The sequence below is a fragment of the Marinobacter manganoxydans MnI7-9 genome (genome assembly GCF_000235625.1).
GTDB lineage: Bacteria > Pseudomonadota > Gammaproteobacteria > Pseudomonadales > Oleiphilaceae > Marinobacter > Marinobacter manganoxydans.
Map to the genome: position 1 here is coordinate 1 of NZ_AGTR01000004.1, position 41,945 is coordinate 41,945.

Consider the following 41,945-nt stretch of genomic DNA (forward strand, 5'->3'; position numbering starts at 1 on the left):
TCCCAACTTCAGCGCGTCATTGTCCGGCAGCGCCAATATCAGCAAGGCAGTGATCGCCGGCATGACCAGAAAATTTCCGGTGAGCAAGGCACCCATGAACCGACGGTCCCGGAACATATCAGACAGGTGGGTCAACGGTGTTTGAGTAAATGTGGCGTAGAGCAGAACTCCGAGCAACCCCCAGATTAAGTAATCCGGCACACTGTCACCGAGGGACGATGTCCAATCCACAGACAGTCCGAAAACAACAGCGATGAGGTAGGCCCAGACCTGGTGGCGTTCAATTACGTCTCGCATGGCGTGCTCGTAACCGAGTGGAATGTCGGCCATTCGCAGCATATCTGCCACACGGTACCCTTTTCAGCAGCCCTGCTAGCCATGGCCATAAGTATGGGCATCTTTGTGACTGTGATCAGGATGTTCAAACTCCAATGTTGAATGAGTGATGCCGAACTCGTTTTCCAAAGTTCGTTTTATCCCACCCTTGACTTTTTCAAGTTCATTCCAGGCACTTATTTCGACCACCACATGGGCGTCGAGGGAGGCATCATGCTCACCCATCTGCCAGAAATGTACGTGGTGAAGGTCTAAAACGCCTTCTACGTTTGATAAAGCCTCGATGACAGAATCTGTGTCGATATCCAATGGACTACCCAGCATGAGTGTCCGGATGGTTCCGCCGATTTCCGTTAGACCCAGGTAGAGAATATAGCTTGCGATACCAATTGTGATCGCGGGATCAACCCAACGCATGTCGTACAGGAGAATCAGGGCGCCGCCTACAACGACTGCAATTGACGCAAACGCATCAGACAAGTTGTGTAGAAACAGCGCACGGATGTTGACGCTGTCCTTTTGCATGGAGTAAGTAAGCAGCGCGGTCAAACCATCCACTACCAATGCGATAATGCCAAGCCAAACTACCCACCACCCCTTGATTTCCGGGGGATCTATGAATCGCATGCCACCTTCGTAGATCAAATATGCCCCGATCATTATCAAAGTGGTGTAATTTATGAGTGCCGCAACAACCTCAATTCTCCCGTAGCCAAAGGTCATCTTCGAGTCGGCCGGGCGGCGTGCAATCTTCCGCGCCGCAAATGCGATAAATAGTGACGCCATATCCGAAAAGTTGTGTATAGCGTCGGCTATCAGCGCCAAGCTGCCAGCGAAGATCCCTCCAGCGATCTGAGCCAAGGTTAGGATACCGTTCGCCCAGATAGCTACTGCAACTCTCTTATCCTTAGTATCCGGTGACATGTGAGCATGCTCGTGGCCCATTGTTTTCTCCTTGGTCGTTGCTGTTCAATTAAACGTAGTCGCAACACTCGCTAAGCCTGGCTCAGAGGGCTTAGCGAGTGTTGCGACCGCGCGAAAACTAGCCATTCTGGCGATTTTCCATGTTATTCCCGGCACCTTTCTCGGCTGTGAAGCTCGTGACCAAAATCATGGCCACGCCCAGGACGATGAACACGTCGGCAAGGTTGAACGCCGGCCAATGCCAAGATTGCCAATGGAAATCCAGGTAATCGACAACATAGCCTCGGAAAACTCGGTCGATGACATTTCCAAATGCACCGCCAAGTACCATCGAATAGGCTAGTGCTTCGGTTCGCTTATGGCTGTCCCGAATCAATTTGACCAGAACAGCCGAGACGACAATGGCTATCGCAATAAAAAAATATCGCTGCCAGCCACCGCCATCGGCAAAGAGACTGAAGGCAGCGCCTTTATTCCATACGTGCACCCAATTAAAGAAAGGGGTGATCTCAACCGATTGTCCGTAAGCCATGGATTGCTGGACGAGCCATTTAATAAGTTGGTCGGCCAGAGCTATAAGTGCCGAAAAGCCGAGAAAAGTGAGCGTAAAAAAGCGAGAACGGTCTTCAGACATCGAATTATCCTTTTAGCGCAAGGATGCGCTTGGCACCAATGAGTACAATGCCTCCCACAATACCGCCAATAACCAGATCCGGGTAGTTGGAGCCGGTCCAGGCAACAAGAAGGGCTGCAAGGATAACTCCCAGATTGATAACCACATCATTGGCCGAAAATATCCAGCTGGCTTTCATGTGAGCACCGCCGTCACGGTGTTTGGCGATCAGGAGCAGGCAACTGATGTTGGCAATAAGGGCCACAGATGCGACGGCCATCATCATTGACGACTGGGGATCACTGCCAAACAGAAAGCGCCTGCCAACTTCAACCAGTACCCCAGCGGCAAGGATAAGCTGGAGTATGCCAGCCACATGCGCCGCTCTGACCTGCATTTTGATGCCGTGCCCAACGGCGTAAAGCGCGAGACCGTAGACGGCGGCATCGGCAAGCATGTCTAGCGAGTCTGCAATCAGGCCAGCGGACTGGGCGATCAGGCCCATCGTCATCTCGACCAGAAACATCAGTGCGTTGATTGCCAGCAGTATCCATAAAGTGCCGGACTCTTCGCTTTCGTTGGCCTTAGAAGATTCAGCCGCTCTGACGGATTCAGCGCTGGCGTCTTCTGTCCTCTGCAAGGAAGCGCCCAGGCCCAGGTTTTCCAGTTTGCTGGTAATAGGACCGGTTTCTCCATGGTGGATAATTTCCAACGTACGACCCGATAAATCGAATGACAGCGACTGAATGTTTTCAACGCCAGTCAGTGCCATTCGAATCATTCGCTCTTCCGAGGGACAATCCATTTTTGGTATTCTGTAGGTGCTTAGCTGGCTACCTGTTTCGGCGGTGGCGCGTCCCTGAAACTTGTCATCTACGACAGAGTCTTCACTGCCACACTGCCCATTGCAGGGTTTGCTCATTTTCTCGGCTCCGGTTCTCGTGCAAATGATGTCATTTAAAACCCTGTAGCTACTACAGGGTCAATGACTAATCTACTCTAGTAGTCGTCAAAATCGGCGTTTGTCTGGATAAAGATCTACAATGATAAGTGCGATGGTGTGGGCATCTAATTTTTTTCGGGGGTAAACTTTATGATTTCATTTAAAAGACTTACAGCAACCGCTGCGTTGTTGGTTTTTCCTGCATTCGTGCTAGCGCATGGTGATCAAGGCTCATGGCAAGGGCATGGTCCTGGCATGATGATGGATCAGGAGCAAATGCAGCAGATGCACCAGAACTGGTCCCACATGAACCAGCTGATGCAACGCATTCCTGATGAAGCTTCACCGCAAGAACGGCAACAATTGATGCGAGAACACAGAGAGGCGATGCAAGAGCAAATGGGTTTTATGCATCACGGTATGATGGGCCCCGGCATGATGCGGGGCCAACGGGGCATGATGGGGGGCCAGCATATGATGAATGGCAGCCAACCAAAAAATGGTGATGGTCCGACTACCGAACAACAAATTCAGATGATGCAGGAGCGCATGGATCAAATGCAGCTGATGATGGAGCAAATGCTGCAATACCAGCAAAATCTGAAGGTAGAGTGATCGAGAAGCCTTCAAATACTTCTGTTTAACAGACGCTTAGTGTCTGGCGAGTTTGATAGGCTGACGTTTGTGAAAACGGCCCAGTAGCTGGCTTTTAGTCTCTACGATCCGTGACCTTTTACGGCTGAAAGTTGGTGCTCTGGGCGCTACTTCGAATGTTCGCTTTGCGACCACAGGATAATTTGTTGTGTCAATTTCCGACCACGCTATAGCGGCATGACCAGTTGGCTGATTCATTGTTTAAACTTGTTTCTGAGTCTTTCTCAATTAACGACTTCAGGCATATGTCGGTAGATTAGACTCGATATGCAAAGAAGGTCGGTAGAGCCTACCTTGCGAAACAGGTTGATTGTTAATCCTCCTCATCCCTGGTCGGACAGTCGCCGCCACGCCCAATTCAGGATCCTACGCAGCTTTAAGATATATCTCACACGAATCCTGCATTGACAATGATAGGGTTGGGGCCGAGTCAGCTGGTCAGGACGACCGGGACTCAACGCCGGCACGGATGCTAGGCAAACGCGACACCTGCCCAGTGGTGTGACGCGCCAAGGAGAGACTTGGCACCACCCCCGCTTGTGACAATTCGCACCCTTTGATCGACCCAATCTTGACCTAGTCAATCAGGATTATCAGAATAATGTTCGAATATTCAGTTTTGGGTCAGAGGTGTTCCATCACTCTCAATGAGCATCGGTTACTGTCCGCATTGCCTTTGGAAAGGTTACGGTATTTGCCTTCTGACATTACTAGTTGGAAATCCACGTGAACGGGATTAGCGAGCTGAGGACGGAGTTTCGTCGCCGACACAATATGACTACGCCACCCTTCAAGCGTTTGCGTCAATGGAAACCGTCGGCATCGTTACAGAAGATAATATTGAGCTTTCTCATTGGCTCGGCGTGGCGGACCGCAGGATTCTACGATTAGTTCTAGAGTTAAAGTCGGTTCTATTGGATATCGAAGCTTGGCGAACGATGATTCTTGAGCCCTACAAACGGCTTGGCCCCGGTGTCTACATGGTAGGGGCTTTCATCGGACATGACAGAATTGTTGGCGTCGTGGAAGGACGACAGCCAATGGTCAGGGTTTTTTCGTCTAAACCGGACGCGCTGGGCCGGTCCTTCGGCCAAGACACTGAATAGATCTAATTCCGAAACTCTGACACCTGGCGCTCTAGGTTCGCGTACATTGCCAGAAGATCATCCTCGTTGAGCGTTCCTCTGGTGGTTGCCTTAGCCTTATGTTTTTCCAGCTGGCTACGTTGTTCGGCGTAAACATGATGGAGGACGCTGGCTTGATAGTCGCAGCCCTCGTGATTGTTCAGTTGTTTTCGAAGCGATTTGAACTGATCAGGACTGGGAACCTGTTCGAGCTTTTTAGCTATGTCTTTGGGTCGGATATTGAACACTTCTCCCCAATGTTTTACGGCATGCTCCCAGGCCTGAGATAGAGATGCCCGCTCATCTATGTAGAATTTGTTAGCAGTTCCTCGTTTGTTTACGGAGAAATAGCAGGTTTCCTGTGCAGCACTTTTCCCGCTTCCGATGCCAAGCGTGATGCCCTGGAAGCCAACACCGCGACAGGGGAGGGTTGAGGGATGGTCTTTTCCAATGAAATCCAGATATTGAAGTGCTGCGGAGCGGGCCATGTAACGGGCCTCATAGTACTTGGCCCTGGTCTCTTGATACTGGTACCAGAGTTCTTGAGTAATTCTGTTGTTCGGCCTCTTAAGAGAGAAATACTTCTGATAGCGTTTGCCTCGGATGGTGGCAACAACTCGCCAACCGTGGAAGCCAGAGGTCAGCTCCCCTTTTTCATAAAAGCTAATAGCCATGGATAGTCGATCTTTCCCGTCCAAATCACGTTAAAGATAGTACGCAGCCAAGCAGGCGTCGCCTGCTCTACTCTGAGGCCTACGTCAGCTTGCTGCAATCGAAAATGGTCAATAAACTTCTCAGTCTCTTTGGGCTGCAAACTGGAAACACCGACCTTCGGTCAATCGTTGTCGCTTCCTAGGAGTGAAGCATCGTCCAGCTGAATGGTTGCCACCGTCAGGTCAGTGCGGTTATGTGGCAAATCGTACTTGTTTGACTGCGTTGGTTCTTGCTAAGGGTAGAGTTATCAGAGTTTTCAGACGCGACAACCCGCTCTTTAACTTCCGTGAATTCAAAATTCAATCGTGACCTTTAATCCACCTCGTGGGCGATTGGAAAAGACAATCTTTGCGCCATACCGGCTAACAATGTCTTGAACGATTGCAAGGCCGAGCCCGTGGCCCGGAGTCTGTTCGTCCAGCCTTAATCCTCGTTGACCAAGCTTGCTCAATTCAGCTTCCTCAACGCCGGGACCATCGTCTGTCACGACAATTCGTTTTGAGGGGCCGCATTGTTCCAATATTAGCTCCACCTCTCTATGTGACCACTTCCCCGCATTGTCCAGCACGATCCCCAGTATTTCAGATAGGTCGTATTCTACAATTGGCCAACGGCTATTCTCTGGGAGAGAACTTGATAACTCAAATGATTTTGCCGGGTATAGTCTTCCCATCATCCACAGAAGGTCCCGTGCTTTTTCTACTGGATAGCAGCTTTTTCCTACCTGCGGCCCAGCAAACCGGCTGCGGCGCATTTCAGCTTCAAGTTGTTTGTCAATATCCCCGAGACGCGCAGCTATTTGCTGCCTTAACTCGCTATCTAGCGGCGTAGAAGTGTCGCTGAGAATTTGTTGGACAGACGCAATCGGAGTTTTAACGCTGTGGGATAGGTTTGCCAGCGCATTCCTCGAGCGCTCCAATCGTTGATCAAGTGAGTCAAGCAGCTGGTTCAACTGTTCGACGAGAGGGTGGAACTCCTCGGGGACAGTCATATCTATACGCGAGACGCTCCCATCCTGGAGTCTTTTCAGTGACGCCTTGAGTCGTGTGACAGAATGCATGGACAAATTGACGCCGAGCCAGATTGCACAAACCATTAGCGAGATAAGTAAAAGAGATGCGATTGCCGTCCATGCATGTAGCTCTGCCTGGCTATTCTTCAATGCGCCGAGGTCTTCTGCAACGATAACAACAAACGGTTTTTCGTTTGCGATGAAGGAACTCCGATATGCCAATATGTCCGTTGGGGCCCCTGCTATTTCAGAATTTTCGACCCGAATCGTGCCCTCTTTTTCCGATTTGATGAGCGGCGATAGTAGCGGTTTCCATGATTCTGGCGAAATGATGGTCCTGGAATCGGAGTGTTGAACAAAAGCATGGTGGAATACGCGCTGAAAGTAATCGCCCGTCTTGAGTCCGTCGAAGGCTCCGTCACTGTCCCGAATCTGATGCTCTAAAAACGAAACCTCCTCTTTCAGCCTGTCCGTGACAAATTCACGGGACATTCTTTCGAGCAGAGCACCATGTGCAAACCAGGCTATTGCCATCAAGGCAACACCTGCGGGCAGCAGTATTACAAGCAGGGTGCCTTTTACAGAGGCAGGTTTCTTAAACGTTGTCATTGAACATATAGCCTTGGCCACGTCGGGTTGAGATTGTGGAATTTCCCACCAGTTTTCGCAGCCTCCGAATATATGCCTCGATAACGTTCGCGCTTGGGCTATCTTCGAGACTGTAAAGCTGCTCTAGCAGTTGGTCTTTTGAAAAGACATGGCCCGGCTTACTCATCAGGCAGCGCAGAAGACGAAACTCTGTGCCGGTAAGTGGATGTTCAGTTCCATCGTCCACCGACAAGCATTGACGATTTTCATCCAGCACAAAGCGGCCTGCCTTAACCAATGAATGTGTTCTCCCTTCGCTCCTGCGAACAATAGCATTCAGCCGTGCAATTAACTCTTCGGTCTGGAAAGGTTTTGCGAGGTAGTCGTCTGCCCCTGCCTTTAGTCCAGCCACTTTATCATGCCAGTCATCTCGCGCTGTCAGGATTAGTACGGGAAAGGCAATGTTCTTTGCGCGCCACTTTTTTAGAACATCTAAACCGTTGCCGTCGGGCAGCCCCAGATCCAAGATGCTGACCCGATAATCTTCCTGTTCACCCAGAGTCATTGCTTCTTTTGCCGTATACGCAGGGTCCACGCTGAACCCCGATTTTTCAAGTTGATGCAAGAGGCTGTTTGAGAGCATCTGATCGTCTTCAACCAGTAGTAAGCGCATTTTTTTCCTTTTTGCTGAGCGGCGACTGTGAATTCAACGTAATGTCTTTAGTAGTCCTGAATTCAGCCTAAATAAATTTTTTGAATTTTCAGTAAGAATTCAGATTGGTAAGCGATCTTATGTAACGATTCTGGACATTGATCAAGTGTCCTGAAAATACAATTAATTGTTGCTGAACGATTTCACAGGAGAAGATGGTATGAATGTATCAAAGTTGTTGGTAGCGGGTGTGGCCTTTTCAATGTCAGCGGGTGCTTTTGCCGCAGGAGTCCACGGTGGCGGGCACGGGGCTAGCAGCGGAGAGCCCGGAAAGGCTTCCGAGGTCGCTCGCACCATCACCGTGGAAATGTACGACAACTACTATGAGCCGGAAGAAATAACCGTGAAGCCTGGTGAAACCGTTCGCTTCGTGGTGGAGAACAAAGGAAACCTCGTGCATGAGTTCAATGTTGGCACTCCCGACATGCACAAAGCTCACCAAGAGGAAATGATGATGATGGTTGAGCATGGCGTGATCCAGGGCGGCAAGCTCAACCAGGACATGATGAACATGGATATGGGCAATGGCCATTCCATGAAACACGACGATCCCAACAGCGTCTTACTGGAACCCGGGCAGAGCAAGGAAGTTGTCTGGAAGTTCTCTGATAAAGGCAATATCGAATTTGCCTGTAACGTGCCGGGCCATTACCAGTCAGGAATGTACGGTGACGTAAATTTCGAATAATACAGTGTGCTGAGCGCCGCACGATTGCAAGGGCTGGTGAAGGCTTTCCAGCCTAGCTCCAATGAAGTGCAGTTGGGAATAAAACAGATGAAGATACGCCTTTTGACAGGGCTTTTGACCCTGCTGATGCCGGCCATGGTCATGGCCGGTGAATACGGCCTGACGGTTGACCGGGTTAAAATTGATACCGGCGATTTCGTGAAAGAAGGTATCGGCTACAATGGTGCATCTCCGGGACCGGTGATGCGCTTCAAGGAAGGTGAAAATGTCAGGATCAACGTAACCAACAACCTGGACGAGATGACCTCGATCCACTGGCACGGACTGATCCTTCCCTTCGACCAGGATGGTGTGCCAGGTATCAGTTTTCCAGGTATCAAGCCGGGTGAAACATTCACCTATGAATTTCCTATCCAGCAAGCAGGCACCTATTGGTTCCACAGCCACTCTGGTTTTCAGGAGCCAGACGGAGCCTATGGCGCCATTGTCATTGAGCCCGAGGGCCGTGAACCGTTCCGCTACGATCGTGAATACGTGGTGCAGCTGACCGATAAACACCCCCATTCCGGTGACCGCATCATGCGCAACCTGAAAATGATGTCGGATTATTACAACCGTGAGCAGCAAACTGTGGGCGAGTTTTTCTCGGACGTGTCAAAAAATGGCCTGATGAACACCGTCAGTGACCGTATGGCCTGGGGTGGCATGCGGATGATGAAAGCGGACGTTGAGGATATCCATGGCTTTACGGGCTTGATCAACGGCAAAGGACCAAGCCAAAACTGGACAGGGATCTTCGAGCCGGGCGAACGCATTCGGCTGCGTTTTATCAACTCTTCGGCGATGACTTACTTTGATATCCGGATCCCCGGTCTGGACATGACGGTTGTGCAGGCAGATGGCAACAACGTTCAGCCGGTTAGTGTGGACGAGTTCCGGATCGGTGTGGCGGAAACCTACGATGTGATCGTCCGTCCGAAAGATGAGCAGGCCTACACCATTTTTGCTGAATCCATGGGGCGTTCCGGTTATGCGAGGGCAACACTGGCCCCCGAAGAGGGTATGGAAGCGGCCGTGCCGCAACTGCGTGAAGCTGCCCGACTGACCATGGCGGATATGGGCGGTATGCCCGGTATGGACCATGGCAGCATGGCAGGCATGGATCATGGAAACATGGATATGGGCAGCTCAGAAGGTGTGTCCGGAATGGACCACTCAAACATGGGCAGCATGGACCATTCGAATATGAAAGGAATGGATCACTCCAACATGAAAGGAATGGATCACTCTGACATGTCCGGCATGGACCATGGTTCCATGGCGATGGGAAAAGGCGGTCCCAGCGATCCCTTCTATGCCAAGGGCAGTGGCGTTGTGCCGACGGCGGCCAATGGTGGCAAGTTCCTGTCCTATGCTGATCTGAAGGCTCAGGACCCGTTGTACGAAGACCGCGAACCGACTCGGGAGATCGAGCTTCGTTTGACCGGCAATATGGAGCGCTACACGTGGAGTATCAACGGTGTTAAATACGAAGACGCGGATCCCATTCGTCTCAAATATGGTGAACGGGTCCGTTTCAAGTTTGTGAACGAAACCATGATGACTCATCCCATGCACCTGCACGGTATGTGGTCCATCCTTGATGTTGGCGCAGGTCAGTGGAACCCGATCAAACACACCGTTAGCGTGAACCCGGGCACTACGGTGTACATGGAAACCGAGGTTGACGAGCCAGGCCAATGGGCGTTCCATTGCCATCTTTCTTACCATGCGGCTGCCGGGATGTTCCGCAAGGTGATTGTTGAGGGTGGCCCTGAGTCCACGCAGGCCAAGACAGGCGTCGTTGCTGAAGATGGAGGTGAGGCATGAGCTGTATTCGATCACTTGCCGCAGTCAGTTTCCTTGCCTCTATTGGTTTCTCAACGACGGTGATAGCTCAGGAAATGATTTCCGATACCACCGCTCGTAAACAACCGCTCACAGCCTGGGGTGTTCAATTTGAGGAGTTTGAGTACCGATACAGCGATGATGATGAGGAACTGGGCGTCTGGGATGCGGATGCCTTCTATGGCACCGACGAGTTCAAAGTCCGGCTGCTCACAACCGGGGAATACGAGATAGAGGAACAGGCCTACGAAACACTGGAAAACCAGTTGGTCGGCCAGATCCCCATCTCCAAGTTCTTCGACGCCAAAGCGGGTGTTCGCTTCGACACCCCTGAAGGGCCGGATCGCACTTATGCCGTGCTGGGTGTCGCTGGGCTTGCCCCACAATGGTTTGAAGTCGATGCCAACCTGTATGCCAGCAAGGATGGTGATACGTCTGCCGAAATCGACGCGGAATACGAGCTGCTTTTCACCAATTACTGGATCCTGTCTGCAACCCTGGATGCGACGGTAGCATTCAGCGAGGATGAGGAAATTGGCGTGGGCAAAGGCTTGGTTTCCACCGAAACTGGGCTCCGGTTACGCTATGACCTGATCGATCGCGCATTCTCGCCTTACGTGGGCGTGGTGCATGAGCGCAAGTACGGTGATACCGCAGATCTCGCTAAAGCCGAAGGCGGTGGCACAGAAGACTGGTTCGCAGTCGTCGGTGCCCGCATCTCGTTCTGATCGGAATGAATAAGGAGCCAGGGGTTGCCCTGGCTCTATTTTATGATGTACGTCAATTTCATCGAAAACCTTCACTGATTTTCAGTCGCAGTTCAGGTCCGCATGTTGTCATTGAGGGGAAATGATAAGGCGAAGAGGGGCCCGCCATGACTAAAGCACATAAAACATCGAACCAGGAACAGTTCCTGCTGCGACGGAAACTTGTCGTGGAAGGTTTTGAAGAGAGTGAATGGTCTGACTTTATTCACGAACTCAATCATCACCCCTGTGTTGATTTTGCCGAACGCAAGCCAAATAATCTGTTAGACGTTACCTTCGATGGGACTCATTGGTCTACCGACGAGTTATTGGAGGTGATTGGAGCACATGGTGGCCGGTTGAAGGCGGGGTGGTGGGCTCAAAGGAAGCTGGCGTGGTATCGATTTACAGATGACAACGTTCGTGCCAATGCCAAGCATGATCCGTTTTGCTGTTCAAAGATCCCGCCCATGAAACGAAAATAACCGGAGGTTAAATGAGCAGGGAGCAAGATAGAACCACTCGTTATAAGGAAGGCAGTCTCACACTCGCGGGAACCGTTATGCTCGGTACCGGCGTCATGATCGGCGCCGGTATCTTTGCACTTACCGGGCAGATGGCGCAGATGACCGGTGTTCTTTTCCCATTGGCGTTTCTGGCGGCTGCGGTGATCGTCAGCTTCAGCTCTTATTCCTATATCAAGATTTCTGATGCCTACCCCTCAGCCGGGGGCATTGGCATGTACCTTTACAAAGCCTATGGCAATCGGCTGCCGACCGCGTTCAACGCCTTGCTGATGTATTTCTCGATGGTGATCGCCCAGAGCTTCCTCGCGCGTACTTTCGGTTCCTACACCATGCAACTGTTCGGTGGTGATGAAAGTGGTCGCATGGTGTCCATTCTGGGTGTGTCGCTGATCCTGGCGGCGTTTCTGATCAATCTGCTCGGTAACCGAATGATTCAGGGCGTGGCTTCCTTTATCGGGTTTCTGAAAATCGGCGGTATACTGGTTTTCGGGCTGGTGGGTGTCTGGATTGCCGACAGCCTGGCGGTGGATTTCTCAAGCCCGGGCGAGGCCGGAACCGCAGGCAATTTCCTGGGTGCGACGGCGCTCGGAATACTGGCCTTCAAGGGCTTCACCACCATCACCAACAGCGGCTCCGAGGTGCAAAACCCTAACCGGAACGTGAGTCGCGCCATCATTATTTCCATTGCCGCCTGCGTGGTGATCTACACCCTGGTCGGTTTTGCCGTGGCCAGCAACCTGTCCCTGGCGGAAATCATCAAGACCCAGGATTACTCCCTTGCGGCTGCCGCGCGTCCGGCGCTGGGGGATTATGGCCTCTGGTTCACGGTCGCCATTGCCATGACGGCCACCTCCGGTGGCATTCTGGCCAGCATTTTTGCTGTCTCGCGCATGCTTGCCATGCTGACTGAAATGAAACTGGTCCCTCACCGTCATTTTGGTATGCCGGGCAGCATCCAGAAGCACACGCTGGTCTACACTGTGGTCCTGGGGCTGGCTCTGACAGCCTTCTTTGACCTCTCCCGGATTGCCGCCCTGGGTATCGTGTTCTACCTGGTTATGGACATTGCCATCCATTGGGGCGTGCTTCGCTACCTGCGCGACGATGTGAAGGCCAGGGCGTGGGTGCCGGCAACGGCCATCGGTCTGGATTTGCTCGTGCTGGGCGGCTTTGTCTGGGTCAAACTGAATACCGACCCGTTTGTCATTGGCGTGGCGGTTGTCACGATGATCGTGATCGCGGTATCCGGGCAGCTTTTCCTGAAAAGGGCTGCAGCAGCCGAAAAAAACGGCCACGAGGAATCCCATGCTCACGGTCACCAGTAATCGGAATTCAACATGGAGGGCAGTATCACGATGGGGGAAAACATGTTTGGCAACACCATGTGGGCCGGGCACTGGCTGTGGATGCTGGTGATTGCCATCGTAGTCGTCATCCCGGCCTGGCGTATTTGCCAGCGCACGGGCTATCCGGGTTGGATGGGGGTCTTGATACTTATCCCCATCGTCAATCTGGTTTTGCTCTACTTCATCGCTTTTAGTGACTGGCCAGTTGAGCGGAGTGGAAAATAAGTGGACTGTTGTAATGCAATTGATACATTGAGCTTTCTTCACAATCCTACGATACGACTTAAGGCTGTTGTTCGTGTGATCACAATAATTGAAAGAAACTGGGAGATAACCAGATGAAAGCAATAAATTTTAAACTGTTCGTATTTTTGACTTTTTTGCAAGCGCCATTTTTGCACGCTGAAGAAGTTCTTTCTGGCGAAGATGTCGCAGATGTTGTCGTCGGAAACACGGTGCAAATGGAATTCCGAGATGCTCAGGACAATTTTCGCACTCGAACTTTTCATGAGTACTATGATCCTGATGGTTCGATCTATGGAATGACCAAATATCGCGAACAACAGGGAAACCTTACCCACTATATCGGAAGATGGGAGGTCAAAGACGGTAAATTTTGCACATCTGTCTATGGTCGCGACTATTCCTGTAACAAGATAAAGCCTTTGTCTGGAAATGATTTCGAATTGCTCAATGAGGGAGGCAAGATAAGGAACGTCAAGGTATATGAAGGGAAGCATCATGGACTGGAGTAAGGATATCTGCGGGTGAGTTTTTAGCCTCTGTTTGCTCGGGAAGTACGGTTCGCCCATGCGGAACCAAGAAGCGAGTTAAGGGCATATTGATCTTGTCTCTGGAGAACGCTATCGGAGTGCAGACTCCGTTGCGCGACTTGAGGATTGGATGATGAGTATTTTGGAGCAGTACGGTCTGCTGCTTGCCTTGGTGCTTGGCATCGCAGCTACGGTTTTGGCCCTGTTTGGGATTGCCCGTGCCATGGGCCCGACGCGTCGGGAGCCGGGCAAGGACGTGCCAGCGAGTTCCGGAGTGTTGTCACGGGACCCGGTCTGGGGCCGCTATCACGCACGGTACTACGGCTACGCGCTGCTCTTTCTGGCCTTCGACATGGAAATGGCATTTATGTACCCCTGGGCAGTTGTATACAGGGAAGTAGGGCTGGTTGCTTTGTATGACATGGGGGTGTTCCTTGCCATTCTCTTTCTTGGTTTGCTCTACGGCTGGAGTCAGGGGGCATTGAGGCGGCAATGACTTCTGACCCGACAATGACCATTACGGGCGCGCGCCAGCGGCAGGAGCGGTTCACGGTACTTCAGAAGTGGGTTTCGCGGGCCCTCGCGGGCAACCTGAGATGCCTGATCGTCCCGGGGCCTGAAGTGGCACTGTCCCATGGCCTGGATGTGACAGCGGCAGGTATGCGCAACACCGCGACACCTCGCGATGCGAGCGTGCTCCTGATTATCGGCGAGCTTTCAGAGAAAATGAACGAGGCCGTGGCGGTGCTCTATGCGCAGATGCCGAGGCCGCGAGCCATTGTCATTTTGGGCGGACAGACGCCGTCAACGCTACCGGACCCTGATTTTTCCGCGGGTGTTTCGCAAGCCGGTCTGATCGACGCGGTTGACTGGTTGAAGCGCGCGCTGGCCAAGGGCGCATTCTCAGACTCCCCCGAGGATTTCGACGCCCCTGTTCTGCACGCCAGGATAGAGTATGTCTGCCCCATGCACCCGGAAGTTGTCCAGAACGAGCCGGGTAGTTGCCCCAAGTGTGGCATGGACCTGGTCGCCCGGGAGGCAGGGGAGCCGGCCCCCGAGCATGACCATGGGCACGATCATCGCGAGCACCGGCACCATGAGCACGAACACCAGCATCATGATCATGCGCAGCAGCACGAACACCATGAACACGAACACGATCATGGTCACTGCCATGACCATCATGATTCGCATGAGCACGATCATGAGCAGCACGAGGGTCATCAGCACTCGCACGAAAACCATCATGATCACGGACACAAGCACCAGCACGGTGAGTCCGACGGCGACGCGGAGGAGAAAGGTTCTGGGCATGATCACAGTGGCCACCATCACAGTGGGCACGGTCATGATAGCCACGAACATGGCGGCCATGATCATGTAGGTCACGGTCATAGTGGTCATGATCATGGTGGTCATGATCATGGTGGTCATGATCATGGTGGGCATGACCACGGCGCCTCGGGATTCATGTCCATGATTGAAGTGACCAAGGACCTGCCTCGTAGCGCCGACGGGTTGGCGATGGACTGGATGGAGGTGCCGTTCGGTCCGGTTTTCCCCGGTCTGCCTGGTGGGCTCAAGTTGACGCTGACTCTTGACGGTGACGGCGTAACAGAAGGACAGGCCACATCCTTGGTGGGCATGATCAATGAGAGTGAAGAAGGCAAGGAGATCGACGCCGAGACCTTTATCGAGCGCCTGGCGTCGGCCATGCCACTGGCCAGCGTGAGCTACCGACTGCTGGCCTGCCTGGCAATCGAGCGGGCGGCTGGTCTGGAGAACGATTCGGCAACCGATCAGGCCCGGGCTGTGGCGCTTGAATGTGAGCGCATCGCCAGTCACCTGGGTTGGCTGGCGCAAACGGGGCGCCAGCTCGGCTTCGCCTGGTTGACGGATCGTGCCGCAACCCTGCAACTGGAGATCCGCCGCGCCAGTGGAAAACGGCTTTTGGAACTGACGCCCGCTCTGCATGCATTGGCGGCTCGTCTTGGGCGAACGCCTTTGCTCAAATCGCGATTGAAGGGGATCGGCATACTGCCATCGGGCACTGCGGGCCTGAGTGGCCCCGTGGCGCGCGCTGCTGACGACGCCGGAGATGCCTGGGCGCGCCTGTGGCAGCGCCTGGACGAAATCATCACGAGCCTCGACTACATCAAGGCAACCGGGGAGCCGGGGCTACCTGTTTTGCGAAACATCGGGCGTGGATCAGGCACCGGTGAGGCCACCGTGGAAACCCCGCGCGGCGAGGCTCAACTGAGCCTGATTCTGGAACACGGCCAGGTGAAATCCTACAGGTTGGACACCGCCTGCAGTCACCATATCGGCCTGGTCGCAAAGCTTGTCGAGGGCCGGGAACTGGGCGACGCACTGGTGGCGGTCGGATCACTTGACCTTTCGCCCTGGGAGGTGATCTCGTGAACTTCGTCATCGTGTTGCTTGCGTTGCTTGGTAGCGTCTGGCTGCTCGCCGTGGTCGAGGGCTGGACGACAACGGGCCGCCTGCGTCCGGCCGCGCCCCTACTCAGCGGCCTGGCGCACCTCGGTCGTGAATCCATTGTACCGCGCACGCCGGACCGGGTCTTTTTCGAGACGGCGCCGGTGCTACTGCTGATCGTCGCGGTGCTTGGCGCGGCGGTTCTGCCTCTGGCGCCGACCCTGGTGATCGCGGATCTGGCTACCGGTGCGCTGTTCATCAACGCGGCGCTTGCCTATGTGCTGGTGGCGCTGATCATGGCCGGCTGGGGCCCGAATGGCGCCTACGCCATGATCGGCGGCTGGCGATTCCTTGGCCAGCTCATCGCCTACGCCATGCTTATTGTCATGCCCATCACTGCGGTGGCGATGCGCGCCGAATCGCTGGTGACCACGGTGATCGTTGGCTCCCAAGACGGCTTGTGGAACATTGTCTATCAGCCGCTTGGTTTCGTGCTGTTTTTCATTGCCGCCATGGCGCTGGCGTTTCGTGCGCCTTTTGATCTGCCAACCGCACCCGGGGAACTGGGCGGGGGTGTGGACGCGGAATACACCGGCGTGCGCCTGGGGGTGTTGCGCCTGGCCAGGCTGACGCTGGTGATCACGCTGGCTTCCGCGACCACGGTGTTCTACCTCGGCGGTTGGCACGGGCCGCTGCTGCCGCCCTGGGCCTGGAGCCTGATCAAGACCCTGGCCGTGGCCGTGTCGATGCTCCTGGCCGGTCGCTATCTGCCGCGCATTCGCGAGGCGGATCTGATGCGGTGGTGCTGGACCCTGGGGATTCCCCTGGCACTGCTCAATATCATTGTTGTCGGTTTACTGGTTCTGGTGGTTCCATAATGTACGCTCAGGCTTTTTTTGTTGCCGTTTTCGGGCTGGCCGCCATCGGCTTCGGCGTGGTGGTGTTTCGCACATCGTCCATGGTGCGTTCCGCGCTGGCGCTGTTGTTTTCTCAGACTGCCGTCGGCTGCATGTTCCTGGCGATGCAGACCGAATTCCTGGGCGTGCTGCAGATCATGATGATGGCCACGGAGATGAGCATCATGGCGATTTTCATGGTGATGTTCATGATGGACCCAGGCGGGCTCGGCGGCATGGAGATGACTCACCAGAAGCGCTTTTCAATAAGCGCCGGGGTGGTTGCTGGCGGCGCAGCGATTGCGGTCGCGCTTCTGGCCGACTGGGGGCCGGTGACTGTCGAGGCGCCGGATGCCGAGATGCAGACACGGGCGCTGGGCATTGAGTTGCTGGGACGTTCTATGCTGATCTTCGAAACCGCCGGTATCACTATCCTGACCGCGATGATCGCGGCCACGGCGGTGGCGATACCGGTGTATACCTTGTCCGGTAACGGCGGCACGGAAACCAAGGAGACCTCGGAATGACGTTGATCCTGATCCTGGCGCTTGTGACCGGCGCGATCCTGTTCGGCGTCGGCGTCTATGGTGCGCTGTCCCAGACCAATCTGGTCATGATCATGATGGGAGTGGAACTGATTCTCGCGGGCGCGCTGGTGAACCTGGTTGCCTTCTGGCGTTTTCTGCATCCCGAGAGCTACTCCGGCCAGATGTTCGCGCTGGTGGTAATGACGGTCATGGCGGTTGAAATGGCGGTCGGCTTCGGCGTCGCGATCGCACGCTTCCGGGCCAGGGGCTCGGTAGAGATGGAAGAAGCGGGGGACCTTAAAGGATGAGTACCGTAGTGCTGCCGGTACTGCCACCCCTGCTCGCCGCCTTGGCCGTGCTGATACTGCGTCGGGGCGGACCTGCGCTGGCCCTGGCCGGCGCAACGCTCAGCCTGGCAGGAAGTCTCTGGCTCCTGGCCCGGGTCGCCGGCGGTCAGGCCGAAACCCTGCTTCTGCCCGGTCTGCCGGAAATGCCACTTCGACTGGTCGCCGGACCGCTGACGGCGCTGCTGGCGGTGGCGGTGGCCACCGTGGGCACGTTCGTGCTGATTCATGCAGTCGGTTATATGAAGCGGGAGTCCGGCCTGTGCCGCTTCTACGCCTTGATGTCCCTGTTCCTGGCCGCCATGCAGGCGCTGGTGCTGTCCGGCGACTGGGTTCTGTTGCTGGCGGCCTGGGAATTGATCGGTTTGTGCAGTTACCTGCTGATTGGCTTCTGGTTCCAGCGACCCGAGGCCGCGGATGCCGCCGGTCGCGCTTTCCTCTACACTCGTAGCGCCGATCTGGGTTTGTACGTGGCGGTATTTATGCTGATTGGGTCGGCCGGTACCGGCGAGATTGCCGCCTCCCTGGAGACCGGCGGCAGTGCATCGACCGCCGCCGGGCTTTTGTTGCTGCTGGCCGCCATGGGCAAGTCTGCCCAGGTCCCCTTGCAGGACTGGCTCATGCGTGCCATGGCGGGGCCGACACCGGTCTCGGCGCTGCTGCACTCGGCCACGCTGGTGGCGGCGGGCGCCATCCTGCTGATCCGTTCGGCCCCGCTGCTGAGCCCCGAGGTCCTGCTCGCCGTTGGACTTGTCGGTGGCGTTACCACGGTGGCAGCCGGGGTCATTGCACTTGCCGAACGTGATCTCAAACGCCTGCTCGCGGCTTCCACTGCCAGTCAATATGGCCTGATGCTGGTCGCGGTCGGCGCCGGGGTTCCGCTGGCTGCCCTGTTGCATTTGCTCGCCCATGCCGCCATCAAGAGCACCCTGTTTCTTGCCGCCGGCGACTTCCAGCATGCCCGCGGGGGTACCAGTTTCGATCAGTTGGAGGGCGTTGGCCGCGCCAGACCCTGGGCTTTTGCCGGCTTTGCGTTGGCGGCGCTGGCACTGGCCGGTATTCCGCCACTGAGCGGGTTCTTCTCCAAGGACGCGGTAATCGCCGCCGCCCTGTCTGCGCAGGGCGCCGCCTGGCTCGGCCCCCTGGCGCTGGCCGGTACCCTGCTGACCGGCGGCTATATGGCCCGGGCCTTGCGCCTGCTGTGGCGAGGCTCCGGCGAAACCCGACCGGTTGCTGGTAGTGCCTGGATGCGCGTGGGCATTTGGGGTTTGGTGGTCCCTGCCACTACCCTCGGCCTGGCCTTCGGCCCCATCGAGGCAGTTCTTGATCTGCCCGCCGTCACCGCAGGCACAGTGGCCGTGCTGCTTGGGCTCCTTGCTGCCGCGAGTGGGCTGGGCCTGGGCTGGCTCGTGCCGGCTCCCCGCCTGCTAGGGCCGGTCTACCCGTGGGCACGACGCGGACTTGCCGTTGGCGGCGGGCTTACGGTCTGGGTCGGGAGGCCAGCAATGGCCGTTGCCCGGGGGTGTGAGTGGCTGGAAGGTCGCCTGTATGCAGCCGTCCTCAATGTCGGCCAGGCCGGGCTCGCGGTGGCGCGGCTGGCGCGCGCCAGCGACGAGCGCCGCATCGATGGCCTGATCTTCGCCCTGGTGGCAGGTGTGCGGGCTTTGGGGGATCGCGCCCGCGCGCTGCAAAGTGGTCTGATCCATCGTGAGCTGGCCGTCAGTGTCTCGGTTACGGCCGTGGGACTGGTCGTGCTGCTTGTGACGTTGCTGCGTTTCTAGCTGCGTTTCTAGTTTCTAAAGGGAATCCGATATTCATGTTACCACTCGTTTCCATCACCTTGTTCCTGCCCCTGGCGGGCGCCGTCCTGATCCTGGCCCTGCCACGACCGACGGCACAGACCGTGCACGGCATCGGCATCGCCACCGCCTCCCTGACACTGGCCTTTGCCGTTGCCATGTGGCTGCGGGGTGTCAGCGGCGTAGGCTTTTCCCAGGTCGAGGAGCTGGAATGGATCCCGGCCATTGGCGCCGCCTACCGGGTGGGGGTCGACGGCATCAGCCTGCCGTTGGTGCTACTGAGTGCCGTGCTTTTCCTGGTTGCGTTCATCTACGCTTCGTCGCTTCGTGAACGTCCGCGCGCCTACGTGGCCCTGGCCCTGCTTCTGGAGACTGCGGCAGTCGGTACCTTCACCGCTCTCGATGGGATTTTGTTCTACGTCTTCTTCGAAGTTTCCCTGGTGTCGATGTACTTCATGATCGCCGGGTGGGGACACGAGGAGCGGCAGCGTGCAGCCCTAATGTTCTTTATTTACACGCTGCTGGGCAGCCTGCCGCTGTTGCTCGCCATCCTGGGGCTTTACCTCGGCAGCTCTGAACCGACCTTCGACATGCGAGCCTGGATCGAGAATCCGCCACTGGAAGGGGCGGCGGCTATGTGGGCATTGGTCGCTATGCTGATCACCTTTGCGGTAAAGATCCCCGCGGTGCCGCTGCATACCTGGTTGCCTGCCGCTCATGTTCAGGCGCCGACCGTCGGCAGTGTCATCCTGGCCGGCATCATGCTGAAGTTCGGCACTTACGGATTGGTCCGCTTTGCCCTGCAAATGACCCCCGATGCTTTCCGTGAAGCGGGGGTCGTTGTTCTGATCTTTGGTGTCGTCAGCGCGCTCTACGGGGCTTTTGCCGCCCTGGCTCAGAGCGACCTCAAGCGCCTGGTTGCCTACACCTCAGTTAATCACATGGGCTATGTGATCGTCGGCGTCGCCGTGGCCGCACTGACTCTGGACTCCTCGGTGCGTGCCGTCGCGCTGGATGGTGCCGTGTTGCAGATGTTCAGTCACGGTCTGGTTACCGGCGCCCTGTTCTTGCTGGTGGGCATGATTCAGGACCGCGCCCATACCCGTGAAATGGGTGAGTTCGGCGGTCTGCTCAAGACGGTCCCGATGCTTGGCTGGTCATTTATATTGGCGGCCTTTGCGTCCCTGGGCCTGCCGGGGCTGGCGCACTTTCCGGCTGAGTTCCAGATATTTCTCGCCACCTTGGGTAGCGCGCCCGTAGCGGTTGTTGTGATTCTGGGCATTGCCATCATCGCTGGCACCTTTCTCAAGGCGTTGCGCGAAACCTTTCTGGGCGAGCCCAGACAGCGCTGGCAGGCCATGCCCGATCTCAGTGTACGGGAATGGCTTGCCGTGGCGCCACTGCTGGTACTCACGGTTGCCACCGGCGTGGCACCGTCCTGGGTGCTGGACATCATTCACCGGACCACATCGGCGCTGGTGCTGTAATGGCCCGTGATCTTGCATTATTGATTCCGGAAATTGCCGTACTGTTAACGGCTGTCGGCGCGCTGATTGCGGAAATGCTGCGCCGGCCGCGAATAGCGCTGGTGGTCTCGGTCATCGGGCTGCTCGCTGCCACGGGGCTGACGTTGCGTCTGATTGGCGCGGACACAACGGTGTTCGGCGGCAGCTTCCGGATTGACGAACTCAGTGTCTGGGCCAAGCTTATTCTGTTGCCGGCCACCGTGCTCTCCATGCTACTAGCGCGAGTGGATGTGCGAGGCACCGCGCGTGAGGGTACGGTCTACAGCCTGCTGTGCTTTGCCACCCTCGGCGCCCTGGTTCTGGCCGGCGCGGGCGATACGATGTTCCTGGTGTTGGGCACACTGTTGACCGGCCTGGCCACCTTCGCCTTGGTTGCCTACCCGGATACCGACCCGGCCACCGAAGCCGCCATGAAATTCTTCGTGTTTGCCTCGGTCACCGGTGCAATCATGATTTTCGGTCTGAGTTACTGGTTCGGTGCCGCCGGCTCCACCTTGCTTGCTGATCTGCCGGGCATGGATACCATGCCTATGGCCGTCATCATCGGCTTTGTGGCTGTCGTTATCGGCCTTGGCTACAAGGCATCGCTGGTTCCGTTTCATTTCTGGGCGCCAGATGCCTACGAGGGCGGGCCGCTGTCGATAGCGGCTTACCTGTCCGTGGTGCCCAAGATCGGGGCTCTGTTCGCACTTGCTCAGGTGGTTCGCGGTCTGCCCCCGGAAAGTGGTTGGACTGCCGTCATCGCGGGTCTGGCCGTTCTGACCATGACCTACGGCTATCTCGCCGCGCTGGTGCAGGATAACGTCATCCGGCTGTTGGCGTATTCTTCGATTGCCCAGTCCGGCTACTTTCTGCTGGGCATCGTCGCGGTGGGTTCAAGCAAACTCGCGCTGACATCGGTTATCCTGTTTGCTGCCGCCTACGCGGCCATGAACCTGGGCGCTTTTGCCGTTACCGCGGCAACTGGCCGTGTGCTGGATGCGTTCCGTGGGCTGGGCCGTGCAAAGCCCGTGACCGCAATCGCAATGGTGGTTTTCCTGCTGTCGCTGGTCGGTATTCCGCCTCTCGCCGGCTTCGTTGGCAAGTTCCTGCTATTTGCCGCCGGCATCGATGCCCAGTTCACCTGGCTGGCGGTGGTGGCGATTGCCAACAGTGTGCTTTCACTAGCGGTATACCTGCGCATCGTCGTACCCATGTACCAGCAGGCGGCGACGGAATTCGCGCCATTGGGCAGAAGTCTTGGCACGGTGGTAGTGACCACCTTTGCCGCCACACTGATCATCGGCCTGGCGGCCCAGTTCTTTCTTGCGGGACTGGTGGAGTGGCCGGCCTAGTGCCCCGCCCGGCGACGCTGGCCATCGTGCCGGCCATGAGCACACCGCTGGCGTCCATTTTCGGCAGTGGCTTCCTGGTCATCGTACCGGTACTGGCCAGTAGTGTGGGGCCGTATTCGTTATGGGCGATGCTGGCGGTGGCTTTTGTCGCTTTTCACACCGGTGCCGTCGTGCGCCATAACATTCTGTGTGCTGAACCGGTGCTGGCAGCGGGCAGTCAACGTCTGACGCTCACGCTCGAACGACTGTCGGATGGGGCGCTGGTCCTGGCTTATATTGTGTCCGTGTGCCTCTACATTCATATCCTGAGCGCCTTCGTGCTCGGGGCTTTCGGACTGGATTCGGGCTTCAACAAGAGCCTGTTTACCACGCTGGTGATCGGCGTGATTACTGCAATTGGCATCATGGGTGGCTTGAGACCGTTGGAGCGGATGGAGCGGTGGGCTCTGTATGTGACCATCCTGGTGCTCGCTGTGCTGTTGGCCGCCTTCGCCCTGCGTGACATCAGCGACTTTCTGGACACCGGACGCTTTGTGCTGCCATCCATGCCGCAACGTTCCGGCTGGGAAATGGTGACCATGGTGGCCGGTACCCTGATCGTGGTGCAGGGCTTCGAAACGCCGCGCTATCTCGGCCAGAGTTTTGATACCTGGACGCGGATCCACGCCTCGCGCTGGTCGCAATATGTATCTCTCACGGTCTACGTGGCATTCGTCGCCGTGGTCTTGCCCCTGGTGCCAATTCTGGACGGGCAATACGCAGATAACAGCCTGATCCAGGTGGTTGCCTCGGTCTCGGTACTTCTTTCGGCGCCGCTTATCCTCGCCGCCGGCCTGTCGCAGTTCTCCGCTGCCGTTGCGGACACCCTGGCGGCTGCGGCGAACCTGGAGGAAGTGACGCGGCGGCGCCTCACCCAGCGTTGGGGTTACCTGCTGGTAGGCGGTGCGGCTATGGCGCTGGCCTGGTCCGGTTCCACCTTTACGGTGATCGCGCTGGCGTCACGCGCCTTCGCCCTATACTACCTGTTGCAATGTCTGGTGGCCCTGACGGTGTGCCGCAACCGGCGTGAGCGGGTACGTTTCTTCCTGGTTGCGCTGGCACTCATTTTTGTCCTCCTTTTTGCGGTGCCGGCCGGCTGACCGGGCGGTTTCCGGCGAAAGCCTGAATGTCTGATCTGCACCAAGAATTCATAATGAACTCCGTGACCTACTCGTCGATTGCCCAATCCGGCTATTTCCTTCTGGGTATCCTGGCAGTCGGCGCCAGTGAACTTGCTCTGCCATCCATTATACTGTTTGCTGCCGCCTATGCGGCCATGAATCTGGGCGCTTTCGCCGTTGCCGCCAATATCGGACGGACTCTGAACGATTTTGACGGATTGGGGCGCGCCCAACCGCTTATTGGCATCGCAATGGTGGTCTTTCTGCTATCGCTGGTCGGGATTCCGCCACTTGCCGGCTTCGTTGGGAAGTTCCTGCTGTTCGCCGCCGCCATTGATGTCCAATTCACCTGGCTGGCGGTGGTTGCAATTGCCAACAGTGTACTTTCACTGGCGGTATATCTGCGCATTGTCGTGCCCATGTACCAGCAGGCGGCGACGGAATTCGCGCCGGTGGGCAAAGCTCTTGGCACGGTGGTAGTGACAACCTTTGCTGCCACGCTGATCCTCGGTCTGGCGGCCCAGTTCTTTCTCTTGGGACTGGTAGCGTGGTCGTCGTCCTAATTCCTCCCCTGGCGATGTTGGCAATCGTGCTGGCAATGGTTACTGCACGAAGGCCTCAATCGGTGCGATGAAGCCATATTAGTAGACAACACAGTCTGTGCGGTACCTGCTTTCAAAGCAGCGCCAGTATGAAGCCTTCAGATACCTTGCTCTACTCGATTATGCCCGCGGAGTTGCTGTTTCCTGCAGGTCTTGATTTATGGCAGTGAGTAGTGCGCTCTGCTGACTGAGGCCGGCTGGAAACAGTCTTGTGAATTTGATCGGGATCAAAAATTGAGAACGATTGCTCTGCTGATTCAGTTCCGTTTCAGGCTGGGCGGATAGGATGATGATTCAGAACAGGAGGGGGTATGTCGGACACGGTCAATGAGTTGCTGGTCAACTACTGGGCAACCGGTTTTTTTGTGATCGCTGCCCTCGGCTTATGTGCCTTCATGGCAGGCGTTTCCAGCCTGCTTGGCGGGCGCAGCCATGGCGTCAGCAAAACCATCCCGTTTGAGTCCGGTATTGTCGGTGTCGGTGACGCCCGCCAGCGGTTTTCCGTCAAGTTTTATCTGGTCGCGATGCTCTTTGTGATCTTCGATATTGAGGCGGTGTTTCTGTTTGCCTGGGCGGTTGTGATTCCGGAAACGGGCTGGAGCGGGTTCTGGGGCGCGGCGGTTTTTATCCTGATACTGCTTGCCGGCCTGCTCTACGACAGTCGCTCCGGGGCGTTGGAGTGGGCCCCCGAGGGTTCTCAGGGACACGGGGAGGGCTAATCGTTCGGTTCCAGGGTGTATTCAGTTCCCGATGATTGTCGTCCGGACCTTGATCACTGTCAGCAAACCTTTATATGGAGACCAGCCATGCCTTACAGACTGACACGGGCCGAGGAAGAGCAGGAATCCAGTGACCGTTACCCGATGGGGCGCCGGCAGTCATCGGAGGAATACGTCAAAAGCCAGCTTGAACGCAACGTATTCACCGGCAAGCTGAGTGACGTCCTCAACTCGGCGGTGAACTGGGGGCGCAAGAACTCCTTGTGGCCCTATAACTTCGGTCTGTCCTGCTGCTACGTGGAAATGACTACCGCATTTACCTCGCCCCATGACATTGCGCGCTTCGGGTCGGAGGTGATCCGCGCCTCGCCGAGGCAGGCCGACTTTATGGTGATAGCGGGTACCTGTTTCATCAAAATGGCTCCGGTTATTCAGCAGCTCTACGATCAGATGCTGGAACCCAAGTGGGTCATTTCCATGGGCTCCTGCGCCAACTCTGGCGGTATGTACGACATCTATTCGGTGGTTCAGGGGGTTGACAAGTTCTTGCCCGTGGATGTCTATGTAGCGGGCTGTCCGCCGCGGCCCGAGGCCTTCCTGCAGGCACTTCAGTTGTTGCAGGACTCGATTCAGGAGGAGCGCCGGCCGCTGTCCTGGGTCGTGGGGGATCAAGGGGTTTACAAGGCCGAGATGGGGTCCCAGCGGGAGCAGAAACGGAGCCAGCGAATCGAGGCCACCGAACTGAGGACTCCGGACAAACTCTGAGCGCCGCCTCCCGATTTGCCCAACCTTGACAGGAGATGAGTCAGCATCATGAGCACAGACGCTCTCGACAGGCATGCACCGGCCCAGTCCGGCATTGACCGGGCCCTCGGGCTTCTGGACGGATTCCGGGAACACATCGAGCACGTTCAGCCTACCCTGACCGGGCTTCCGGTGCTGTGGGTGCGACGTGAGCGGATAGTGGAGATACTGCGCCACCTGAAGGCGCCGCCGGCGTCTTTTTCCATGCTTTACGATCTCTCTGCCGTGGACGAGCGGCTCCGTGCCCACCGTGACGGGCTACCAGCCGCGGATTTCACGGTCTTCTATCATCTGCTGTCGGTGGATCGTAATGAAGACCTGATCATCAAGGTGGCGCTGACCGGTGGCGACCCGAACCTGCCAAGCGTGACCCGGGTGTTTGCCAATGCCAACTGGTATGAGCGGGAAATCTGGGATCTGTTCGGCATTACCGCAACCGGCCATCCCCATCTGCAACGGCTGCTTATGCCGCCCACCTGGCATGGCCACCCATTACGCAAGGACTATCCCGCGCGGGCCACGGAATTCGACCCCTACACCCTGACAGTGGAGGGGCAGCAGACGGAGCAGGAGGCGCTGAAATTCGAACCGGAAGCCTGGGGCATGCAGCGTGAGCGGGATGGCAGCGAGTTCATGTTCCTCAATCTGGGCCCCAATCATCCCTCTGCCCACGGTGCCTTCCGGATCGTGCTTCAACTGGACGGCGAGGAGATCATCGACTGCGTGCCGGATATTGGCTATCACCACCGGGGCGCGGAAAAAATGGCCGAGCGCCAGACCTGGCACAGCTTCATTCCCTATACCGACCGCATCGACTACACCGGCGGCGTAATGAACAACCTTCCCTATGTCCTTGCGGTTGAGAAACTGGCGGGTATCGAGGTGCCCGACCGGGTCAAGACGGTCCGGGTGATGATGGCGGAGATGTTCCGTATTAGCAGCCATTTGCTGTTCCTGGGGACCTACCTGCAGGATCTGGGCGCCATGTCGCCGGTGTTCTACAGCTTCACTGACCGCCAGCGGGCCTACAAGGTGATTGAGGGCATCACCGGTTTTCGCATGCATCCGGCCTGGTACCGGATCGGCGGCCTTGCCCAGGACCTGCCCGTGGGCTGGCAGCAACTGGTGCAGGAGTTCCTTGACTGGATGCCGCCGCGGCTGCGGGAATACGAGCTGGCCATGATGAAAAACGCCCTGGTGCGGGAGCGGACCCGGCATGTGGCTGCCTTCACCACCACCGAGGCCCTGGAATGGGGCGTGACCGGTCCCAACCTGCGGGCCACTGGCTGCAACTTCGATCTGCGCAAACAGCGGCCCTATTCCGGCTATGAGAACTTCGACTTCGAGGTGCCTCTGGGGCAGCACGGAGACGTTTTTGACCGGGGTCAGCTGCGTATTGAGGAAATGCGGCAGAGCCTGCGCATTATCCAGCAATGCGTCGATCACATGCCCGCGGGCGACTACAAGGCGGACCACCCGTTGACCACCCCGCCACCCAGGGAGCGGATGTTGCAGCACATCGAAACGCTGATCACGCACTTTCTGCAGGTGTCCTGGGGTCCGGTTCTGAAACCCGGCGAATCCCTGCAAATGGTGGAGGCCACCAAAGGCATAAACAGTTATTACCTGACCAGCGACGGCAATAACATGAGCTACCGAACCCGCATCCGGACTCCGAGCTTTCCGCACCTGCAGCAGATACCGTCCTTGATGCGCGGAGGCTTCGTGCCGGACATGATCGCCCACCTGGGCAGTATCGATTTCGTAATGGCAGACGTGGATCGCTGATGATGGCAACAACCCCGCACACAACCGAACTGATCGGCAGTGACCGTTTTGAACTGCACCCGGACGACGAAGCCGCGATTCTCCGGGAAAAGGAACACTACGAGCAGCCCCAGGCCGCTTGTATCGAGGCGTTGAAAATCGTCCAGCGCCGCCATGGCTGGGTTCCCGACGGTGCCATCATGGCCGTTGGGCGGTTGCTGGGCCTGGGATTCGCCGCGGTGGACGGCGTGGCTACCTTTTACAGCCTGATTTTCCGTCAGCCGGTAGGGCGCCATGTGATCCTGGTCTGCGACAGCAGCTCCTGCTTCCTGACCGGGTATGAAACGCTGAAACAGGCCCTGGTGGAGAAGCTGGGAGTGGACTACGGCGCCACCACCGCCGATGGCCGCTTCACCCTGTTACCCGTGTGTTGTCTCGGCGCCTGTGACGGTGCCCCGGCGCTGATGATTGACGGCGAAACCTTCGGGCCGGTCACACCGGAGGATCTGTCCGACCTGCTGGAGGGCTACGAATGAGCGGATCCACCTCAGGTCAAGGCAACCCGCTGCGTTATCACAGCCGGATACGGCAATCCGGTACCGAGCGTCAACCCGAAACCCATCCGCTGACCTGGAGGCTGAGGGACGACGGCGAGGTGGTCTGGCTCGGCGAATATCTGGATAAGGATGGTTATCAGTCGGTCCGCCGGGCATTGGCCGAGAGCGACCCCCAGGGCATCATCACCGTGGTGAAAGACGCCAATGTGCGTGGCCGGGGCGGCGCCGGTTTTTCCGCTGGCGTCAAGTGGAGCCTGACGCTGCAGGGGGGTGACATGCCCCGGGGCTACCTGATCTGCAACGCGGATGAAATGGAACCGGGCACCTTCAAGGACCGGTTGCTGATGGAGCAGCAACCCCACCTGCTGATTGAGGGGATGATCCTCGGAGCCCGGGCCAACAACGCCCGGCAAGGCTACATTTTTCTGCGGGGTGAATACGTGGAGGCGGCCCGGGTGCTGAACCGGGCCATTGATGAGGCCCGCGAAGCCGGCTGGCTGGGGCCGGATATTGATGGCAGCGGGTTCGATTTCGACATCGCGGTGCATACCGGGGCGGGGCGCTACATCTGCGGCGAGGAAACGGCTCTGATCAATGCACTGGAGGGGAAGCGCGCCAATCCCCGGGCCAAGCCGCCGTTCCCCGGCCAGTCCGGAGCCTGGGGCAGGCCCACGGTGGTTAACAACGTCGAGACCCTGTGCAACATACCCGCCGTGATTCTCCATGGCGCTGACTGGTATCAGAACCTGTCCGGCAACCGTACCGGTGACGGCGGCACCAAGCTTTATGGCGTGTCGGGGCCGGTTGCGGAGCCGGGCCTCTGGGAGCTGCCCATGGGCGTCACCGGGGCCGAGCTGCTCGACCGGGCCGGGGGGCTGCAGCAAGGCCGTCGGCTCAAGACGTGGTTGCCCGGCGGCACCAGTACCGGCTTCCTGTTGCCGGAGCATCTGGAGCTGCCCCTGGACTTTGACTCTATCGCCAATGTCGGCAGCCGGCTGGGCACCGGCCTGATGATGGCGGTCCCCGAGGACCGGGGCATGGTATCGCTGATGCGCAACCTGGAGGAGTTCTTCGCCCGGGAATCCTGCGGCTGGTGCACTCCGTGCCGTGATGGTCTGCCCTGGGTGGTAAAACTGCTCCGGGACCTGGAAAAGGGACAGGGGCAGGCCGGCGACATCGAATTGCTCGACAAGCTGGCGGCGGACTGTGGCCCGGGGCTGACCTTCTGCGCCCTTGCCCCTGGTGCCGCCATGCCGCTGGAAACAGCGCTGCGGCACTTCCGGCAGGAGTTTGAGCAGGGCATTGGCAAGGTAAGCGGCGACACCCGGGGCGTTCCGGACCGGGTCGCAGCGGACGCGCCGGCAAACAACCGTTAGTTTCAACAGTCACTTTCAACAAACAGTGATCGTACTTTCTAGGTGAAGGCAGAAGCAAGCATGGCGACGATTCACGTGGACGGAAAAACCTACGAGGTCAACGGGGCGCACAACCTGCTCCAGGCCTGTCTGTCACTGGGCCTGGATATTCCCTATTTCTGCTGGCATCCGGCCATGGGAAGTGTCGGCGCCTGTCGCCAGTGCGCGGTGCGCCAGTACAAGGACAAGGACGACAACAAGGGCGTTCTGGTCATGTCCTGTATGACCCCGGCGGCGGACCAGACCCGAATCGATATCGATGACGAGGAAGCCCGGGCTTTCCGGGCCAGTGTGGTGGAGTGGCTGATGATCAATCACCCCCACGACTGCCCGGTGTGCGAGGAGGGCGGCCATTGCCACCTGCAGGACATGACGGTAATGACCGGCCATGACCGCCGCCGCTACCGGTTCAACAAGCGCACTCGCCGCAACCAGTACCTGGGGCCGTTCATCGCCCACGAAATGAACCGCTGCATTACCTGCTACCGGTGCGTGCGCTTTTACAATGACTACGCCGGTGGCACCGATCTGGGCGCCTTTGGTGCCCGGGACAACATCTACTTCGGGCGATACGCCGAAGGCACACTGGAAAGCCCGTTCTCCGGCAACCTCACCGAAGTCTGCCCCACTGGGGTGTTCACCGACCAGAGTCATTCCGATCACTACACCCGAAAGTGGGACCTGCAGTATGCCCCCGGCATCTGCCACCAGTGCGCGGTCGGTTGCAACATCAGCCCCGGGGAACGCTACGGCGAGATTCGCCGCATCGAAAACCGCTACCACGGTGAGGTTAACAGCCACTTCCTCTGTGACCGCGGCCGGTTTGGTTACGGATACGTCAACCGCGCCGACCGGCCGCGGGTTCCGGAATGGACCGAACGGCCGGGGCAGGAGGCCGTGACGCTGGGGGTGGATCCGGCCCTGGAGCGTATCACCGGCGCCCTGCGTCAGGCCCGGCGCATCATCGGCATCGGATCGCCCCGGGCCAGTCTGGAAAGCAATCACCAGCTATTGGCCATGGTGGGGCCGGAAAACTTTTCCACCGGGATAGAGTCCCGGGAGCAGGCGTGCCTGGCCATGATGAACCGGCTGCAGGAAACGTCGGGACTGCCCACCCCGACACCCCGGGAAATAGAACGCCACGATGCCATTCTGGTGCTGGGCGAGGACCCGGTCCAGAGCGCCGCGCGCCTGGGGCTGAATCTGCGTCAGGCTGTGCTGTCACGGCGGGAAGAACTGGCTGAACAGATCGGCGTGCCGGCCTGGAATGCCGAGGCCGTCAAGACCCTGGGGCAGGACCGGTACCACCCGCTGCACATTGTCTGGCCAGCGCCCACCGAGCTGGACAGTGTCGCTGTCGCCCGCCATGCCCTGGCGCCGGATGATATCGCCCGGCTCGGTTTCGCGGTGGCTCATGCCATCGACCCGGCGGCGCCCCCGGTGGACGGCCTCGACCCGGCCAGCCAGGAGCGGGCCGGAGAAATCGCCGTCAGCCTGTTAAAAGCGGCGCGGCCGCTGGTTGTCAGCGGCGGCTCCCTCGCCAGCGAGGCCATCCTGGAAGCCGCCGGTGCGGTTGCCCGGGCCCTGTCCAGGCGGGCAGCGCAGGGTGGGCTGGTGTTGATCCGGCGGGAGGCCAACAGCACCGGGCTGTCGCTCATGGGGGGGCAGACACTGGACTGGGCGCTGGATGAGTTGAGTGAGGGCCGGGCCGATGCGGTGGTGGTGCTGGAGAACGACCTGTATCAACGCCTGCCCGCCGACCGGGTGGAGCAGGCCCTGGCCCGTGCCAACACCCGCGTGGTGCTGGACCACCAGCGGACGAGAACCGCCGAGGGGGCGGACTTCATCCTGCCTGCTGCCAGTTTCGCGGAAGGGAGCGGAACCCTGGTAAATCTGGAAGGGCGGGCCCAGCGCTTCTTCCGGGTGTTCGAACCGGCCTACCTGCGCCCCGAGACCCGAATTCACGAGAGCTGGCGCTGGTTACACACCCTGGCCGCCGGGCTGCGGGGCGAAGCCCCCGGGGATATCAGCCTGGATCTGGCCACCCGGGCCTGCGCCGGGGCCCATCCAGGCCTGGCCGGGATTGTGGATGCCGCGCCCGGGCCCGATTATCGCATAGAGGGCCTGCGGCTGGCCCGTGAGCCCCAGCGTTACAGCGGCCGCACCGCCATGCGCGCCAACCTCGATGTAAATGAACCCCGCCCGCCACAGGATACCGATACACCCTTCGCTTACTCCATGGAAGGCTACAGCGGATTTGACCGGCCCCGGCAGCAGATACCTTTCGCCTGGGCGCCGGGCTGGAATTCCCCGCAGGCGTGGAACAAGTTCACCGATGAAGTGGGCGGTCACCTGCGCGGAGGGGACCCGGGCATAAGATTGATTCGGCCTCAGCCCGGCCATCGCGAATACCCCGACCCGGTCTTTGATGACGGCGCCACTGACAGCAGCGGGCTGCGGGCGCTGGTGTTGCCACGGGTGTTCGGGGGCGAGGAAACGTCTGCCCGGGCTGAACCTGTCCGGCAGCGGATGACCGCGCCGGTGGTCATCCTGGCCCGCCCGGATGCCGAGGCGCTGGGCGTGCGCGACGGCGACAGTCTGACGCTGCTTGGTGTGCGTGAGGGCGACAGCCTGATGCTGTTTGGCGGTCCGGACATTACGGTATCGGAGCAGGAAGACTGGCCCCCCGGCTGGGCTGGCCTGCCCGCGGGATTGTTGCCCGGCCTGGGGCAGGGCGCGATACTCACTTTAGGAAAACCCACGGGAGGTGAGTCATGAGCTGGTGGACTCCACAACTGGCAGCCACTCTCTGGGCCATGTTCCAGGCGCTGGTGATCCTGCTTGCCGTGGTCGTGGTGGGAGCGGCACTGACCGTGGTCGAACGTCGGCTGCTGGGCCTCTGGCAGGATCGTTATGGTCCCAACCGGGTAGGGCCATTCGGCACTCTTCAACTGATTGCCGATATGCTGAAGATCTTTTTCAAGGAAGACTGGACTCCGCCCTTTGCCAGCCGCGCCCTGTTTATGCTGGCACCCAACCTTGCCTTCGCTTCCCTGCTGCTGTCTTTCGTTATTATCCCCATAACACCGGGGTGGGGGGTGGCGGACATGCACATCGGGCTGCTGTTCTTCCTCGCGCTGGCCGGCATCAACGTCTACGCGGTGTTAATCGGTGGCTGGGCCAGTGGCAATAAGTATGCCTTGCTCGGCGCGTTGCGAGCCTCGGCCCAGACCCTGTCCTACGAAGTGTTCATGGGGCTGTCGCTCATGGGTGTGGTGGCCATGGCCGGCTCCTTCAACCTGCGCGACATCGTCGCGGCCCAGGAAGGCCTGTGGTTCGTGATTCCCCAGTTCCTGGGTTTCGTCACATTTCTGATCGCCGGCATCGCGGTGACACACCGCCACCCTTTCGACCAGCCGGAGGCGGAACAGGAACTGGCGGATGGTTACCATGTCGAGTACTCCGGTATGAAGTTCGGCATGTTTTTCATTGGCGAATACGTGGGCATGGTGCTGGTTTCCGCGCTGATCGTGACATTGTTTTTCGGCGGCTGGCAGGGCCCCTGGCTGCCACCCATTGTGTGGTTTGCCCTCAAGACCAGCTTCTTCCTGATGCTGTTTATCCTGCTCCGGGCATCGCTGCCACGGCCCAGGTATGACCGGGTGATGAGCTTTGGCTGGCGGGTGTGTCTGCCGCTGACCCTGGTCAATCTGCTGGCTACCGGGGCGGTGCTGCTACTGACCGGTTCATAGGGAGGAAAGATGCGAAAAAACAAGGTGTTGTCGGTGTTATGGCTGATACCGGCCAGTTGGTCGCTGTTGCGTACCATGTGGATGGTATTCATGCACGGCTTCCGCAAGCGGGAAACCGTGAACTATCCGGAAGAGGAGGTTTATCTGCCTCCCCGGTACCGGGGCCGCATCATACTCACCCGGGATCCGGACGGCGAAGAACGATGCGTGGCGTGCAACCTTTGCGCGGTGGCCTGCCCGGTGGATTGTATTTCCCTGCAGAAAGGTGAAAAAGACGACGGCCGCTGGTATCCGGAGTTCTTCCGCATCAACTTTTCCCGTTGCATTTTCTGCGGCATGTGTGAAGAGGCCTGCCCCACCTCCGCCATCCAGTTGACACCGGATTTCGAGATGGGCGAGTACCAGCGTCAGCAGTTGGTGTACGAGAAGGAAGATCTGCTGATCAACGGCCCCGGCAAGGACCACGACTACCACTTTTACAAGGTTGCCGGCATGGCTATCGCCGGCAAGGATAAAGGTGAGGCACAGAACGAGGAGGTCCCGGAGGATGTCCGTACGCTTTTACCCTGACCAAAAAAGGAACTACTGATGGAGCTGGGATTCTACCTTAGCGGCCTGGTGGCGGTGCTGGCCACGGTCGGTCTTATCAGCGGCTCCAGTCCGGTGCATGCGGTGGTGTACCTGATTGTTTCGCTGATTGCCGTCGCCCTGGTGTTCTTCGCCCTGGGTGCGCCCTTTGCCGGTGCTCTCGAGATTATCGTCTATGCCGGCGCCATAATGGTGCTGTTCGTGTTCGTGGTGATGATGCTCAACCTGCGTCCGGAGGCCAAGCGGGATCCCCTGTGGCTACGTCCGGGCTACTGGCTCGGGCCGTCGCTGCTGGCTCTGGTGTTGCTGGTGGCGCTGGTGGCGCTGATCAGCGACGGGCAGGCAGGCATGACCATTGACGGTGAGCTGATAACCGCCCGGGACATCGGCCTCACCCTGTTCGGCCCATGGCTGATAGTGGTGGAGCTGGCCGCCATTCTGCTGCTGGCGGCGCTGGTGACGGCGTCCCACGTGGGCCGGCGCAACAAACCCCGGGGCAATCGCAACCGTGGAGGCACCCGATGACTGGTATCCCGATGGAGCATGGCCTGATCCTGGCCGTTATTCTGTTCAGCCTGGGGTTGGCCGGGTTGATGCTGAGGCGCAGTATGCTGTTCGTTCTCATGAGCCTGGAAGTCATGCTCAATGCCGCCGCGCTGGCCTTTGTGGTGGGCAGCACCGCCTGGAACCAGCCGGACGGGCAGGCCATGTTCCTGCTGGTCATCACCCTGGCGGCAGCCGAGGCCAGCGTCGGCCTGGCGCTGATGATACAGCTTTACCAGCGTTTCCGTTCACTTGAGCTGCACGAAGTCAGCAGGATGCGTGGATGATGATGGCTGCGACTTTACTGTCATTTCTGTTACCTCTGGCCGGTGCCATTGTTCTCGGCTTTTCCGGCGGGCGGCTGGGACCGCGGGCCAGCGCGGCCATTGGCGTGGGCAGCGTGGGGCTGGCCGCGCTGGCCACCGCCTGGGCGCTGCTGACCTTCTCCGGCGACAGCCAGGGGTTCACGCTCTGGACCTGGGTTTCCGTGGGCGAGTTCCAGCCGACCATGGGCGTGGTGGTTGATCGTCTCTCGCTGGTCATGATGTCGATCATCACCGGCGTGGGTTTCCTGATTCACCTGTTCGCTGTCTGGTACATGGTGGGCGAGGCCGGTATAACCCGCTTCTATGCCTGGATGAACCTGTTTGTGTTCAGCATGCTGGTGCTGGTGCTGGCCGATAACCTGCTGTTGCTGTTTCTCGGTTGGGAAGGCGTTGGCCTTTGCAGCTACGGCCTTATCGGCTACTACTATCAGAACGAAGCTAATGGGCGGGCGGCGTTCAAGGCGTTTATCGTGACCCGCACAGGTGACGTATTCCTTGCCCTGGGGCTGTTCCTGATCTTCGTGGAACTCGGCACCCTCGATATCGGATTGGTGCTGGAGCAGGCACCACGGGTCTGGGCCGAGGGGAGTGTCACTGCCAATCTTGCGGCCTTGCTGGTCCTTGGCGGTGCCCTGGGCAAGTCTGCACAGGTGCCGCTGCACACCTGGCTGCCGGATGCCATGGCAGGCCCCACTCCGGTGTCGGCCCTGATCCACGCGGCCACCATGGTGACCGCCGGCGTTTATCTGATTGCACGCCTGAACGGGCTGTTCCTGCTGGCACCGGATGTGATGTGGCTGGTGGGCATCATCGGAGCCCTGTCGCTGTTGCTGGCGGCCTTCGCGGCCCTGGCCCAGACCGACATCAAGCGGGTGCTGGCCTATTCCACCATGAGCCAGATCGGCTACATGTTCCTGGCGCTGGGGGTCGGGGCGTTTGACGCGGCCATTTTTCACCTGATGACCCACGCCTTCTTCAAGGCATTGCTGTTCCTTTCAGCCGGGGCCGTTATCATCAGTTGCCACCATGAACAGGATCTGAGCCGGCTGGGTGGGCTCTGGCGCAAACTGCCGGTCGCCTATGCCGGTTTCCTGGCGGGGGGCGCGTCGCTGGTGGCATTGCCGCTGGTAACCGCGGGCTTCTTCAGCAAGGACGAGATTCTCTGGCAGGCCATGGCCTCGGGCCACTACGGACTGTTCGCGGCGGGTCTGACCGGAGCCGTGCTAACCGGCCTGTACACGGTGCGGCTGATCCTGGGCATTTTTCATGGCCAGCCCCGCAGTGATCATGCACGCCATCCCCGGCCGGGCACCAGTCCCCTCAGGCATCACCTGCCTTTGGCAATCCTGGCCGTGCTTTCCACCTTCGTTGGTGCCTGGCTGTACCCGGGGCTTGAGGTGGTGTTCCCGCCGCCCCCCGATGATGCCACGAACGCCGGCCACACCCTGTTTCAGTTCCTGGCGACCGGAGCGGTGCTTGCTGGCCTGGCTCTGGCTGGCTGGCTGTTCCTGGCGCGGCGCCGGTGGCTTGACGCAAAGGTCGGTCGGGGTCTGGGGGCGCGGCTCTGGATCCTGTTCAACCGGGCCTGGGGCTTCGATGCCCTGTTCGACCGGACACTGGTCCGGCCCTGGCAGGCCCTGGTACGCGTGCTGCGTTTCGACTTTATTAACCTGGGGATGAACCTGCCGGCCGTGATTGCCCGCCTGTGCAATGCGGGCCTGGTGCGGTCCCAGGACGGCCAGCTGCGGACTTACGCCAAAGTGATGGTATTCGGTGCCACGGTGATACTGGTTGGCCTGGTAATGACTCAGGGAGGTGGCGCATGATTCTGTTCTGGCTGATTCTGATTCCCTTCCTCGGTGGCATGCTGTGCTGGCACTCGGAGCGTTGGGGCGAACAGGCGCCGCGCTGGATTGCCCTGGCCACCATGCTGTTCGTGCTGGCGGTCAGCGTCGTGCTTTGGGCAGGCGGTGATTTCAGCGCCTATGGCGCCGGCGAGAGACCGTGGCTGCTGGAGTGGCGAGTCCCCTGGATTCCTCGTTTTGGCATCGAGATTCATCTGGCTCTGGACGGCTTGTCGCTGATCCTGATTGCGCTGACCGGCTTTCTGGGTGCCTTGGCGGTACTTTGCTCATGGAAAGAGATTGTCGAGCGGGTGGGCTTTTTTCATCTGAATCTGCTGTTTGTTCTGGGCGGCGTGGTGGGTGTGTTTCTGGCGCTGGACCTGCTCCTGTTCTTCCTGTTCTGGGAAGTGATGCTGGTACCCATGTATTTTCTGATTGCCCTCTGGGGGCACAGCGGCTCCCCGGGGCAAACCCGGATTCGTGCCGCCACCCGCTTCTTCATCTACACCCAGGCCAGCGGCCTGCTGATGCTGGTGGCGATCCTTGCGCTGGTGTTCGTGCATTACACCAGCTCCGGCGAGATAACCTTCAGCTATGACGCACTGTTGAACGCCGACGTGCCCGACAATCTGTCCTTCTGGATTATGCTCGGGTTTTTTATTGCCTTTGCGGTGAAGCTGCCTGTCGTGCCTTTTCATGGCTGGCTGCCGGATGCGCACGCCCAGGCGCCCACTGCCGGCAGCGTGGACCTTGCGGGCATTCTGCTGAAAACCGCCGCCTACGGCATGCTGCGCTTTGCGATTCCGTTGTTTCCGGAACAGTCCCAGGCCTTTGCGCCGGTGGCCATGGCGCTGGGGGTCGTGGGTATTATTTACGGCGCGGTCCTGGCCTGCGGCCAGCAGGATATCAAGCGGCTGATTGCCTATGCCAGCATATCCCATATGGGGTTCGTGCTGATTGCCGTTTATTCCGGATCCGAACTGGCGATCCAGGGCGCAATCGTACTCATGGTGGCCCATGCGTTCTCCAGTGCCGCTCTGTTCATTCTCAGTGGCCAGCTCTTTGAACGCATTCATACCCGGGATATGCGTCGCATGGGCGGGCTCTGGGGCCGAATACCGGTGTTGCCCGGCGTGACCTTGTTTTTCCTGGCGGCCTCTCTGGGGATGCCCGCCACGGCCAATTTCCTTGGCGAGTTCATGGTACTGTTCGGTACCTTCCGCAGCGCTCCGGTGGTGGTGGTCATCGCCAGCGCCGGGCTGGTGCTTGGCGCGATCTATTCACTGCTGATGATGCAGCGGGTGCATTTCGGTCGCGAACAACAACCGGGCCTGCTCGCGGGTCCGGATGTGCGGGAGTACGGCATGATGTTGGCCTTGATCGGACTCACCCTGGCAGTGGGCCTGAATCCGCAACCCCTGCTTGATACCACGGCGTCAATGGTCCGGCCGGTGGCGGACCTGTTCATGGCGGGCCCGGTCCGGGCAGGAGGGATGAACTGATGCTGACCCTGATCGATCTTGTGGGGCTGCTGCCCCTGCTTATTGTCGCCTCGACAGCCGTACTGGTAATGCTGGGCGTCGCCTGGCGACGCCACCACGGTGGTACCGCGGCGGTCACTGTCAGCGGTCTGGCCCTGGCCCTGGCGAGCCTGCCGCTGGCCTCGGCCGCGCCCTCTTCGCCGCCGCTGATGATCTTTGACGGCCTTGCCCTCATGGGCAGCGCGCTGGTGTTGGTGAGCGGCCTGTTTATCGCCGCCATGAGCCATGGTTACCTGGCCGGCTACAGGGGGCCGCGGGAAGAGTTTTACCTGTTGTTGCTTTGCGCGGTAACAGGTGCCCTGGGCCTTGTGGCCAGCAACCACCTGGCCACCCTGTTCATCAGCCTTGAATTGCTGTCGATGCCTTTGTACGGCATGGTGGCGTACAGTTTCCGGACAGAACGGTCCCTGGAGGCGGGGATCAAATACCTCATATTGTCCGCCGCCGCCACCGCCTTTCTGCTGTTTGGCATGGCGTTGATCTATGCCCGCACCGGCCACCTTGAGCTGACGGCACTCGCCGCGGGGGTTGCTGGCAGTCCGGACCCCTGGATTCTGGGCGGCGCCGCACTGTTACTGGTGGGGCTGGGGTTCAAGTTGTCCATCATACCGTTTCACCAGTGGACACCGGACGTATACCAGGGAGGTCTGGCGCCGGCGACCACTGTGCTGGCCACGGTGAGCAAACTGGCGGTGTTTCTGGTATTGCTGCGGCTGGTACTGGTGGCCCCGGTCTTCGGCAGTGGATGGCTCCTTGGCCTGATCAGCCTGCTGGCTCTTCTCAGCATGTTCGGTGGCAACCTGCTGGCCCTGTTCCAGCCTGACCTGAAGCGCCTGCTGGGCTACTCTTCCATCGCCCATATGGGCTACCTGCTGGTGGCCGTTATAGTAGGTGGCCCCCTGGCGTTGGAAACCACCGGGGTTTACCTGTTCACCTATATTGTGGCCACCATGGGGGCGTTTGGCGTGATTATGCATGTCTCCGGCACCGGCAGTGGCGAGGATGCCTCCGGGTTGCACCATTACAGGGGACTGTTCTGGCACAGCCCCTGGCTGGCAGCATTATTGACTCTGAGCATGTTGTCCCTGGCCGGCATTCCGCTGACCGCCGGATTCTTCGGTAAATTCTATATCATCGCCCTGGGTGTGGAAGGCAGCCGGTGGTGGCTTGTTGGAGGGATCGTTATCGGCAGCGTTATCGGGCTGTTCTACTACCTGAGGGTGATCGTCACCCTGTATCTGCGCGAACCGGGTATGCAGCAGGCGGTGGCGGATGCCGGCCGGGGTCGGGTAGAGAAACTCGCCCTTCTGATTGTTGCCGTCTCAATACTGCTGCTGGGTATTTACCCGGTGCCGTTTATTGACTGGGTGGCGGGTCTCGCCTGGGCGGCCAGGCTTCTTTGACTTAAATCAGTATAGCCCCGGCTGGTTTCAGATTGTTCCCTATTTTCAGTGTCAGTTCAGTTGTGGGTGATTAACTGTCATTTTCAAGCCGAAGAACCGGAGCGATCCTTCTTCAGCTCACTGACGAGGAGGCGAAATGAATACGAAGTTTTGCAAAGTGACTGCGATCTTCTCCAGTCTGGACTTGAAGAAAGTAGAGGATGCGCTGATCGCGGCTGGTTTTTCCGGTATGACGGTGTCTAAAACCCATGGCCGTGGTCGATATAAAAACTACTAAGCCAAGGACACCATGGCCGATTCCGTTCGCGTGGAGATATTCACGGAAGCCGAGCAGGCAGACGAGATCGTTGACCTCATTGCCCGAACGGTGCACAAGGGGCTTGCCAGCGACGGAATCATAGCCGTGCTGCCGGTGGAAGACCTGCTGCACATCCGTGACTTCAAGGAGGCCCAGTGATCGGGTATCGCTGTGTTTTATGTCTTTGTGACAAGGTGAGGGGAAGGCGGGTGCGGACATGATAGGCGTCAACGAGGCTGGGACTGGTATCGGAGCCATGATGTCAGACAACAGAAATGGCGCGGTCGAGATTGCCGGCGCCGGGCCGGCCGGGCTGGCAGCCGCCATCACACTGGCGCGGGCGGGGCGGTCAGTCATCGTGCATGAGGCCCGGGCCGAGGTGGGGCACCGCTTCAAACGGGACCTTCAGGGGTTGGAGAACTGGAGCACGCAGCAGGATGCCCTGGCGGTGTTGCAGGAACTCGGAATCACCACCGACTTCAAGCGAGTTCCATGCCGCCGGGGTACCGCCTTTGATGCCTGGGATTCCCCGTACGCCATTGAGAGCATTGAGCCGCTGTTCTACCTGGTGGAGCGTGGCTCCGGGCCAGACACATTGGACACGGCGTTGCTGAGACAGGCCAGGGAACTGGGCGTGCAGGTGCATTTCAAAAGCCGGCTGCGGCATGCCCGGGGCCCGGCCATCCTGGCGACTGGCCCAAAGGCCGCCGATGCCATTGCGGTCGGCTATCATTTCGATACATCCATGCCGGACGGTTTCTGGGCAATTTGTGATAACAACCTTGCCCCTAAAGGGTATGCCTACCTTTTGGTAATGGGAGGCAAGGGAACGGTAAAGAGTTGCATGTTTACTGGTTTCAGGGATGAAGCAAAGTATGTGGAGCGAACTGTCAGTGCGTTTCAGAGGCTGGCCGGCATGGAGATGATGAATCCTCAGCCGCACGGCGGTGTTGGAAACTTCCGTATCCCTGTAACCGCATTGTCCGGGGTGCACCCGGTAGCGGGTGAGCAGGCCGGTTTCCAGGATACGCTGTGGGGCTTCGGGATGCGCGCGGCCATCACCTCCGGCGTGCTGGCCGCACGCAGTCTGCTGCATGGTGACGACTACAACCGGCTTTGGCGAGAATCCCTGGAGCGTCCGATGGCGGCGGCGTTGGTGAACCGCGCGTTTTATGGGCTGCTGGGTAACCGCGGTTATCGCTGGTGCATGCGCCGCCAGGAAAACCATCTGGATGCGCGCGAGTTTTTGCGCCGTCTCTACCGGCCCACACTTGCCAGGCGTCTGCTGGCGCCGTTGGCGGGTTTGCATTTGCGGAGCCAGCGACGGGATATAAGCTGCAATCACGTCGACTGCGGCTGTATCTGGTGCCGGCATGGCCGGGAGTGGCATACGTAATGCCAACCGTTCGCAAGGACTTCGGAGTTGAGTGATGGATGAGTCGATCAGTCACAGTGGAACATCGTATTATTGTGATCGTACTTGTCTACGTCTGGCAATGGTGGCAATCATCAATAGTGTAGTGTCGCTGACCGCCACACTCGTGATTGGTGTGGATGTGCAGTTGTCTGTAGGGCGGTTTATATGATGCCCGGGGCTCCGGCATTCATTGCTGGGGGTGATCGCGGCCCTGACGTCTGAGATCAAGCCAGCCTCTGTAGAGCCAACGCAAACCAAAGAGCGAGACTGTTGGAACGATAATCCACTGCGCTAGAGGGGCGATACCTGTGCCAAGGAAGGGAAACAGGGGCATAGAATCATTGTAGCTCCAGCGCTGGCCTGCGCCTGTGGCCCAGGCTTCAAAGACTATGGTTATAAGCAGACCGGTAGCAAAATACGCTCCTAAAGCATGGCGGCGCCACCGCCCCTGTATCCAAAAGCCATCTTTAGTTGCCGCTGCGGCGACGCCATAGGCAAATAGTGCAATATTGGCATCACCGATTGCCGCCCGCGTGCAGAGCCAGACGACCGCACCATGGGACGCCTCCATCATCCCTGTAAAGAAAGGCACCTGGATCATTTCCCAAAAAAAATGCAGCAAAAAGCTGACAGACCAGATTAAAAAAACAGGAACCAGCCTCTACGTGATGGTCGACGTGAACAATGCATAATCTATCCAACTAATCTATTAATTTCAGGCAGTCGAAGTTGAAATCGCCATTTCCAATTGAATACTAGG

At 58.4% G+C, this 41,945-nt stretch carries 39 protein-coding genes and 2 pseudogenes; 33 read left to right on the plus strand and 8 right to left on the minus strand.

The features are described from left to right. The 4 genes and pseudogenes from KYE_RS00790 to KYE_RS00805 form a co-directional block, all read right to left on the minus strand. A pseudogene (locus tag KYE_RS00790) lies at window positions 1–339 on the minus strand (arsenic resistance protein); the annotation flags it as partial. Between the two features lie 33 nt (window positions 340–372). After that, window positions 373–1,281 carry a cation diffusion facilitator family transporter gene (locus KYE_RS00795; protein WP_008169406.1) on the minus strand — a complete coding sequence of 303 codons (909 nt, stop codon included), beginning with the start codon at window positions 1,279–1,281 and terminating at the stop codon, window positions 373–375. A 97-nt stretch (window positions 1,282–1,378) separates the two neighbouring features. Beyond that, entirely contained in the window at window positions 1,379–1,894 is a 516-nt protein-coding gene (lspA, locus tag KYE_RS00800) for a signal peptidase II (protein ID WP_008169408.1), read from the minus strand. 4 nt (window positions 1,895–1,898) lie between these two features. Beyond that, the gene (locus tag KYE_RS00805; protein ID WP_039881754.1) at window positions 1,899–2,795 is read right to left on the minus strand and encodes a cation transporter; all 897 of its coding nucleotides are present in this window, start codon (window positions 2,793–2,795) and stop codon (window positions 1,899–1,901) included. A gap of 171 nt (window positions 2,796–2,966) precedes the next feature. Here KYE_RS00805 and KYE_RS00810 point away from each other — a divergent pair, with 171 nt between their 5' ends. Continuing rightward, window positions 2,967–3,431, plus strand: a complete 465-nt coding sequence (locus tag KYE_RS00810; RefSeq protein ID WP_008169412.1) for a hypothetical protein — start codon at window positions 2,967–2,969, stop codon at window positions 3,429–3,431. Window positions 3,432–4,578: 1,147 nt separating this feature from the next. Here KYE_RS00810 and KYE_RS00820 read toward each other — a convergent pair. The 3 genes from KYE_RS00820 to KYE_RS00830 form a co-directional block, all read right to left on the minus strand. Further along, entirely contained in the window at window positions 4,579–5,268 is a 690-nt protein-coding gene (locus KYE_RS00820) for a hypothetical protein (protein WP_008169416.1), read from the minus strand. 332 nt (window positions 5,269–5,600) lie between these two features. Further along, the gene (locus tag KYE_RS00825) at window positions 5,601–6,929 is read right to left on the minus strand and encodes an ATP-binding protein (RefSeq protein WP_008169418.1); all 1,329 of its coding nucleotides are present in this window, start codon (window positions 6,927–6,929) and stop codon (window positions 5,601–5,603) included. After that, window positions 6,916–7,581: a response regulator transcription factor gene (locus tag KYE_RS00830; protein WP_008169420.1), complete on the minus strand. Its 666-nt coding sequence runs from the start codon at window positions 7,579–7,581 to the stop codon at window positions 6,916–6,918. The genes KYE_RS00825 and KYE_RS00830 overlap by 14 nt, the downstream gene beginning before the upstream one ends. Window positions 7,582–7,780: 199 nt before the next feature. Here KYE_RS00830 and KYE_RS00835 point away from each other — a divergent pair, with 199 nt between their 5' ends. The 32 genes and pseudogenes from KYE_RS00835 (at window position 7,781) to KYE_RS00990 (ending at window position 41,164) form a co-directional block, all read left to right on the plus strand. After that, complete coding sequence (locus KYE_RS00835; protein WP_008169423.1) at window positions 7,781–8,308, plus strand: cupredoxin domain-containing protein; 528 nt, start codon at window positions 7,781–7,783, stop codon at window positions 8,306–8,308. Between the two features lie 87 nt (window positions 8,309–8,395). Continuing rightward, window positions 8,396–10,177, plus strand: coding sequence for a copper resistance system multicopper oxidase (locus KYE_RS00840; protein ID WP_008169424.1), 1,782 nt, complete (start codon window positions 8,396–8,398; stop codon window positions 10,175–10,177). Next, on the plus strand, window positions 10,174–10,923 hold the full coding sequence (locus KYE_RS00845; RefSeq protein WP_008169426.1) for a copper resistance protein B: 750 nt from the start codon (window positions 10,174–10,176) through the stop codon (window positions 10,921–10,923). Before KYE_RS00840 ends, KYE_RS00845 begins: the two co-directional genes overlap by 4 nt. Window positions 10,924–11,069: 146 nt before the next feature. Beyond that, the gene (locus KYE_RS00850; protein WP_008169428.1) at window positions 11,070–11,426 is read left to right on the plus strand and encodes a hypothetical protein; all 357 of its coding nucleotides are present in this window, start codon (window positions 11,070–11,072) and stop codon (window positions 11,424–11,426) included. Between the two features lie 11 nt (window positions 11,427–11,437). After that, window positions 11,438–12,793, plus strand: a complete 1,356-nt coding sequence (locus KYE_RS00855) for an APC family permease (RefSeq protein ID WP_081467483.1) — start codon at window positions 11,438–11,440, stop codon at window positions 12,791–12,793. 12 nt (window positions 12,794–12,805) lie between these two features. Further along, window positions 12,806–13,039: a hypothetical protein gene (locus KYE_RS00860; RefSeq protein ID WP_008169431.1), complete on the plus strand. Its 234-nt coding sequence runs from the start codon at window positions 12,806–12,808 to the stop codon at window positions 13,037–13,039. 113 nt (window positions 13,040–13,152) lie between these two features. Further along, a complete protein-coding gene (locus KYE_RS21415; RefSeq protein ID WP_139043634.1) occupies window positions 13,153–13,569 on the plus strand; it encodes a hypothetical protein in 417 nt (138 codons plus the stop codon). A 151-nt stretch (window positions 13,570–13,720) separates the two neighbouring features. Beyond that, entirely contained in the window at window positions 13,721–14,083 is a 363-nt protein-coding gene (locus KYE_RS00870) for an NADH-quinone oxidoreductase subunit A (RefSeq protein WP_008169436.1), read from the plus strand. Window positions 14,084–15,063: 980 nt separating this feature from the next. After that, window positions 15,064–16,008: a Ni Fe-hydrogenase III large subunit gene (locus tag KYE_RS00880; RefSeq protein ID WP_008169441.1), complete on the plus strand. Its 945-nt coding sequence runs from the start codon at window positions 15,064–15,066 to the stop codon at window positions 16,006–16,008. Then, a complete protein-coding gene (locus tag KYE_RS00885; protein WP_008169443.1) occupies window positions 16,005–16,901 on the plus strand; it encodes a complex I subunit 1/NuoH family protein in 897 nt (298 codons plus the stop codon). Before KYE_RS00880 ends, KYE_RS00885 begins: the two co-directional genes overlap by 4 nt. Further along, window positions 16,901–17,446 (plus strand): NADH-quinone oxidoreductase subunit J, encoded by a 546-nt coding sequence (locus KYE_RS00890; protein WP_008169445.1) that lies wholly within the window; start codon window positions 16,901–16,903, stop codon window positions 17,444–17,446. The genes KYE_RS00885 and KYE_RS00890 overlap by 1 nt, the downstream gene beginning before the upstream one ends. Continuing rightward, window positions 17,443–17,754, plus strand: coding sequence for an NADH-quinone oxidoreductase subunit NuoK (gene nuoK, locus KYE_RS00895; RefSeq protein WP_008169448.1), 312 nt, complete (start codon window positions 17,443–17,445; stop codon window positions 17,752–17,754). The genes KYE_RS00890 and nuoK (KYE_RS00895) overlap by 4 nt, the downstream gene beginning before the upstream one ends. Then, a complete protein-coding gene (locus KYE_RS00900) occupies window positions 17,751–19,571 on the plus strand; it encodes an NADH-quinone oxidoreductase subunit L (protein WP_008169449.1) in 1,821 nt (606 codons plus the stop codon). The genes nuoK (KYE_RS00895) and KYE_RS00900 overlap by 4 nt, the downstream gene beginning before the upstream one ends. 35 nt (window positions 19,572–19,606) lie before the next feature. Beyond that, a complete protein-coding gene (locus tag KYE_RS00905; RefSeq protein WP_008169450.1) occupies window positions 19,607–21,076 on the plus strand; it encodes a complex I subunit 4 family protein in 1,470 nt (489 codons plus the stop codon). Continuing rightward, window positions 21,076–22,449, plus strand: a complete 1,374-nt coding sequence (locus KYE_RS00910; protein ID WP_008169451.1) for an NADH-quinone oxidoreductase subunit N — start codon at window positions 21,076–21,078, stop codon at window positions 22,447–22,449. The genes KYE_RS00905 and KYE_RS00910 overlap by 1 nt, the downstream gene beginning before the upstream one ends. Then, complete coding sequence (locus KYE_RS00915; protein ID WP_039881755.1) at window positions 22,437–23,588, plus strand: hypothetical protein; 1,152 nt, start codon at window positions 22,437–22,439, stop codon at window positions 23,586–23,588. The genes KYE_RS00910 and KYE_RS00915 overlap by 13 nt, the downstream gene beginning before the upstream one ends. Window positions 23,589–23,641: 53 nt before the next feature. Beyond that, a complete protein-coding gene (locus tag KYE_RS00920; protein WP_227497710.1) occupies window positions 23,642–24,172 on the plus strand; it encodes a proton-conducting transporter membrane subunit in 531 nt (176 codons plus the stop codon). A 350-nt stretch (window positions 24,173–24,522) separates the two neighbouring features. Continuing rightward, the gene (ndhC, locus tag KYE_RS00925) at window positions 24,523–24,930 is read left to right on the plus strand and encodes an NADH-quinone oxidoreductase subunit A (RefSeq protein ID WP_008169454.1); all 408 of its coding nucleotides are present in this window, start codon (window positions 24,523–24,525) and stop codon (window positions 24,928–24,930) included. An 87-nt stretch (window positions 24,931–25,017) separates the two neighbouring features. Continuing rightward, window positions 25,018–25,695 carry a NuoB/complex I 20 kDa subunit family protein gene (locus KYE_RS00930; RefSeq protein WP_008169455.1) on the plus strand — a complete coding sequence of 226 codons (678 nt, stop codon included), beginning with the start codon at window positions 25,018–25,020 and terminating at the stop codon, window positions 25,693–25,695. 48 nt (window positions 25,696–25,743) lie between these two features. Further along, window positions 25,744–27,522: an NADH-quinone oxidoreductase subunit C/D gene (gene nuoC, locus KYE_RS00935; protein WP_008169457.1), complete on the plus strand. Its 1,779-nt coding sequence runs from the start codon at window positions 25,744–25,746 to the stop codon at window positions 27,520–27,522. Then, window positions 27,522–28,037 (plus strand): NADH-quinone oxidoreductase subunit NuoE, encoded by a 516-nt coding sequence (gene nuoE / locus KYE_RS00940; RefSeq protein WP_008169459.1) that lies wholly within the window; start codon window positions 27,522–27,524, stop codon window positions 28,035–28,037. Before nuoC ends, nuoE begins: the two co-directional genes overlap by 1 nt. Further along, window positions 28,034–29,434, plus strand: a complete 1,401-nt coding sequence (gene nuoF, locus KYE_RS00945; protein WP_008169462.1) for an NADH-quinone oxidoreductase subunit NuoF — start codon at window positions 28,034–28,036, stop codon at window positions 29,432–29,434. The genes nuoE and nuoF overlap by 4 nt, the downstream gene beginning before the upstream one ends. 60 nt (window positions 29,435–29,494) lie before the next feature. After that, window positions 29,495–32,251 carry an NADH-quinone oxidoreductase subunit NuoG gene (gene nuoG, locus KYE_RS00950; RefSeq protein WP_008169463.1) on the plus strand — a complete coding sequence of 919 codons (2,757 nt, stop codon included), beginning with the start codon at window positions 29,495–29,497 and terminating at the stop codon, window positions 32,249–32,251. Next, window positions 32,248–33,225, plus strand: coding sequence for an NADH-quinone oxidoreductase subunit NuoH (gene nuoH / locus KYE_RS00955; RefSeq protein ID WP_008169464.1), 978 nt, complete (start codon window positions 32,248–32,250; stop codon window positions 33,223–33,225). Before nuoG ends, nuoH begins: the two co-directional genes overlap by 4 nt. Before the next feature lie 9 nt (window positions 33,226–33,234). Further along, on the plus strand, window positions 33,235–33,795 hold the full coding sequence (gene nuoI / locus KYE_RS00960) for an NADH-quinone oxidoreductase subunit NuoI (protein ID WP_039881756.1): 561 nt from the start codon (window positions 33,235–33,237) through the stop codon (window positions 33,793–33,795). 18 nt (window positions 33,796–33,813) lie between these two features. Continuing rightward, window positions 33,814–34,338: an NADH-quinone oxidoreductase subunit J gene (nuoJ, locus tag KYE_RS00965; RefSeq protein ID WP_008169466.1), complete on the plus strand. Its 525-nt coding sequence runs from the start codon at window positions 33,814–33,816 to the stop codon at window positions 34,336–34,338. Next, window positions 34,335–34,643: an NADH-quinone oxidoreductase subunit NuoK gene (gene nuoK, locus KYE_RS00970; RefSeq protein WP_008169467.1), complete on the plus strand. Its 309-nt coding sequence runs from the start codon at window positions 34,335–34,337 to the stop codon at window positions 34,641–34,643. Before nuoJ ends, nuoK (KYE_RS00970) begins: the two co-directional genes overlap by 4 nt. After that, the gene (nuoL, locus tag KYE_RS00975; protein WP_008169468.1) at window positions 34,640–36,508 is read left to right on the plus strand and encodes an NADH-quinone oxidoreductase subunit L; all 1,869 of its coding nucleotides are present in this window, start codon (window positions 34,640–34,642) and stop codon (window positions 36,506–36,508) included. The genes nuoK (KYE_RS00970) and nuoL overlap by 4 nt, the downstream gene beginning before the upstream one ends. After that, the gene (gene nuoM / locus KYE_RS00980) at window positions 36,505–38,028 is read left to right on the plus strand and encodes an NADH-quinone oxidoreductase subunit M (protein ID WP_008169470.1); all 1,524 of its coding nucleotides are present in this window, start codon (window positions 36,505–36,507) and stop codon (window positions 38,026–38,028) included. The genes nuoL and nuoM overlap by 4 nt, the downstream gene beginning before the upstream one ends. Further along, window positions 38,025–39,470 carry an NADH-quinone oxidoreductase subunit NuoN gene (nuoN, locus tag KYE_RS00985; RefSeq protein ID WP_413540213.1) on the plus strand — a complete coding sequence of 482 codons (1,446 nt, stop codon included), beginning with the start codon at window positions 38,025–38,027 and terminating at the stop codon, window positions 39,468–39,470. Before nuoM ends, nuoN begins: the two co-directional genes overlap by 4 nt. A 136-nt stretch (window positions 39,471–39,606) precedes the next feature. After that, a pseudogene (locus tag KYE_RS21745) lies at window positions 39,607–39,927 on the plus strand (P-II family nitrogen regulator). Between the two features lie 100 nt (window positions 39,928–40,027). Beyond that, window positions 40,028–41,164: an NAD(P)/FAD-dependent oxidoreductase gene (locus KYE_RS00990; protein ID WP_158217735.1), complete on the plus strand. Its 1,137-nt coding sequence runs from the start codon at window positions 40,028–40,030 to the stop codon at window positions 41,162–41,164. A gap of 208 nt (window positions 41,165–41,372) precedes the next feature. On the opposite strand, the gene KYE_RS00995 is transcribed toward KYE_RS00990, so the two are convergent. Beyond that, entirely contained in the window at window positions 41,373–41,807 is a 435-nt protein-coding gene (locus KYE_RS00995) for a hypothetical protein (RefSeq protein ID WP_227497711.1), read from the minus strand. Between the last annotated feature and the right edge of the window lie 138 nt (window positions 41,808–41,945).

Coding starts and splice junctions, on each gene's coding strand:
- KYE_RS00900 (WP_008169449.1), top strand. CDS start 17,751: ATGAGTACCGTAGTGCTGCCGGTACTGCCACCCCTGCTCGCCGCCTTG.
- KYE_RS00825 (WP_008169418.1), bottom strand. CDS start 6,929: ATGACAACGTTTAAGAAACCTGCCTCTGTAAAAGGCACCCTGCTTGTA.
- KYE_RS00890 (WP_008169445.1), top strand. CDS start 16,901: ATGTACGCTCAGGCTTTTTTTGTTGCCGTTTTCGGGCTGGCCGCCATC.
- nuoJ (WP_008169466.1), top strand. CDS start 33,814: ATGGAGCTGGGATTCTACCTTAGCGGCCTGGTGGCGGTGCTGGCCACG.
- KYE_RS00880 (WP_008169441.1), top strand. CDS start 15,064: ATGATTGAAGTGACCAAGGACCTGCCTCGTAGCGCCGACGGGTTGGCG.
- KYE_RS00810 (WP_008169412.1), top strand. CDS start 2,967: ATGATTTCATTTAAAAGACTTACAGCAACCGCTGCGTTGTTGGTTTTT.
- KYE_RS00835 (WP_008169423.1), top strand. CDS start 7,781: ATGAATGTATCAAAGTTGTTGGTAGCGGGTGTGGCCTTTTCAATGTCA.
- KYE_RS00920 (WP_227497710.1), top strand. CDS start 23,642: ATGAACTCCGTGACCTACTCGTCGATTGCCCAATCCGGCTATTTCCTT.
- KYE_RS00820 (WP_008169416.1), bottom strand. CDS start 5,268: ATGGCTATTAGCTTTTATGAAAAAGGGGAGCTGACCTCTGGCTTCCAC.
- nuoL (WP_008169468.1), top strand. CDS start 34,640: ATGATGATGGCTGCGACTTTACTGTCATTTCTGTTACCTCTGGCCGGT.
- KYE_RS00795 (WP_008169406.1), bottom strand. CDS start 1,281: ATGGGCCACGAGCATGCTCACATGTCACCGGATACTAAGGATAAGAGA.
- KYE_RS00840 (WP_008169424.1), top strand. CDS start 8,396: ATGAAGATACGCCTTTTGACAGGGCTTTTGACCCTGCTGATGCCGGCC.
- nuoM (WP_008169470.1), top strand. CDS start 36,505: ATGATTCTGTTCTGGCTGATTCTGATTCCCTTCCTCGGTGGCATGCTG.
- KYE_RS00845 (WP_008169426.1), top strand. CDS start 10,174: ATGAGCTGTATTCGATCACTTGCCGCAGTCAGTTTCCTTGCCTCTATT.
- KYE_RS00855 (WP_081467483.1), top strand. CDS start 11,438: ATGAGCAGGGAGCAAGATAGAACCACTCGTTATAAGGAAGGCAGTCTC.
- lspA (WP_008169408.1), bottom strand. CDS start 1,894: ATGTCTGAAGACCGTTCTCGCTTTTTTACGCTCACTTTTCTCGGCTTT.
- nuoE (WP_008169459.1), top strand. CDS start 27,522: ATGATGGCAACAACCCCGCACACAACCGAACTGATCGGCAGTGACCGT.
- ndhC (WP_008169454.1), top strand. CDS start 24,523: ATGTCGGACACGGTCAATGAGTTGCTGGTCAACTACTGGGCAACCGGT.
- nuoI (WP_039881756.1), top strand. CDS start 33,235: ATGCGAAAAAACAAGGTGTTGTCGGTGTTATGGCTGATACCGGCCAGT.
- KYE_RS21415 (WP_139043634.1), top strand. CDS start 13,153: ATGAAAGCAATAAATTTTAAACTGTTCGTATTTTTGACTTTTTTGCAA.
- KYE_RS00830 (WP_008169420.1), bottom strand. CDS start 7,581: ATGCGCTTACTACTGGTTGAAGACGATCAGATGCTCTCAAACAGCCTC.
- nuoF (WP_008169462.1), top strand. CDS start 28,034: ATGAGCGGATCCACCTCAGGTCAAGGCAACCCGCTGCGTTATCACAGC.
- KYE_RS00805 (WP_039881754.1), bottom strand. CDS start 2,795: ATGAGCAAACCCTGCAATGGGCAGTGTGGCAGTGAAGACTCTGTCGTA.
- KYE_RS00850 (WP_008169428.1), top strand. CDS start 11,070: ATGACTAAAGCACATAAAACATCGAACCAGGAACAGTTCCTGCTGCGA.
- nuoK (WP_008169448.1), top strand. CDS start 17,443: ATGACGTTGATCCTGATCCTGGCGCTTGTGACCGGCGCGATCCTGTTC.
- KYE_RS00910 (WP_008169451.1), top strand. CDS start 21,076: ATGGCCCGTGATCTTGCATTATTGATTCCGGAAATTGCCGTACTGTTA.
- KYE_RS00870 (WP_008169436.1), top strand. CDS start 13,721: ATGAGTATTTTGGAGCAGTACGGTCTGCTGCTTGCCTTGGTGCTTGGC.
- nuoG (WP_008169463.1), top strand. CDS start 29,495: ATGGCGACGATTCACGTGGACGGAAAAACCTACGAGGTCAACGGGGCG.
- KYE_RS00990 (WP_158217735.1), top strand. CDS start 40,028: ATGTCAGACAACAGAAATGGCGCGGTCGAGATTGCCGGCGCCGGGCCG.
- KYE_RS00930 (WP_008169455.1), top strand. CDS start 25,018: ATGCCTTACAGACTGACACGGGCCGAGGAAGAGCAGGAATCCAGTGAC.
- nuoC (WP_008169457.1), top strand. CDS start 25,744: ATGAGCACAGACGCTCTCGACAGGCATGCACCGGCCCAGTCCGGCATT.
- nuoK (WP_008169467.1), top strand. CDS start 34,335: ATGACTGGTATCCCGATGGAGCATGGCCTGATCCTGGCCGTTATTCTG.
- KYE_RS00860 (WP_008169431.1), top strand. CDS start 12,806: ATGGAGGGCAGTATCACGATGGGGGAAAACATGTTTGGCAACACCATG.
- KYE_RS00905 (WP_008169450.1), top strand. CDS start 19,607: ATGTTACCACTCGTTTCCATCACCTTGTTCCTGCCCCTGGCGGGCGCC.
- nuoH (WP_008169464.1), top strand. CDS start 32,248: ATGAGCTGGTGGACTCCACAACTGGCAGCCACTCTCTGGGCCATGTTC.